Consider the following 55,133-nt stretch of genomic DNA (forward strand, 5'->3'; position numbering starts at 1 on the left):
CCAGATCGCGCATCGCCTGCGCCAGGTGTTCATACAGCGCCCGGCCCGTGTCGGGATCGGCTGCGGCCGAGAAGCCGGGGCGGTTGCCGCTGCGTGTGTCCGCGGCCAGGGTGAACTGGCTGACGACCAGCGCGCCGCCGCCGGTGTCCAGCAGCGACCGGTTCATCCGCCCCTGATCGTCGCGAAAGATGCGCAGGCGCGCGATGCGCCCGGCCATCCGGTCCACCGTGGCGGGGTCGTCGCCCTGCATCGCGCAGGCCAGCACCAGAAGGCCCGGCCCGGTGCGCCCCACGACCTGGTCATCGACCAAGACCGAGGCTTGGGCGACGCGCTGGACCAGAACCCTCATGCGCGGCGGCTCCACAGGCCGAACAGCGCCATGCCGGCCACCATCGCGGCAAAGAACACCCAGACCGACGGCCCGCCGAAGAACAGCGACGCCATCGCCGGCCCCGGACACAGGCCCGACAGTCCCCAGCCCAGGCCGAACAGCGCAGCACCCCCGATCAACCGCCCATCCAGCCGCTGTTCGGGCATCGCGGGCAGGGGCGCGCCGCTGAGCGACCGGTTGCGGGCCGCGGCGATGCGCCATGCCAGGAACATCACCACGACCGCGCCGCCCATCACAAAGGCCAGTGTCGGGTCCCAGGCCCCGAACAGGTCCAGAAACCCCTGCACCTTGGCCGGGTCGGTCATGCCCGACACCACCAGCCCCGCGCCGAACAGCCCGCCCGACAGGCCGGCGATCACCAGCCGCGTCATGCCGCACCCCCCATCAGGCGCGCGATCAGCACCGCAGCCACGCCCGTGCCCAGATAGATCAACGTCGCCACGATCCCCCGCAGCGACAGCCGCGAGATGCCGCAGACCCCGTGCCCCGAGGTGCAGCCGCTGCCAAGCCGCGTGCCAAAGCCCACCAGCAGCCCCGCCAGCGCCAGCACGCCCAGGCCCGCGACCGGGCGCGAGGCCTGGGCCGCGCCGGTGCCGACCATCACTGCGGGGACGGCGACCAGCGCCGCCAGAAAGATCAGCCGTTCTGCCAGATTGGCGCGGCCGGTGCCGTCGATCACGCCGCCTAGCAGGCCGCTGGCCCCCATGATGCGTCCGTTGCCCAGCATATACAGGGCCGCCGCCGCGCCGATCATCAGCCCGCCGATCAGTCCCAGGATCCAGTCGGGGTTCATGATGTGTCCTTTCATCCCGTCGCCTGGACAGGATGTATTCCAATTTGCGAATGTGTCAAGGCTCTGGCGCCCGGCAAGTCCGGTCCCGGAGTTCAGCGACCCAGGATGATGCCGATCACCACCATCATCAGGCCGATGGCCGATGCGGCCAGGGCCGCCACGTTCACCGCCAGGACGCCGCGCATGCGGACGCGCAGGGCCTCGTCGTCCAGGCCCTTGGCGCGGGCGCGGCTGACGGTCCAGATGCACCACACCAGCGCGCCCAGTCCCAGCAGCGTCAGCGCGGCGCCGGTCCAGATGATCCAGTCGAACAGGGTCATGGTCGTCTCCTTTGGCGACAGGCAGGCGGGGTGCCGCGCCCGTCCCCTAGCGGCGATTGCACCGCCCGACAAGACCGCCTAACACGCGGGGCACATGCGCAAGAGGGGACGAATCCGATGCAGGACGATCAGGCTTATGGAGTGGCGGCAGACGAGCTGCGCCAGTTCATCGAACAGTTCGAGCAGCTGGAGGCCGAAAAGAAGGACATCGCCGAACGCCAGAAAGAGGTGATGGCCGAGGCCAAGGCCCGCGGCTATGACACCAAGGTGATGAAGCAGATCATCGCCCTGCGCCGCCGCGACAAGGATGACATCGCCGAGGAAGAGGCGATCCTGGACATGTACAAGGCCGCCCTGGGCATGGTCTGACGACACCCTTGCGCTGCCCCTGCGCGCGGGGGTCGCGCAGGGGCTTAGGGCAGGATGAATTCGACGCCGGGCAGGACCGCGATCTCGGCCGCGTCGGCGTGATAGGTTCGGGTGACCTCGTCGACCATGTCCTGCGTCCATCCGGGCAGGTCGATCGGCTGGTCGACCGTATCGGGCAGCGCGTGATCGGCCAGCATCCGCGCGTAGAGGTCGCGGCGCTGGCGCACGGTCATCTGGTCGCGCCCGGCCATCGCGTCACGCAGCAGCGCGACCCCCGCATCGCCCAGCAGTTCGTGCATGTACAGGATGCCGCCCGACAGCGGCGCCGAAGGCGGCAGGGCCGCGACCAGGCGCACCACCTCGGGCCAGATCAGTGGCACGTCCTCGTGGCACCAGACCACCACGCGCCGTCCCTGCGTCGCGCGCAGCAGGCGCTGGATCGCGGGGCGCCAGCGCAGCTGCAGGGGGTCTGTGCCCTGCATCAGCGCGTCATAGCCGCCGCCGCTGAACTGGCCCAAGACCTCGGTCAGCAGGACGGCGGGGTTGCGGATCGCGACAAAGAACTCGGTCTGCGCCGACGGGAACAGCCGCGACAGCGCCGCGGCGCGCAGCCCGATCTGCGGATAAAGCCCCTCACGCCCGACCGCGCGGCCGGGCGCGCCCATGAAGGTCGGCGTGGACATGATGACCCGCGACGGATCGTCGCTGTCCAGCATCGCGTCCAGCATGATCTGTTCCATCTCGGGGGTGGCGGTGCCGCCGTTCAGCGATTTCAGCGCCTCGTCGAACAGGCCGCGATGGCGGTTCGGGGTCACGACCTCGGTCCCGGCCTTCTGCAGCGCCGCGCGGTTGTTCAGCAGGGTCTTGAGCAGGCGGTCGCCATCGGTGCCATGCACCCCCATGTGGAAAACCATCTGCATCTGAACTGTCCCGTCTTTTCAAGGTGCCGCACGCGGCCGGGCCACGCTGGATCTGGCGCGCAGATTACCGCTGTGGCGTGGACAGTCAAACCGCTTTGCCCTATCGCCCATGCCATGACCCGGACAGCCCCCGCCCAGACCCGCCCGCGCCGTCACGATCATGCCCTGCGCCAAGGGGGCGGCCGGGGATGGTCGCTGGCCGCGGTGCTGGTCGCGGGGCTGGTGCTGATGCCGGTGCTGTCGGTCGTCTGGCTGGCGCTGAACCCCACCGACAACATCTGGCCGCATCTGCTGTCCACGGTCATGCCGCGCTATTTCGGCAACACGGTGGCGTTGGCGATGGGCACCGGCCTTCTGGCGGCGGCGATGGGCACGGGGGCGGCCTGGCTGGTCAGCATGTACGATTTTCCGGGCCGGGGCGCGCTGCAATGGCTGCTGCTGCTGCCGCTGGCGGTGCCGGCCTATATCGGCGCCTATGCGCTGGCCGATTTCCTGGACTATTCCGGCCCGGTGCAGATCGCCCTGCGCGGCTGGTTCGGGTGGGAATCGGCGCGCGACTATTGGTTCCCGCGCATCCGATCGCTGGAGGCGGCGGTCGTGGTGCTGGCCTCGGCGCTCTATCCTTACGTCTATCTGCTGACGCGGGCGGCGCTGCACGAACAGTCGGGCAGCGCCTATGAGGTCGCGCGCGCTCTGGGCACCGGGCCCTGGGGCCTGTTCGCCCGCGTGGGCCTGCCGCTGGCGCGCCCGGCCATCGTCGCGGGGTCCGCGATCGCGATGATGGAGGCGGTCGCCGATTACGGCGTCGTCAGCTATTTCGGCGTCCAGACCCTGAACACCGGCATCTTCACCACCTGGTTGGAGCGTCGGAACGCCGGCGGCGCGGCGCAGATCGCCTGCGCGATGCTGGCCATCATCGTGGTCCTGTCCCTGTGGGAGCGATTCGCCCGCCGCAACGCCCGCTATCATCAAAGTGCGCGCCAACCCCGCCCGGTCACCCGACAGCGCCTGCGCCCGCTGGCGGGGGTTGCGGCGATGCTGGCCTGCCTGCTGCCTTTTGCGATGGGCTTCGTGCTGCCGGTGGGGGTGATCACGACCTATGCGCTGGCCTATCCGCAGGGCTGGCTGTCGCCGGGGCTGGCCCGGGCGGCCTGGCACACGGTGTCCCTGGGGGGGATGGCCGCGGTGCTGACGGTGCTGGGCGCGCTGATCATGGTCTATGGCACGCGCCTGTCGGGGCGGTCGCTGCCGCGCCTGCTGATGCCCGTCACCACCATCGGCTATGCGGCGCCGGGGGCGGTGCTGGCGGTGGGGCTGCTGATTCCGTTGGCGGCGCTGGATCACCGGGTGGCCGATGGCTGGCTGGCGCTGACCGGCACCGATCCGGGGCTGATCCTGACGGGGACGGGCACGGCCATCGTGCTGGCCTATCTGGTGCGGTTCTTTGCCATCGGGCAGGGGGCGATCGACGCGGCCTTCACGCGTGTGCCGCCGTCGCTGCCCATGGCGGCGCGGTCCCTGGGGCGCGACAATGCGGGCGTGCTGCGGACCGTGTATCTGCCGATGATGCGCGGGTCGGTGGGGGCGGCCCTGCTGCTGGTCTTCGTCGATTGCGTTAAGGAGCTGCCCGCGACGCTGCTGCTGCGCCCTTTCAACTTTGAGACGCTGGCCACCCGCACCCATGAACGCGCCAGCCTGGAGGATCTGGGCAATGCCGCCCCCGCGGCGCTGCTGGTGATGGCCGTGGGGCTGGCGGCGGTGGCGCTGCTGGCGCGCACAAATCTGGGGCGCGCGCGGCGCTGACGCGCTTGCGCAGCACGGGTCGGCTTGGTAATCGGGCAGGGATGCCGGCTTAGCTCAGTGGTAGAGCGTCTGATTTGTAATCAGGGGGTCGGGGGTTCAAATCCCTCAGCCGGCACCACTCGTCATCGCATGCTATTGAAAAACCTCAGCTAAGTTCAATCTTGGCCAAGGCGTAGAACATGACGGCATACAAATCTGCACCCCACACATTCACAAAAGACGGGGTCTTCTACTTCGTGCGGCGGGTCCCGGCGGAACTGCAGAAGCACTACACCTCTCAGAAAATCGCCTACTCGTTACGAACTAAATCAGTGGCAGTTGCTGCCGCACGGGCAATTCGTGCAGCCAGCCAACTCGATGAATACTGGTTTCATCTTCGGGCGCAGGATGCCGAGCTACCGGGCAAACATATGCTGCGGTTGAACATCAGCAAACCGGCACCCTCATCACCGCCAGATAAGGCTTCCGTCACCAGCGACGTGCCGAAGCTGTCCGAATGTGTGGCAACATACATTCGCCTTAAGGGATCTGGAAAGCCACAGACCTTTCGGAGCGCCGCTGAGCGATCTTGCGGCTATGTTATCGATGTTTGCGGCGACAAGGCGTTGAGCGAATACATACGAAAAGACGCAAACGCATTTCGGGATGCCTTGGTGGCACGAGGAATGGCCGGAAGCAGTATTACCCGCATCTTCGGTACGGTTAGGGCTGTGACCAACTTTGCAGCCAGCGAGGAAGGCCTGACGCTGACCAATCCGTTCGGTGGTGTCTACTATGATCGGACTGCAGGGGTTGTTGATCGCCTGCCGATTCCTGTGGACAGCATCCGGAGGATCCAGGCCATCTGCTATCAGACCGATGACGAAATGCGCTGGCTGGTGGCCTTGATCGCTGATACAGGCATGCGCTTGGCTGAGGCGGCGGGTCTGCTTCTTGAAGACTTCGGCCACGACGACAATGGCTACTACGTCCACGTAAAGCCGCATCAGTGGCGTAGACTGAAAACCACAAGCAGCGCTCGGACTATCCCTCTTGTCGGTTCCTCTGTCTGGGCGGCACAGCGACTACTGCAAAACGGTCGTACATCAGGTTTTGCCTTTCCCCGCTACAACAAGACAGGTCAGACGAACGCAAATGCAGCTAGTGCGGGGCTCAACAAGTGGTTGAAGCCGCATGTTCACCAGTGCGCCACGATGCATGGCTTCCGACACTCGATGCGGGACCGGTTGCGGGCTGTGGAATGTCCCGCTGACATCGTGGACCAGATTGGAGGCTGGCAAACGGAAGGCGTGGGACATGGATACGGGCGGGGGTACCCGCTCGATGTGCTGCGGCGCTGGCTAGAGACAGCCGTCAAGCCTACATAGCATCTTCAAGCAGGCCGTTGAAAACGTCGGTGCTGAACGCTGGCTACGGCTAGCTGGCAGCATCGGCGAAGTAGTCTTCGTCGACCGTCTGAATAAGGTACGTTTGCCTTGCGCGGACGCCGACGCCGTACTTGATCATCAGGTGAGCGAGCCGTTACCCGGTGATCAGTATCACTCTGTGCTGGACGCGGTTCAGGTATTCTTGTGCCTCTCGCGAGAAGTCGGAGGTGGTCACAAAAACGCCTTTGGTCGCGCCCTCGCCTGTGAGGGACCCTACAAATTGCTGTATATCCGGACGGCCAATCTTGTTGTGCGCAGCGTATCGTTTTGCCTGGATGTACACGGCATCGAGGCCGAGCGAGTCCTCGTGGATTATTCCGTCAATGCCTCCATCCCCTGAAAGCTTAGTAACCATTCCTCGTGCCGCCTCACCACCGCCGTAGCCCATTGCTGACAGCAGATCGACAATCAGCCTTTCGAAGCGCGCTGGTGTCAGCTGGTGAAGAAGCAAAAGCAGTTCGTCGCGGAGTGCTGCGGACAGCAGTGCTGACGCCGCCTCCATAGCGTCCTCTGGTGTCTGGCCGTCATCAGTCGGCAGTGAATGCAGCTGCACGAACGCATCCCCTTGCCCACTAGCCTCGTCGCCACTTCCCGCACGTGACGCTTCGATCCATTCGGTGAAGCTTGGAATTGCCGACAGGACCTGATTGTCGATCCGTGGAGGATTAGTGGCTAAAAACTGGCGGCCTTGTTCGGTGATGACGTGTAGGTTCCTCTTTGGCGACTCCAGTAGACCGGCCTTTGACAGATATGTGCGGGCCCAGTGCGCCCGGCTCTGCAGTACGGTTGTTCTTCCACTGGGCAGCAGTTCAGAAGCTTCCTCATCGCTGATAGCGTATTGTTCTTGGAGACGAGGAACGCAGGCGGCAACATTGGGAGCCCCTTCCGCAAACAGCCGCAGAACAGGAAGCATCAGGGTTTCGTAATCGGGGACCGCCATACCGGAGTTCGCTCTATCGTTTGGGTCGTGGTGCTGAAAGCACTTTCATTGCGGCCCGCCGCTAGGTCAATGTGCAGCGGTGCTATCGGGCAACTACATGTGCTGCCGCACGCGGCCCAGCCGTCATGTTCTACGCCTTGGCCAAGATTGAACTTAGCTGAGGTTTTTCAATAGCATGCGATGACGAGTGGTGCCTGCAACGGGAGCCTAACCACGACCATCAAGCTCAGGACACCCTCAGCCGGCACCAACTTTCCCTTGCATCCCGGACCGTCTTGCCCTATTCAGACATGGCTACGTTAAATTCTCTGCATCCTGTCTGCTTCTGCCTTCAGTCTGCTTTGTTAATCTGACGGCCAAGCCACCGCATACTGCGGGTGGAACACTAAGACAGGAGATCTCACGATGGCCAACGGCACCGTGAAATGGTTCAACAGCACCAAAGGCTTCGGCTTCATTCAACCGGAAGGCGGCCGCCAGGACGTTTTCCTGCACATCTCGGCTCTCGAGCGCGCTGGCCTGCAGGCCCCCGCTGACGGCCAGAAGGTGACCTTCGAGCTGGAGCGTGGCCGTGACGGTCGCGAATCGGCAACGAACGTGCAGTTCGTCTGATCCGACGCCTTACGGCGACGATACGAAAGGGCTGTCCTCCGGGGCAGCCCTTTTTGCTTGCCCGGGCTTGAGGCCGGCGGGGCTTTGACATAGCAGGTCTGCATGAAAATCCTGTTTCTTGGCGATGTGATGGGCCGGTCCGGCCGGCGGGCGATCACCGAACGGCTGGCGGGCCTGCGGGCGCGGCTCAAGGCCGATCTGGTGGTCGTGAACGCGGAAAATGCCAGCGGGGGCCGCGGTGTGACCGCCGGTCACGCGCAGCTGCTGCTGGAGGCGGGGGCGGATGCGCTGACGCTTGGCGACCATGCGTTCGATCAAAAGGACATGCTGGCCTATATCGACCGCGAACCGCGCATCATCCGGCCGCTGAACTTTGCCCGCGACGCGCCGGGGCGAGGGCACACGATCATCAGCGATACGCGCGGACGCAAGCTGCTGCTGGTGCAGGTGTTGGGGCAGGTGTTCATGTCGCGGCCCTATGACGACCCGTTCTCGGCGCTGGACGGCGTGCTGCGCGCCCATCCGCCGGGCGGCATGGTCCAGGCTGCCCTGGTCGACATCCATGCCGAGGCCACCAGCGAAAAGATGGCCGTCGGGCATTTCTGCGACGGGCGCGCCAGCCTGGTCGTGGGCACCCACACCCATGTGCCCACCGCCGACGCGCAGATCCTGTCGCGCGGCACCGCCTATCTGACCGACGCGGGCATGTGCGGCGATTACGACAGCGTCATCGGCATGGACAAGGCCGAGCCGCTGCGCCGCTTCATCACCGGCATGGCCCGCGACCGCTTTGTCCCCGCCGAGGGAGAGGCGACGCTGTCGGGCGTCTTCGTCGAGACCGACGACCGCACCGGACAGGCCCGCAGCATCCAGCCGGTTCGCGATGGCGGCCGCCTGGCGCAGACCCATCCGGCCTGACGCCGCGCATTTTCTGCATCCGCGAAGATCGCTTGCGGCTCTGCGCCGATCTGGCGCAAGATGCGCCAAAGCGGCCCCGCCGTGCCAGGATCGAGACGTGAATGTTCGGATTTGAACTGACCGGGATGACCAGCGCGGTCGTCACCATCTTCATCATCATTGCGATGCTGACCCTTTTCATCCGGGAAACCTACCCCCCCGAGGTCACGGCGATCATCGGGGCGGTGGTGCTGCTGTCCCTGGGCATCCTGGACACCAGTTCGATCGCCGGGGTGCTGTCGAATTCGGCGCCCTGGACGATCGCGTTCATGTTCATCATCGTGGGCGGGCTGGTGCGGACCGGGGCGCTGGACTGGATCGGCCAGCGCGCCGCGCGCCATGCCAGCGCGCATCCGATCCTGACCCTGGGGCTGGTGTCCTGCGTGGTCTGCGTCATGTCGGCATTCGTCAACAACACGCCGCTGGTGGTGGTGATGATGCCGATCTTCATGCAGCTGGCCAAAGAGATGGGAAAATCGCCGTCCAAGCTGTTGATCCCGCTGTCCTATCTGTCGATCCTGGGCGGCACCATGACGCTGATCGGCACATCGACCAACCTGCTGGTGGACGGCGTCGCCCGCGCCCAGGGGATGGAGCATTTCACCATCTTCGAGATCACCTGGGTCGGCCTGCCCATGGCCATCGTGGGCGTCGTCTATCTGCTGATCTTTGCGCCGCGCCTGCTGCCCGACCGCGATTCCATGTCGCAGCTGCTGTCCGGTCGCACCAAGATGAAGTTCTTCACCGAGGTCGCGATCCCCGAAGGGTCGGCCCTTGAGGGCAAGACCCTGGAGGAGGTGGACATCTTTGCCCGCGACAATGCCCGCGTCATCGACGTGCTGCGCGGCGACGCCTCGCTGCGGCGCGATCTGGCCGGGGTGCGGCTGGAGCAGGGCGACCGCGTGGTGCTGCGCACCCCCATGTCCGAGGTTCTGGGCCTGCAGACCCACAAGGACCTGCGCATGGTCGACAAGCTGTCCTCGGTCGAGACGTCGACGGTCGAGGTGCTGATCACGCCGGGCTGCCACCTGATCGGGCGGTCCTTGGGCTCGATGCGCCTGCGGCGGCGCTATGGCGTCTATGTGCTGGCCGCGCACCGCAAGAACCAGAACATCGGCCGCCAGCTGGACGATCTGGTGGTGCGGGTGGGCGACACGCTGCTGCTGGAGGGGGCCACCGCCGACATCCAGCGCCTGGCCGCCGACATGGATATGGTCGAGGTCAACGCCCCCTCGGACCGGGCCTTCCGGCGCAAGCACGCGCCCATCGTGGTCGCCGTCCTGCTGGGCGTGGTGATCCTGTCCGCGCTGGAGATCGCGCCGATCCTGCTGCTGGCCTTCATCGGGGTCGCGGTGGTGCTGGGCACGCGCTGCATCGACGCGGACGAGGCGCTGTCCTTTGTCGACGGCCGCCTGATGGCGCTGATCTTTGCGATGCTGGCCGTCGGCGCGGGTCTGGAAAGCAGCGGCGCGGTGCAGCTGATCGTGAACAAGGTCGCGCCCTGGATGACCACGCTGCCGCCCTGGGCGCTGGTGCTGGCGGTCTATCTGCTGGCGACCACCCTGACCGAAACGGTGACCAACAACGCCGTCGCCGTGATCCTGACGCCGGTGGCGATCAGCCTGGGCGTGACACTTGGGGTCGATCCGCGCCCGCTGGTCGTGGCGGTGATGATGGGCGCCAGCGCCAGCTTTGCCACGCCCATCGGCTATCAGACCAACACGCTGGTCTATGGGCCGGGCGGCTATCGCTTTGCCGATTTCATCAAGATCGGCCTGCCGCTGAACCTGCTGATGGCGGTGGTGGCGTCGCTGCTGATCCCGCTGATCTGGCCGCTGACGCCCTGAGGCGACCCGCCGCAGGCAGGTCAGCGCGGTTGACCTGTCTGCAATGCTGCCATGCAGCATCAGCGGTTGTGATTTGGACCCGAAACCCCGATCTAGGGTGCAGGGGAGGGAACGGCTTTGTCACACGCAAGGAGTTTCCACATGGCGACCATCGCTTCTGTTCACACCAAGACCACCGGCTTTTCGGCCGCGTCGCTGCTGGCTCCGTTCCGCGCCGTCGGCCGATTCATGATCATGCTGGCCGAGGCAAGCCCGCAGATGCGCGCGCTGAACCGCCTGAGCCAGATCTCGGACGAGGAACTGTCCGCCAAGGGTCTGACCCGCGAGGGCGAGGTTCGTCGCATTCTGGGCGGCGCCGCCGCGCTGTAAGGCTGCGGATATCGATGGACGACGCACGCGCGGCCCCCGGGGCCGCGTTTTGCGTTTGGGGCCACGGTGTCGGGTTCGTCTTGCGATGGGGTGGCGGGCTGGACTAAAAGCGCGCCAGACCCGTGTATATTCCGCAAGCCGAAGGACGACCCGACATGGCAGGCCATTCCAAATGGGCCAACATCCAGCACCGCAAGGGGCGGCAGGACAAGCTGCGCTCCAAGCTGTTCTCCAAGCTGGCCAAGGAAATCACCGTCGCCGCGAAGATGGGCGACCCCGATCCCGAAAAGAACCCCCGCCTGCGCATGGCCGTCAAGGAGGCCAAAGTCAAATCCGTCCCCAAGGACGTGATCGACCGCGCCATCAAGAAGTCGCAGGGCGGCGATGCCGAGAGCTATGACGAGATCCGCTATGAGGGTTACGGCCCCAACGGAATCGCGCTGGTGGTCGAGGCGATGACCGACAACCGCAACCGCACCGCGTCCAACGTGCGCAGCTATTTCACCAAGGCGGGCGGCGACATGGGCCAGACCGGCTCGGTCAGCTTCATGTTCGACCGCGTCGGAGAGATCGTCTATCCCGCAAGCGCGGGCGATGCCGACACCGTCATGATGGCCGCGCTTGAGGCGGGTGCCGATGACGTCGAATCCGACGACGAGGGCCACTGGATCTATTGCGCCGACACCGCGCTGAACGAGGTGTCCAGCGCGCTGGAGGCGTCCTTGGGCGAGGCCGACAGCACCAAGCTGATCTGGAAGCCGCAGGCCCCGACCGAGGTCACCGATCTGGAGACCGCGCAAAAGCTGATGCGCCTGATCGACACGCTGGAGGATGACGACGACGTGCAGACCGTCACCGGCAATTTCGACATCTCGGAAGAGGTCGCGGCGCAGCTGTGACCTCTGGGTCCGATGGGTCTTGCGCGCGGCGGCGAAAGGCGGCATTTGCAGATGATGCAAATGGAAGCTGAAACCCGCCGCGACCTGATCGGCATAGGCTGGATGCTAGCGACGGGGCTGTGCTTTGTCGCCGTCAACACCATCGTACGCAGCCTGGAGGGGGCGCTGCCAGCCTCTCAGGCGGCGTTCATCCGGTTCCTGTTCGGGCTGGTCTTTCTGGCGCCGGTCATCGTCGGCGCCCTGCGGGGCGGGTTTCCGGCGCCGATCTGGCGGCTGTTCGCCCTGCGTGCGGCGCTGCATGTCGTGGCGGTGGTGGCGTGGTTCTATGCCATGTCGCGCATCACCGTGGCCGAGGTCACGGCCATCGGCTTTCTGAACCCCATCATCGTGACCATCGGCGCGGCCCTGTTTCTGGGCGAGCGTCTGGCCGCCCGGCGCATCATGGCCGTGGGCGTGGCCCTGCTGGGCGCGCTGATCGTGCTGCGCCCGGGGCTGCGGGAGCTGGACCCGGGGCATCTGTCGCAGGTGCTGGCCTCGGTCGCGTTCGGGGCCTCCTATCTGGTGGCCAAGCAGCTGTCGGGCAAGGTGCCCGCATCGGTGGTCGTGGCGATGATGTCGCTGACCGTGTCGGTGGGGCTGGCGCCAACGGCCTTGGCGCAATGGGTGCCGCCGACCATGGCGCAGCTGGCCTGGCTGGCGCTGGTCGCGGTCTTTGCCACGGCGGGCCATTACACGATGACCCGGGCCTTTGCCGCGGCCCCGCTGACGGTGACGCAGCCGGTGACCTTCCTGCAGCTGGTCTGGGCCAGCCTGGTCGGGGTGTTCGTCTTTCACGAACCGCTGGACGGGTGGGTGATGCTGGGCGGCGGCCTGATGATCGGGGCGATCAGCTATATCACCTGGCGCGAGGCGCGGGTGCGCGCCCGCACCGTGACCCCGCCGGTCAGCGCGACCAAGATCTGAGGCCGGAACCCTGTCCCCGGTCCGGGTGTTCGCCCCGGACACCGGAGGACATGATGGCATCGCAGGAACAGATCTGGGACGACTGGCAGACGCTGGTCAACATGGCCCCGTCCGCGCTGAAGGACTGGCTGGACACCGATGAGAGCAAGTCCGTCGGCGACACGGGCGGGCAGGGCGAAAGCACCGGCCACAAGTCGGGCCGCCACATCCTGCGCATCAAGGATAAGAAAAAGGCCGACCTGACCCAGGATGACTGGGCGCATATGGCCAAGGTCGCAGGTTACATCAAGCGCCACCTGGCGCAGGGCGGCCCGGCCAAGGACAAGGAACACAGCGACTGGCGCTATTCGTTGATGAACTGGGGCCACGATCCGCTGAAGTGATCGCGGCCCCCGCGTTCAGCGGTTCGGCCACAGCGTCGCGTGCCGGTTCACGTCCTTGTACAGCAGATAGCGGAACGGCCCCGGACCGCCGGCATAGCAGGCCTGCGGGCAGAAGGCGCGCAGCCACATGTAATCGCCGGGGCCGACCTCGACCCAATCGCGGTTCAGGCGATAGACGGCCTTGCCCTCCAGCACGAACAGGCCGTGTTCCATCACATGCGTTTCTGCAAAGGGGATCGAGCCGCCGGGTTTGAACGTCACCACGGTGATGTGCATGTCGTGGCGCAGATCGGCCGGGTCCATGAAGCGCGTCGTGCCCCAGGCCCCATCCGTGTCGGGCATCATGGACGGGGCGATGTCCTGCTCCTGCACCACGATGGGCTCGGGTTTGTCGGTGCCGGCAAAGGGCTGCCACCGTTTGCGCCACCAGTGAAAGCCTGCGGGACCGGCGGTGCGGTTTCGGATCTGCCAGGGCGTGCCGGGGGGGATATAGGCGAACCCGCCGGGCGTCAGCAGATGTTCGGTGCCGTCGATCACCACCTGCATGTCGCCGCCGGTGACAAAGATCGCGTGCTGGATTTCCGGGTCGTCATCGGGGGTGTCGCTGCCGCCGCCCTCGGCCAGTTCGACGATATACTGGCTGAAGGTTTCAGCGAACCCGGTCAGCGGTCGGGCCAGCATCCAGAACCGCATCCCCTGCCAGCCGGGCAGATAGCTGGTGACGATGTCGCGCATCACCGTTCGCGGGATCACCGCGTAGGCGTCGGTAAAGACCGCCGTGTCGGTGGTCATGCCCGTCTGCGGCGGCAGGCCCGCCACGGGCCCGGCATAGCGGATGCGCGGCGCGGTCGCGTCGTCTGTGGGCAGCGGGGCGATGTCGCCGGTGGGGGCGCCCGCGGGGCCGGTCTCGGTCATGTCAGGATCTCTTTCAGGCGGAGGGTGGCGATGCGGATGACCTGCGCCTCGGCTGTGGCGCGCTCAAGCGGGGTGGGGTTGTCCAGGCGGGTCTGCATGGCCGATAGGATGCCCGCCTTGTCATGGTCGCGGACCGCGATGATGAAGGGAAAGCCATGCTTGGCGACATAGGCGTCGTTCAGGCGGGTGAATTCGGCGCGTTCCCCGTCGGTCAGCGCATCCAGACCGGCGCTGGCCTGTTCGGCGGTGCTGTCGGCGGTCAGGCGTTTCGCCTGCGCCAGCTTGCCCGCCAGGTCGGGATGGGCCTGCAGAATGCCCAGACGTTCGTCGTCGCCCGATGCGCGAAAGATCTGCGCCATGCGACCGGCCAGACCGCCCGGCGTGTCATGGACCGCGCCCATTTCCGCGTCCCAGACCCGTTCCGCGATGAAGGGCGAATGTTCATAGACGCTACCAAAGCGCGCCACGAACGCCTCACGGTCCATCTGCGAGGGGCGCAGGCGCGCGCGATACGGATGTTCGGTTGCCCAATGGCGCGCGATGTCAAGGCGGCTGGCGAACCAGACGCCCTCATGGCTGCGCGCATGGTCCAGGAAGCGCTGGATCGCCATCGCGCGACCGGGACGCCCGGCCAGGCGGCAATGCAGGCCCACCGACATCATCTTGGGCGCACCCGCCACCCCTTCGGCATAGAGCATGTCAAAGCTGTCGCGCAGATAGTCGAAGAAATCGGTCCCCGTGCCGAACCCCTGACCGCTGGAAAAGCGCATGTCGTTGGCGTCCATCGTATAGGGCACCATCAGCTGCGGGCGGCCCTCATGGACATGCCAATAGGGCAGTTCATCCGCGATGGTGTCGGCCAGGTATTCGAACCCGCCCTCTTCGCAGCCCAGGGCCACCGTGTTCATCGACGTGCGCCCCTGATAGAAGCCGCGCGGCCGCTCTCCGGTGATCGCGGTGTGCAGGGCCACGGCCTGGGCGATGTGATCGGCCTCGACCTCGCGCGGGACGTTGCGATAGTCGATCCATTTCAGGCCGTGGGTCGCGATCTCCCACCGGGCCTCCTGCATGGCGGCGACCTGTTCGGGGCTGCGCTCCAGCGCGGTTGCCACGCCATAGACGGTGATGGGCAGGTCTTTCAGCAGGCGATGCATCCGCCAAAAGCCCGACCGCGCGCCGTAATCATAGATCGATTCCATGTTCCAGTGCCGCTGGCCGGGCCAGGGCTGCGCGCCAATGATCTCGGACAGGAACGCCTCGGAGGAGGGGTCGCCGTGTTCGATGCTGTTCTCGCCGCCCTCCTCATAGTTCAGGACGATCTGGACGGCGATGCGGGCGCCGCCCGGCCAGCGGGGATCGGGGGTGGTCTGGCCATATCCGGTCAGGTCGCGGCTGTATCGCATCGGGGTCCCCTTGTGCCTGTCGTTGCGTCAGCAAAGCCCGCCCGCGGCCCAAGGGCAAGCGGGCAGGGCCCGAATTCTGTATCAAGGATTGCGCGACAATCAGGGTGTCTTTCAATGAGGCATTGAAAGACTTGCGCGCCGGTGGCGATTGCGGCACTGCGCCCCACCGCCCAGTGTCGCGGCCAAGGGGGACTTCATGGAACGTTATTTCGATCTTGCCGCCAAAGGCACCAGCATCCGGACCGAGGTGATCGCGGGCATCACCACCTTCCTGACCATGGCCTATATCATCTTCGTCAACCCGGACATCCTGTCCACCACCGGCATGGACCGCAACGCGGTGTTCGTGGCGACCTGTCTGGCGGCGGCGGTGGGGTCGCTGATCATGGGGTTCTGGGCCAACTGGCCCATCGGCATGGCGCCGGGCATGGGGCTGAACGCGTTCTTTGCCTTCACCGTCGTGGGGATGATGGGGTTCACCTGGCAACAGGCTCTGGGCGCGGTCTTTATCAGCGGCCTGATCTTTCTATTCCTGTCGGTGACGGGCATCCGGCGCTGGCTGATCTCGGGGATCCCGGCTTCGATGCGCAGCGCCATCGCGGCGGGGATCGGGCTGTTCCTCGCGATCATCGCGCTGCAATCATCGGGGATCGTCGTCGGCAACCCGGCCACGCTGGTGGCCCTGGGGGATCTGACGCAGGCGGGTGCGCTGCTGACCATCGGCGGGTTCTTCGTGATCGTGGCGCTGGACGCGCTGCGCGTGACCGGGGCGATCCTGATCGGCATCCTGGCGGTCACGGTCGTCTCGATCGCCCTTGGCGTCAGCCAGTTCGGGGGCGTGGTGTCGATGCCGCCGTCGATCGCGCCGACCTTTCTGCAGATGGACCTGCTGGGCGCGCTGACCTTTGGCATCGTGCAGGTGGTGCTGGTCATGGTGCTGGTCGAGGTCTTTGACGCCACCGGCACGCTGATCGGCGTGGCCAAGCGCGCGGGCCTGCTGACCGAGGGGCCGACGCATACCAACAAGAACCTGGGCCGCGCGCTGATGGCCGATTCGACGGCGATCACCGCGGGCGCGATGCTGGGCACCTCGTCGACGACCGCCTATGTGGAAAGCGCGTCGGGCGTGCAGGCGGGGGGCCGCACGGGCCTGACCGCGGTGGTCGTGGGCGTGCTGTTCCTGGCCGCGATGTTCTTTGCGCCCCTGGCAGGCGCCGTGCCCGCCTATGCGACCGCGCCCGCGCTGCTCTATGTCGCGACGCTGATGGTACGAGAGCTGTCGGAGGTCACCTGGGACGACGTGACCGAGGCCGCGCCTTCGGTCCTGACGGCGATTGCCATGCCGCTGACCTATTCCATCGCGAACGGGCTGGCCTTCGGCTTTATCAGCTATGCGGTGATCAAGCTGCTGACCGGCCGCGCGCGAGAGGTTCACGCCGCGACCTGGATCATCGCCGCGCTGTTCACGGCCAAATTCGCGCTGTTCGGCGCGCATTAGGACGGATCAGGCCGCCCGGCCACCCAGGGCTTCGGAGAGGGCGGCCGCGGCGGCGGCCACCACGGCGCCCAGGGTCTTGACGTGTTCGGCCCCGATCCGGTTCGTCGGCCCGCTGACCGAGATGCCGGCGATGGCCTCTCCGGACAGGTCGAACACGGGGGCCGCGATGCAGCGCATGCCGCGGGTGCGCTCCTCATCGTCGAAGGAGAACCCGCGATGGCGGATGCGGGCCAGGTCCGCCTCCAGCGCGTCGCGGTCGGTCAGCGTGGTGTCGGTGAAGCGCGCAAGCGGACCCAGACCCGCGACGCTGTCGGGTCGGAACGCCAGCAGCGCCTTGCCGATGCCCGAGGCATGCAGGGGCGATCGCGTGCCGGGCGGAAAGAAGGCGCGGATCGTCTCGGTCGTCTCGACCTGGCTCAGAAACAGCACGGAATCGCCCTGCAGGATGCCCAGGTTCGCGGTCTCTCCGGTGTGCTCCATCAGGGCGCGCATGATCGGGCGGGCGCGTTCCACCAGCCCCGACCGGCGCATGAAGGCCGACCCCAACCGGAACGCCTGCGGGCCGATGTTCCAGGCCTGGGTGGACGGATCGCTTTCCACCATGCCGCGCGTGGCCAGCGTGTGCAGCACGCGGTGCACGCTGGAGGGGGGCTGGCCCGCGCGGTCCGCGACCTCGGACAGGGTCAGCCCCGGGTGTGCGGCCAGCAGATCCAGCAGGTCCAGCGCCCGGTCCAGCGCCTGCACCGTGCCGGGGGCGTCGGGCAGGGTCTTGCGGGGGCGTCCGCGCTTGCGGGTCGGGTCGGCCATTTTAGCGCCTCCGTTGATGGCGTCTTGCGCGATGGGCGAAAATCGCGCCCGGGTTGCGGAAATGCCGGCGAAATCGCAGATCGGCCCGCATGCGTCCTTATCGGACGAATTGGAAACGAGTTCCAGAATGTTTGTCGCAACCCCGGGGCTGTGTCAGGCTGCACCCGGGGAGACTGGGCCGCGGCCTGTGCCCGAACCTTGGGCAATCCCGGGGCGGGCCGATGCCGCAGCGCAGAATGAGCTTTGCCGTGGGGGCCCTTGGGGTCACGCTGCGGGGCAAAGGGTCCGGTGGGACCGACAGAACAGGGGGACATCATGACCATCTCACGCATCGGCACGCCCGAGCAATTGCGCGACCCGAACTATCTGCCGCCTTTGTGGTCGGCGGTGCCTCTGGGCATCCAGCATGTGCTGGCCATGTTCGTGGCGAACGTCACGCCCGCGATCATCGTGGCGGGGGCGGCGGGGTTCGGGTTCGGGTCCAACAGCGCCGATTTCCCCGAGATGCTGTATCTGATCCAGATGTCGATGCTGTTCGCGGGGGTGGCCACGCTGTTCCAGACCGTCACCATCGGGCGGGTGGGCGCGGCGCTGCCCATCGTGCAGGGGACGTCCTTCGCCTTCATCCCGATCATGATCCCGTTGGTGGCGGGCAAGGGGGTGGACGGGCTGGCCGCCCTGTTCACGGGCGTGCTGATCGGGGGGCTGTTCCATGCCGCCCTGGGCACGGTGATTGGGCGCATCCGGTTCGCGCTGCCGCCGCTGGTGACGGGGCTGGTGGTGCTGATGATCGGTCTGGCGCTGGTCAAGGTGGGCATCGAATATGCGGCGGGCGGCGTGCCGCTGAAGGCGCAGGGGTCGGATGCCTATGGCAGCTGGGCCAGCTGGTCTGCGGCGCTGGTGGTGATCGTCGTGACCCTGGGGCTGAAGTTCTTTGCGCGCGGGATGCTGTCGATTTCGGCGGTGCTGGTGGGGATTGCGGCGGGCTATGTCTATTGCCTGCTGACCGGCAAGCTGCCGGTCGGGGCGATCACCGGGTCTTGGTCGCAGGCAGCGGCTTTCGCGCTGCCCATGCCGTTCAAGTACGGGTGGGAGATTTCCTTCGCGGCGATCATCGGGTTCTGCCTGATGGCCTTTGTGTCCGCCGTCGAGACGGTGGGCGACGTGTCGGGCATCACCAAGGGCGGCGCGGGCCGCGAGGCCACCGACCGCGAGATCGAGGGCGCGACCTATGCCGACGGCTTCGGCACCGCCGTGGCGGGGGTGTTCGGGGGGCTGCCCAACACGTCCTTCAGCCAGAATGTCGGCCTGATCGCCATGACCGGCGTCATGAGCCGCCATGTGGTGACCATCGGCGCGGTCTTTCTGATCCTGTGCGGGCTGGTCCCCAAGATCGGCGGGCTGATCCGCACCATTCCCATCGAGGTTCTGGGCGGAGGCGTGATCGTGATGTTCGGCATGGTGGTCGCGGCGGGTATCTCCATGCTGTCGGACGTGATCTGGAACCGGCGCAACATGGTGATCTTTGCGGTCGCGCTGTCGGTGGGCCTGGGGCTGCAGCTGGAGGCGATGGGCACCGCGCCCGGCGGCGTCGACGCGCTGCAGCACCTGCCCGAGACGCTGCGGGTGCTGGGGGCGTCGGGCATCCTGCCCGCCGCGCTGATCGCCATCGTGCTGAACCTGGTGCTGCCGCAGGAGCTGGCGGCGGAGGCCACCGAGGAGGTCAGCGGCGGGTTGTCGGGCCATGGCGCGGGCCTGCGCGACCGCTGACCAGGCGCAAGGGCGGCCGGGGCCGCCCTTGCGCCTGGTCTCCCGTCCCGGCGGGGCCGGGACGGGCTGTGGGTGCGGGGGATTATTCACGAAATCTTAAGACTGCCTTGCGAGGCTTGCGGCTCGAAGGGGGTGCGGGATCGGGTATCAGGGTGGAAAGCGACAAGAGGGGGGATGTGATGCCCGGATTTCTGACGACCCATGTTCTGGACACCGCGCGCGGCGCGCCCGCCGCCGGCATGGAGGTGGTGCTGTTCTGTCTGGAGGGCGGCGTGCGAACCGAGCTGGCGCGGATGGTGACCAATGCGGACGGGCGTACCGATGCGCAGATCCTGCCCGAGGCGGAGTTCACGACCGGCACCTATGAGCTGGAGTTCCACGCCGGGGCTTGGATGGACGCGACGGGCATCGCGGCCGAGAGCCCGCGCTTTCTGGACGTGATCCCGATCCGGTTCGGCATGTCCCAGCACGATCATTATCACGTGCCGCTGCTGGTCTCTCCCTTCGGCTATTCGACCTATCGGGGCAGCTGAGATGATCCCGGAAACCGCCATCCTGTGGGAATTCCTGTCCTTTGCCATCCGCTGGCTGCATGTGATCACGGCCATCGCCTGGATCGGGTCGTCCTTCTATTTCATTGCGCTGGATCTGGGTCTGCAGAAGGCGCCCGGCATGCCCAAGGGCGCACATGGTGAGGAATGGCAGGTCCATGGCGGGGGCTTTTACCACATCCAGAAATACCTGGTCGCGCCCGAGCGGATGCCCGAGCATCTGACCTGGTTCAAATGGGAGAGCTATGCCACCTGGCTTTCGGGTGCCGCGCTGCTGATGGTCACCTATTGGGCGGGGGCGAACCTCTATCTGATCGAGCCGTCCAAGGCGGATCTGGCGATCTGGCAGGCGATCGCGATTTCGGGCGGGTCGCTGGCGGTGGGCTGGCTGATCTATGACGGGCTGTGCAAGTCGCCCTTGGGCAACCGACCGACGGTGCTGATGGGGCTGCTGTTCCTGGCGCTGGTGGCGATGGGCTGGGCCTATGACCAGATCTTCACGGGCCGTGCGGCGCTGCTGCATCTGGGGGCGTTCACGGCGACGATCATGACCGCCAACGTGTTCCTGATCATCATGCCGAACCAGCGCATCGTGGTGGGTGACCTCAAGGCCGGGCGCGCGCCCGATCCGAAATACGGCAAGATCGCCAAGCTGCGCTCGACGCACAACAACTATCTGACGCTGCCGGTGATCTTCCTGATGCTGTCGAACCACTATCCGCTGGCCTTTGCCAGCCAGTACAACTGGCTGATCGCGGCGCTGATCTTTCTGATGGGGGTGACGATCCGGCATTTCTTCAACACGATGCATGCCCGCAAGGGGTATCAGTGGTGGACCTGGGCCGTCACCGTGATGCTGTTCATCGGGGTCATGTGGCTGTCGGCCCTGGGCATGAACCAGGACAGCTATGAGGAATCGATGGCCCGCCCCCTGACCCCGGTCGAGGCGCGCTTTGCCCAAGCGCCGGGGTTCGAGGAGGCCAGTCAGGCCGTGATCGGCCGCTGCTCCATGTGCCATGCCCGAGAGCCGGTCTGGGACGGCATCCGCGTGGCCCCCAAGGGCGTCCTGCTGGAGACGCCCGCCGACATCGCCCGCGCCGCGCACCAGGTCTATCTGCAAGCGGGGCTGACCGACGCGATGCCGCCCGCCAACATCACCGGCATGGAGGATGCCGAACGTGACGCCATCCTGCGCTGGTTCCGCCAGGTCGGCCCCTTGGGCGTCGCGGGGCTGTGATTTCGGCTGACAGGCGCTGCTGCGCGCGCTAACAGGCGGGCGATGCTGACCGCTTTGCGCCTGTTCCTGCTGCTGGGGGTGATCCTTGGCGTGGTGTTGCCGAAATCCTCGGCGGCGCTGGCGCAGCTTGGGCTGGTCGATGACCGGGTGGTGGTGATCTGCACCGGCCACGGGATGCAGACGATCACGCTGTCCCCCGATGAGCGGCCCGCGCCGGTGCAGGGGCATGACGCGCCCTGCCTGCTTGTCGCACCCTCCGACGGCACCGCACCCCTGGCGCAGCCCCTGTGGCTGCGGCTGACCGGTCAGCCCCCGCGCCCCGCAGGCCGCGATCTGTGGCGCGCGGCCGAGGCGCCCGGCACGGGCCATGCCCGCGCGCCGCCCCTGGCCTGACAGGCCGTTCCCGAACCGTTTGTCGCAAGCCCGCAGGCCGTTCCGTGACGGCTGCGCCAAGGATATCCCCATGACCATCACCGACACCGCCCCGGCGGAGGCCGCCGATCCCGGCCGCGCCGCCAAGCTCTACCGCGCCGCCTGGCGCTGGCACTTCTATGCCGGATTGTTCGTCATTCCCTTCTTTCTGATCCTGGCGGTGACCGGCATGATGATGCTGTGGATCGCCCATCTGGACGGTCGCGACGGCGAACGCATCCCGGTCGTCCCCCAGGGCGAACCGGCCAGCCTGACCCTGCAGGCCGCCGTGGCCATCGCCGCCGTGCCGGGCGGCGAGCCCGTGCAATACATCGCGCCCCGCGCCCCCGATCTGGCCGCGATCTTCCGCATCGACGGGGCGGAGGGCCCGCGCACCGTCGTCGTCGATCCCTACCGCGCCGAGGTCATCACCGATTTCCCCCGCCGCAGCGGCTGGTATGACTGGGCGGACGACGTTCATGGCAGCCTGCTTCTGGGCGTCGCGGGCGACCGCATGATCGAGACCGCGGCCTCGCTTGGCATCATGCTGCTGGCCACGGGCCTCTACCTGTGGTGGCCGCGCGGGCAGGGCCTGCGTGCGGCGCTGGTCCCGAACCTGACCGCGCGGGGACGGGCGCTGTGGAAGTCGCTGCACGGGGTGACCGGAGTCTGGATCTCGGTCGTGCTGCTGTTCTTCCTGATTTCGGGCCTGTCCTGGGCGGGCGTCTGGGGCGGTCGGATGGTGCAGGCCTGGTCAACCTTTCCGGCCGCGAAATGGGACGCGGTGCCGCTGTCCGACGTGACCCATGCCAGCATGAACACCGGCCCCAAGGAGGTTCCCTGGGCCCTGGAACAGACCCCCATGCCCGCCTCGGGCAGCCGGGCGGGCACGCCCGGCGTGGCTCCCGGCACCCGCGTGACCATCGACACGGTTGATGCGCTGGCCCGCCGGATCGGCTTTGACGGGCGTTATCAGCTCAACCTGCCGCGCGGAGAGACGGGCGTCTGGACCCTCACCCGCGACAGCATGAGCACCGACAGCCTGAACCCCACCGATGACCGCACCGTGCATGTGGACCAGCATACGGGCCGCATTCTGGCCGATGTCGGCTATGCCGATTACAGCATCGCCGGCAAGGCAATGGCCGTTGGCATCGCGCTGCACATGGGCACCCTCGGATTATGGAGCGTGCTGGCCAACACCGCCTTCTGCCTGGCGGTGATCTTCCTCTGCGTCTCTGCCATCGTCCTGTGGTGGAAGCGCCGCCCCTCTGGGCAGTCGCGGCTGGTGGCCCCGCCGATGCCGCGCAACATGCCCCTGTGGAAGGGCGCGATCGTCACCGGCCTGGCGATCGGCATCGCCTTTCCAATGGCGGGCATCACCTTCGCCGCGGTCTTGGCGCTGGACGGGCTGGTCCTGTCGCGCATCCCGGCGCTCAGGCACGCCTTCAGCTGAGGCGCGCCACCCTGCGCCCCCGGCAAGGACCCAAGCCCCGCGGTTCAGAACAGCGGGCGCAATTCCCGCACCGCATGATCGGCGAACATCCGCACCTTGGGGTCCTGCAACCGCCGATGCGGCGTCAGACAGCCGAACTGCGCAGGCAGGGGGCGGTGATCCGGCAGCACCTCGACCAGCCGCCCCGCTGCCAGGTCCTCCGCGACCTCGTACATCGGGCGGTTCGCGATGCCATGCCCCGCCAGCGCCCAATCGCGCAGCACGTCGCCGTCATCCGTGTCGAACCGCCCCTGCACCATCATCTTGCGCGGTCCCTCGGCGGTCTGCAGCACCCAGTAATATTCCGGGCTGCGCGGATAGCGCAGCAGCAGGCAGTTGTGCCCGGCCAGATCGTCCGGCCCCTCGGGGTCACCCTCGCGCGCCAGATAGGCGGGGGCGGTGACCAGCACGCGCGGACAATCCGCGATCTTGCGCCATTTGAGCGCCGAATCCGCAGGCTCGCCCAGAAAGAAGGCCAGGTCGATCGCGTCCTCGACGATGTTGACGTTGCGGTCCGACAGGCGCAGCCGGATCTCGATGCCCGGATTGTCGGCGCAGAACCCAGGGATCAGCGGCGCGATCAGCCGACGTCCCAGCCCCAGGGGCGCGGTCAGCCGGATCACGCCCTGCGGCTTGCCCGAAAAGCTGCTGACCAGCGCCTCGGCCTCGTCCAGCGTGTCGATGACGCGCCGCGCATGGTCATAGAAGGCGCGCCCGATCTCGGTCGGCGTCAGCTTGCGCGTGGTGCGGTTCAGAAGCCGCAGCCCGAACCGATTTTCAAGATCCTTGATGCGATTGGAGGCAACTGCCGGCGAAAGCCGCAGATCCCTGCCTCCGGCGGTGATCGAGCCCAGCTCGACCACCCGCACAAAGACCCGCAGGCTTTCCAGATAGGACATGAGATTGGCCCGCTTTCAACGTTTCGTGTAAAGTCTTCTATGCCACGGGCGATTTCACGTCCACACGTTCGGGCCTAGCATCGGACCATGCAAGGAAAGACCCCCATGACCCAGCTGCGTTTTCTGCTCAACGACACCGAGGTGGCCCTGACCGAGGTCGGCGCCTCTGACACGCTGCTGGATCACCTGCGCCTGACGCGCCGCATGACCGGCACCAAGGAGGGCTGCGCCGAGGGCGATTGCGGCGCCTGCACCGTGCTGGCGGGCCGCCTGACGCCCGATGGCCTGGTCTATGAGCCGATCAACGCCTGCATCCGGCTGATGGCGTCGTGCCACGCGACCCATATCGTCACGGTCGAGCATCTGCGCGGCCCCGATGGTGGGCTGCACCCCGTCCAGGCAGCCATGGTCGCGCATCACGGCAGCCAATGCGGCTTCTGCACGCCGGGGATCGTCATGGCGCTGTATGGGCTGTGGATGACCAACCCCGACGCGGGCGCGGCCGAGATCGAGACCGCGCTGCAGGGCAATATCTGCCGCTGCACCGGCTATGCGCCGATCATCCGGGCCGCCCTGGCGGCGGGGGCGGCCGGAGGGCAGGCCCAGGACGCGCTGGCCCGCGAACGCGAGACGGTGGCCGCGCGCCTGGCCGGGATGCGTGGCGCGCGCGTTTCGCTTGCGCGCGGCGCGGACCGGGCACTGGTCCCCGCCGATACCGACGACCTGGCCGCGGCCCTGCTGGAGGAGCCCGGCGCCACGCTGGTCGCCGGGGCCACCGATGTTGGCCTGTGGGTCACGAAATTCATGCGCGACATCAGCCCCGCCATCTTTATCGGGCACTTGATGAAGGAGATCACGGTCGAGGGTGACCTGATCCACCTTGGCGCGGGCGTCACCTATTCCGAGGCCGCGCGGGTGATCGCGCGCCACATCCCGCAGGCGGCGGAATACTGGTCGCGGATCGGTGGCTGGCAGGTGCGCAATGCGGGCACCATCGGCGCGAACATCGCCAACGGATCGCCCATCGGCGACACGCCGCCGCTGCTGATCGCGCTGGATGCGCGGATCGTGCTGCGCCGGGGCGATCAGCGCCGCGAGATGCCGCTGGAGGCGTTCTTCATCGATTATGGCAAGCAGGACCGCCAGCCCGGCGAGTTCGTCGAGGCGATCCTGATCCCCATCCACCGCCAAGCGCGCGTCGCCGCCTACAAGATCAGCAAGCGGCGCGACAGCGACATCACCTCGGTCGCGGCGGGCATCTGCGTCGATGTCGCGGACGGCGTGATCACCGGCGCGCGGCTGGCCTTTGGCGGCATGGCGGGCACCCCCAAACGCGCCCGCGCGGCCGAAGCGGCGCTGGTGGGTCAGCCCTTTGCCGAGGCTGCTTTTGATGCCGCCGCCCGCGCCATCGCCGACGATTTCCAGCCGATGACCGATATGCGCGCCAGCGCCGAATACCGCGCCACCGTCGCGCGCAACCTGATCCGCCGCTTCTGGCTGGAGCAATCCGAACCCGGCCTGCCCGTGCGGCTGCGCCAGAGCGAAGGAGTCTGAGCCATGAAGGACGACACCGCCCCCATCACCGGCCAGGCGCATCAGGACACGGCGCATGACAGCGCCATCAAGCATGTCACGGGCCGCGCCGAATATACCGACGATCTGGTGGAGCCGACCGGCACGATCCACGCCTATCTGGGCCTGTCCACCTGCGCGCATGGCCGCATCACGGGGATGGATTTCACCGACACGCTGGCCCAGCCCGGCGTGCTGGGCGTGCTGACCGCCGATGACCTGCCGGGCGTCAACGACGTCTCGCCCAATGGCAAGAACGACGACCCGATCTTTGCCGACGGCGTGGTGCATTTCTGGGGCCAGCCGGTCTTTGCCGTGATTGCGGAAACCCGCGACCAGGCCCGGCGCGCGGCGCATAAGGCGCGGATAGACTATGACGCGCTGCCCCATGCGCTGGACCCGATCGCGGCGCGGGATGCGGGCAGGGGCTATGTGACCGACCCGCTGACGCTGACGCGTGGCGATGCGGTGGCGGCCATGGCCGAGGCGCCGCGCCGGATCACCGGGCGCTTTGCCGTGGGCGGGCAGGATCACTTCTATCTGGAGGGGCAGATCGCCCTGGCCATTCCGGGCGAGGATGACGAGGTCGCGATGCATGTCTCGACCCAGCACCCGTCCGAGGTGCAGCACATGGTCGCCCATGTCCTGGGCGTGCCCAGCAATGCGGTCGTGGTGAACGTGCGCCGTATGGGCGGGGGGTTCGGCGGGAAGGAGACGCAGATGAACCTCTTTGCCTGCGTTGCCGCCGTGGCCGCGAAACGCTGGCACCGCGCGGTCAAGATCCGCCCCGACCGCGACGACGACATGACCGCGACCGGCAAGCGGCATGACTTCGTGATCGACTATGCGGTGGGCTTTGACGATGACGGCCGCATCCGGGCGGTGGAGGGCGATCTCTATGCGCGCTGCGGGTTTTCGGCGGATCTCTCCGGCCCGGTCACGGACCGGGCGCTGTTTCACGCCGACAACGCCTATTTCTATCCCGATGTGCGGGTCTCGTCGCATCCGATGCGCACGAACACGGTCAGCAACACGGCATTCCGGGGCTTTGGCGGGCCGCAGGGCGCGATCATGGCCGAACGCATGGTCGAGGAGATCGGCTATGCCCTGGGCCTCGACCCGCTGGAGGTGCGCAAGCGCAATCTGTATCAGAACGGCCAGCTGACCCCCTATCACCAGGAGGTGCAGGACCAGATCCTGCCGCGCCTGATCGAGGAGCTGGAGGCGACCAGCGACTATCAGGCGCGCAGGCAGGCGGTGCTGGACTGGAACGCGCGCGGGGGCGTGATCCGCAAGGGCATTGCGCTGACCCCGGTCAAGTTCGGCATCAGCTTTACCGCGACCTGGTTCAACCAGGCGGGGGCGCTGATCCATGTCTATTCCGACGGCTCGATCCACCTGAACCATGGCGGGACCGAGATGGGGCAGGGCCTGAACACCAAGGTCGCCCAGGTCGTGGCCGAGGCGTTCCAATGCGACATCAGCCGCATCAAGATCACCAGGACGACGACGGAAAAGGTGCCGAACACCTCCGCCACGGCGGCCTCCTCGGGGACCGACCTGAACGGCATGGCGGCGCTGGACGCGGCCAATCAGATCAAGGCGCGGCTGGTGGCCTTCGTGGCGGAAAACTGGAAGGTCGCCGAGGATCAGGTGGTCTTCGTGCCGGGTCATGTGCGGGCGGGCGACCAGATGATCGCCTTCAACCAGGTGATCCGCGCGGCCTATATGGCGCGCATCCAGCTGTCGGCGGCGGGGTTCTACAAGACGCCCAAGATCCATTGGGACCGCAGCACGGGACAGGGGCGGCCTTTCTATTACTTCGCCTATGGGGCGGCGGTGTCCGAGGTGTCGGTGGACACGCTGACCGGAGAGTATGTGATCGACCGGGCCGACATCCTGCATGACGTGGGCCGCAGCCTGAACCCCGCGCTGGACCGGGGCCAGGTCGAGGGGGCCTTTGTGCAGGGCGCGGGCTGGCTGACCACCGAGGAGCTGTGGTGGGACGACAAGGGCCGGCTGCGGACGCATGCGCCCTCCACCTACAAGGTGCCGCTGGCCTCCGACCGTCCGCGCGTCTTCAACGTGGCGCTGGCCGACTGGTCCGAGGCGACCGAGCGCACCATCAAGCGGTCGAAAGCCGTGGGAGAGCCGCCCTTCGTCCTGGGCATCAGCGTGTTCGAGGCGATCAACATGGCCGTGGCCTCGGTCGCGGACTATCGCGAACCGGCGCGACTGGACGCCCCCGCCACGCCCGAACGCGTGCTGATGGCGGTGGAGCGGCTGCGCGGATGATCCGCGTCCGGGTCATATCCGCGCGCGGATCGACCCCGCGCGAGGCGGGGGCCGAGATGATCGTGACCCCGGATGCCACGCAGGGCACCATCGGTGGCGGCCAGCTGGAATACATGGCCATCGACCGCGCCCGCCAGATGCTGGCGCGGGGCGAGGCCGAGGCGCGCATGGACATCCCCCTGGGCCCCGAGATCGGGCAGTGCTGCGGCGGGCGCGTGGTGCTGGCGCTGGACCGGCAGGCGGCGACGCCGCAGGACCGGCCGGACGTGCTGATCTTTGGCGCAGGTCATGTGGGCCGCGCGCTGTCGGCGCTGATGCAGCACCTGCCGGTCAACACCTTGCTGATCGACAGTCGCGCCGATGAGTTGGCCCGCGCCATCGGCCCCACGCTGCTGACGCCGCTGCCCGAGGCGCAGATCCGCGCCGCGCGTCTCGGCACGGCCATCATCATCCTGACCCATGACCACGCGCTGGATTTCCTGCTGGCCGCCGAGGCGCTGGCCCGCACGGACCTGTCCTATGTCGGCATGATCGGCAGCGCGACCAAGCGCGCCCAGTTCAGCCGTTTCGCCCGCGACCGGGGGATCGACCCCGCGCCCCTGACCTGTCCCATCGGGGCGGGCTTAAGCCGCGACAAGCGCCCCGAAATTATCGCCGCCTTTACCGCCGCCGAACTGATGGCGTGCCTGACCGCGACCCAGACAAAGAAGACCGCATGCAACAGCTGATCCGGGGCCGCGTCCTCGATTTCCACGCCGATCCCCAGGATACGGACGATAACCACCGTTATTGGGAGAACGGCGCAATCCTGGTCGAGGATGGCCGCATCCTGGCCGTGGGCGATCATGCCGATCTGGCCCGCGAGGGGCTGGCCGAGATCGACCACCGCCCGCATCTGATCCTGCCGGGCTTCATCGACCCGCATCTCCATTTCCCGCAGTTGCAGGTCATCGCCAGCTGGGGCGCGCAGCTGCTGGACTGGCTGAACACCTATACCTTTCCGGCCGAGGCGCAGTTCGCCGACCCCGACCACGCCGCGCGCATGGCGGGCCTGTTCCTGGACCAGCTGACCGCGCATGGCACGACGACGGCGGTGGCCTTCTGCTCCAGCCACAAGGCCAGCGCGGAGGCGCTGTTCACCGCCGCCCATGCGCGCGACATGGCGATGGTGGCGGGTAAGGTGATGATGGACCGCAACGCCATTCCCGCGGTCCAGGACACGCCGCAATCGTCCTATGACGACAGCGCGGCGCTGATCGCGGCGTGGCACGGCAGGGGCCGCCAGCTTTATGCGATCACGCCGCGTTTCGCGATCACCTCCAGCCCGGAACAGATGGAGATGGCGGGCGCGCTGGTCCGCGAGAACCCCGGCCTGCATCTGCAGACGCACCTGTCCGAGAACCGGGACGAGATCGACTTTACCTTAAGTCTGTATCTCAAGGCCCGGGATTATTTGGATATCTATGATCACTATGGTCTTCTGGGGCCGCGCGCCCTGCTGGGCCATTCGATCCATCTGGAACCGCGCGAGATCGACCGTATTGCCGAAACCGACAGCCGCCCGGTCTTCTGCCCGACCTCGAACCTGTTCCTGGGGTCGGGGCTGTTCGATGCGCAGGGGCTGCGCGGGCGGGGCATCACCAGCGGCATCGCCACCGATGTGGGCGGCGGCACCAGCTGGTCGATGCTGACCACCCTGGCCGAGGGCTACAAGATCCTGCAGCTGCAGGGCCAGAAGATGCACCCGCTGACGGCCTTCCACTGGGCCACGCGCGGCAATGCCCTGACCCTGGGCCTGGAGTCCGAAATCGGCACCCTGGCCCCCGGCAGCGCCGCCGATCTGGTGGTGCTGGACCCTTGCGCGACCCCCGCCATGGCGCTGCGGGCGGAACGCGCCACCACCCTGGCCGAGGAACTGTTCATCCTGCAGATCATGGGCGACGACCGGGCCGTCGCGCAAACATATGTCGCAGGCCGACCCTGCAAGGAAGGTCCGCGCGGGCTTCAATCCGCCGCCGAACGGGGCTAGAACGGTGCCAAGGGGCCGATCCGTGGCCCGCATCCCATCCTGACCCAAAGGCGCATCCCATGGCCGACGATCTGCTGAACAGCTTTACCACCGGTCCCGACGAGCAGGGCCGTTTCGGCATCTATGGCGGGCGGTTCGTCAGCGAGACGCTGATGCCGCTGATCCTGGAGCTGGAGGCCGAATACGAACGTGCCAAGACCGACCCGGCCTTCTGGGACCAGATGAACGATCTGTGGACCCATTACGTGGGCCGCCCCAGCCCGCTCTATTTCGCGGAGCGCATGACCGAGCATCTGGGCGGCGCCAAGGTCTATATGAAGCGCGACGAGCTGAACCATACCGGCGCGCACAAGATCAACAACGTGCTGGGCCAGATCCTGCTGGCGATCCGCATGGGCAAGACCCGTATCATCGCGGAAACCGGCGCGGGTCAGCACGGCGTGGCGACGGCCACCGTCTGCGCGCGCTTCGGGCTGAAATGCGTGGTCTATATGGGCGCGCATGATGTCGAACGCCAGGCACCCAACGTGTTCCGCATGCGCCTGCTGGGCGCCGAGGTGGTGCCCGTGACCAGCGGCCGCGGCACGCTGAAGGACGCGATGAACGACGCGCTGCGCGATTGGGTGACCAATGTGCGCGACACCTTCTATTGCATCGGCACGGTGGCGGGGCCGCATCCCTATCCGGCGATGGTGCGCGATTTCCAGTCGATCATCGGCAAAGAGGTGCGCGAACAGATCATGCCGCGCGAAGGCCGCCTGCCCGACACGATCATCGCGGCCATCGGCGGCGGGTCGAACGCCATGGGGCTGTTCTATCCCTTCCTGGACGACAAGGAGGTCCGCATCATCGGCGTCGAGGCCGGGGGCAAGGGCGTCGACGACCGCATGCAGCATTGCGCCAGCCTGTCGGGCGGGCGCGCAGGCGTGCTGCACGGCAACCGCACCTATCTGCTGCAGGACGATGACGGCCAGATCCTGGAGGGCCATTCGATCAGCGCGGGCCTGGATTATCCGGGCATCGGCCCCGAACATGCCTGGCTGAAGGATATGGGCCGCGCCGAGTATGTCAGCATCACCGACGATGAGGCGCTTGGCGCGTTCCAGCTGTGCTGCGCGCTGGAGGGGATCATCCCCGCGCTGGAGCCCGCCCACGCCCTGGCCCATGTCATCAAGATCGCGCCCGACCTGCCTGCCGACCATATCATCGTGATGAACATGTGCGGACGCGGCGACAAGGACATCTTCACCGTCGCCAAGCATCTGGGGTTCGACATCAAGACCTGATCAGCGGCTCAGCAGCAGGATGTTCAGGTCCGATTCCAGGACCGGGGCGGGCATCAGGATGCGGGCGGCGTTGCGGCCCGTGACCTCGACCAGGCCCGCCTCGGGGACCAGCTGCGGGCTTGCCGTGGGGTCGGTCCGGGGCGGCAGCGCCTCATAGGGCAGGGGCGTGTCGCCTGCGACATGGCCCGTGCCCAGATACGTCAGACGGCCCGCGACCAGCCCGATCCGGCCGGACATGCGCTGTGATCCGGTCAGCTTGACCAGGCCGCCATCGGCGTCGATGCGGCACTGGAACGGCTGATAGACCACCAGCGCCAGCCCCCCCCCCCAGCTTGAGCATCCGACAGGACCAGTCGCCGGGCAGGATCGCCGCCGCCTGATCGTCGGGCAGGGCCGCGCCCGACAGCCCCGCCACCAGCACGGCGCGATCATCCGCGGACCCCTGGGCCAGCGCGTCGCGCAGGGTGCGGCCCGTGATCGGGTCCAGCTGATCCAGCCTTGCCACGTCATCGGCGCGGATCACCGCGTCCAACGACGGCCCCAGGGCCGCAGCCGGTGCCGCGCCCATCAGCAGGGCCGCGATCAGCAGCGCCCTATTGCGCATCGCTTTGCGCATGGCGGCGCAGCAGGTCCAGCGGCACGAGGTCCAGCGCCCGCCGATGGGTCGATTCCAGCACCACGACCGGCGCCGCAAACTCCTGCGCGGCCTGCAGAAAGCGGCTGGCGCACAGGCACCAGCGGTCGCCTGCCTTCAGCCCCGGAAAGCCCCATTCCGGGCGCGGCGTGGTCAGGTCGTTGCCCAGATAACGCGACATGGCCAGGAATTCGTCGGTCAGGATCACGCAGACCGTGTGGCTGCCGCGATCCTCGGGGCCGGTATCGCAGCAGCCGTTGCGATAGAACCCGGTGACCGGGGCGGTCGAGCAGGGCTGCAGCGCGCCACCCAGGACGTTGATCGAAGGCTCCATGCCGGTCTCCTCTTTGGGACAGGTTAGGCGCGGGGGGCCGCCAAGGAAAGGGGGCAGGCGGTCACATCGGGCGTGGCTGCCACAGGATGTGCCTGCCGTGGAAATCCGCGCGCCCAAGCGACCAGTCGCGCCGCGTCCCGTCCCACAGGGTCAGGTCCAGCGCCGCGTCGGGCCCGCCGTCGGCCTCCATCCGCAGATGGGCCAGCGGCGCGTCGGGGGTGGCGATGCCGCCCGCATGCGCCAGCGCCTCGGCGCAGGCGGTCCGGGTGGCGGGCGGGAAATACTGGGCGACGATGGTATGATAGACCAGCGTCAGCCGCCCCGGCGCGGGCGCGGCCAGCCGTTCCGCCAGCCATTGCCCCGCATCGCCCCGGTCGACCCGCACCGGGTGCCTGCGCGCCAGATCCAGCGCGGCGCGCAGCCGCGCCAGGCGGTCGTCCTGATCGGCCCAGCAATAGGCCATCAGCCGCAGCCCGTCGCGATCAGGGTCCAGCGGGTTCAGATCGACGCCCCGCCGGCTGGCCACCACAAAGGCGGATTGCGGCACGGGACCGGACCATTCCGGCGTCAGCACCACGGCGCCCGGCCCCGACCCCAGGTGAAAGCGGTCGAAGTTGAGGTTCAGCCCGGCCGAGGCGCCCAGCTCCAGCAGCCGCAGGGGCAGGGGTGACAGGGCCGCCAGGTGGCGCGCCGCGCCGATCAGGGCGGCCGCGCGGGCGACTTCGTTGGTCTGGGGCGGGCTGTCTAGCCAGTCCAGCACCGTGTCGGCATGCTGCAGCAGGGTCGCGCGCAGCAGCGCGGGCGTGACGCGGCGCGCCCGGTAGGCCGCCGCCAGCGCGGGCGCGGCATCGGTCAGCACCAGCGCATGCAGCGCCCCGCACAGCCGCAAGGGCAGCGAATCCGCCCGGTTCGACGGATCGCCCGGCCAGTCGCGGACGCGGGCGCCCACCGGGCCATCCAATGCCTCGGGCAGCATGCGGCACAGTGCCGCCGTCAGCAGAGAGCCGAGCGCCGCGCAGGCCTGCGCCTGACGGGCGAAGGCCTGGGTCACCGCGCTCACCGAAAGCGGTCGGTCAGGGCGCGCAGCCGGTCGGCCAGCGTGTCGGGGCGGGCGGCGGGTTCGGGCGCCTGCGCGGCAGGTTTCGGGGCGGGCTTGGGCTTCGGCGCCTCGCTGCCGCTGTTGCGCGCGGGTGCGGTGCGGTTGGCGACCGCGTTCTGGAACCGGCCCCCGTCGCCCGCCGCCAGCGCCACCGCCCCGTCCGAGATGCCGCGCAGCAGGTCGTCCAGCCAGTCCTGTTCGGCCTTGGCGAAATCCGACAGCACGTATCCCGCCACGCGATCCTTGTGGCCGGGATGCCCGATGCCCAGCCTGACGCGCCCGTATTCCGCCCCGATATGCTGGTGCATCGAGCGCAACCCGTTATGCCCCGCATGCCCGCCGCCCTGCTTGACGCGGGCCTTGCCGGGGGCCAGGTCCAGCTCGTCATGCAGCACGATCACGTCCTGGGGGGTCAGCTTCAGATAGCGCATCGCCTCGCCCACGGACTGCCCCGACAGGTTCATGAATGTCTGCGGCTTGAGCAGGGTGACGCGCGTGTCCCCCAGCTGCCCCTCTGCCGTCAGCCCCTGAAACCGTGTCCGCCAGGGCCCGAATCCGTGGTCGGCGGCGATCCGGTCCAGCGCCATGAAGCCAATGTTGTGACGATTGCACGCATATTTCGCGCCGGGATTGCCCAAGCCCACGATCAGCTTCATCGCTGCCTCCTGTCCGGTCGCGCGAGGGGGCGCGCGGGTCGATTTTCGTTCCATCCCTTGCGGCTGTCCTTGCCCGTTACTAAGACTCTGTCAACCTTTCGCGGCTAAGACAGGGATTCAGGCCCGGACGAATCGCGGGGACAGGGACGTAACGGCAAGGACAGACGATGAGCGATCCGGCAGAATTCTACATGAACACCCTTGTTCCCATGGTGGTCGAACAGACCTCTCGCGGGGAACGGGCCTATGACATCTTCTCGCGGCTGCTCAAGGAACGGATCATCTTCGTTTCGGGACCGGTCCATGACGGCATGTCCACGCTGATCTGCGCGCAGCTGCTGTTCCTGGAGGCGGAGAACCCGTCCAAGGATATCAGCATGTATATCAACAGCCCCGGCGGTGTCGTGACCTCCGGCCTGTCGATCTATGACACGATGCAGTACATCAAGCCGCGGGTCTCGACGCTGGTGGTGGGGCAGGCGGCCTCGATGGGCTCGCTGTTGCTGGCCGCGGGCGAACCCGGCCTGCGCTATTCGCTGCCCAACAGCCGCGTGATGGTGCACCAGCCCTCGGGCGGGTATCAGGGCCAGGCCACCGACATCCTGATCCATGCGCGCGAGACCGAGAAGCTCAAGCGGCGCCTGAACGAGATTTATGTCCACCACACCGGCAAGTCGCTGTCCGAGGTCGAGGAGGCGCTGGAGCGCGACCGCTTCATGACCGCCGAGGATGCCAAGGACTGGGGCCTGATCGACGAGGTTCTGGCCCCGCGCGGCAAGGCCGTGCCGGAGAAGAAATAGGCCTCCGGGGGATTGTGACGGGCCGGGCTGGCCCGTAACATGGTGCGAATGACCTGCGGCGGCCGATCCGGCGCAGGGGAACCGAAGATGCGGCGCGCGGGACAGTCCCGCCGTCGCCCGCGACGCGGCCTTGCGTGGCGGTAGTTTAGGAAATGGACGATGGCGAACCAGTCCGGCGGCGACAGCAAGAACACGCTCTATTGCAGCTTCTGCGGCAAGAGCCAGCACGAGGTCCGCAAGCTGATCGCGGGACCGACCGTGTTCATCTGCGATGAATGCGTCGAGCTGTGCATGGACATCATCCGCGAGGAGACCAAGACCAGCGGCCTGAAATCGGGCGACGGCGTGCCCACCCCGCGCGAGATCTGCGGCGTGCTGGACGATTACGTGATCGGTCAGGAGCATGCCAAGCGCGTGCTGTCCGTGGCCGTCCACAACCACTACAAGCGTCTGAACCACGGCTCCAAGACCGATATCGAGTTGGCCAAGTCGAACATCCTGCTGATCGGCCCGACCGGCTGCGGCAAGACGCTGCTGGCCCAGACCCTGGCGCGCATCCTGGACGTGCCCTTCACGATGGCGGATGCCACCACGCTGACCGAAGCCGGCTATGTCGGCGAGGATGTCGAGAACATCATCCTCAAGCTGCTGCAGTCGTCGGAGTACAACGTCGAGCGCGCGCAGCGCGGCATCGTCTACATCGACGAGGTCGACAAGATCACGCGCAAGTCGGACAATCCGTCGATCACCCGCGACGTCTCGGGCGAGGGCGTGCAGCAGGCCCTGCTGAAGATCATGGAAGGGACCGTCGCCTCGGTGCCCCCGCAGGGTGGCCGCAAGCATCCCCAGCAGGAGTTCCTGCAGGTCGACACCACGAACATCCTGTTCATCTGCGGCGGCGCATTCGCGGGTCTGGACCGCATCATCGCGCAGCGCAACAAGGGCACCGCGATGGGCTTTGGCGCCTCTGTCAAGGAAGCGGGCGACCAGGGCGTGGGCGAGCTGTTCAAGGAGCTGGAGCCCGAGGATCTGCTTAAATTCGGCCTGATCCCGGAATTCGTCGGCCGTCTGCCCGTCATTGCGACCCTGACCGACCTGGACGAGGAAGCGCTGATCATCATCCTGACCAAGCCGAAGAACGCCTTGGTCAAGCAGTATCAGCGCCTGTTCGACCTCGAGGGGGTTCAGCTGACCTTCACCGAGGACGCGCTGACCGCGATCGCCAAGCGCGCCATCAAGCGCAAGACCGGTGCCCGCGGCCTGCGGTCGATCATGGAGGAGATCCTGCTGGACACCATGTTCGAACTGCCCGGTCTGGACAGCGTCCAGGAGGTGGTCGTCAACGACGAGGCCGTCGAGAACCCCTCGGCCAAGCCGCTGCTGATCCATGTCGATCCCAAGAAGGAAACGGCCTCGGCCGGATAACTCCGCGAGGCCCGCGCGAGGCTGGACCTTGCGCGGGTTCTGGGGCATATCCCATGGAAATCCGATTGCTTGAGGGTGCCAACCATGTCGTTCCTGCTGCGCTTTCTGACCTGGTGGAACAGCCAGACGCTCAACACCCAGTTCTGGACCTGGCGCAATGGCGTGAAGGTCGGCGAGGATGCGGTCGGAAACATCTTCTACAAGACGGCGGACGGCAAGCGGCGTTGGGTGATCTACAACGCTGAATCCGAGGCCAGCCAGATCAGCCCGGAATGGCATGGCTGGTTGCACCACACCTGGAACGAGGCTCCGACCGAACTGGCCGTGCCGCGCCGGGAGTGGGAGCAGCCCCATCAGCCGAACCTGACCGGCACGCCGGGCGCCTATGTGCCTGCGGGCTCGCTCTATCGGGCGCAGCCTGCGGTGCGCAGCGATTATGACGCGTGGCGCCCCGAATAAGATGGCCCAAGGCACAGCCCCGCGCACTGAGGCGACGGCGGAACTGATCGCGGGCGGCGTCGTGTTGCTGGTCGCCGCAGGCTTCCTGGCATGGGCCGCGCAGGATCGGTGGCCGCGGGCGTCGGGCTATCAGGTCACCGCGTCCTTTCCCGATGTCGACGGAGTCGCGGTGGGCACCGAAGTGCGTCTGGCCGGTGTGCGCATCGGTCGGGTCAGCGAGATCCGCCTCAATCCCCAGACCTATCTGGCCGATGCCGTCCTGACCATCCCGCAGGACATTGTCCTGCCGACCGACAGCGCCGCGCTGATCCAGTCGGACGGTCTGCTGGGCGGCGCCTATATCCAGCTGCAGCCGGGCGGCAGCCCCGACAACCTGGCCCCCGGCGATGAGATCGAGGATGTCCAGGGCGCCGTCAGCCTGCTGCAGCTGATGCTGAAATTCGTCGACAGCCAGGCGGCAGGGGACGCGCCGTGATCCGTCTTGCGATGTGCCTGATGCTGTCGGCCACGCCCGCCGTGTCGCAGGAAACCATGCGGGCCTCGGGGGCGATGCTGCGGGGGCTGGACAAGGTGTCCGGTCGGACCACCGACCTGCCGCTGCAAGTCGGAGAGGCCGTCCGCTATGGCAGGTTGGAGATCAGGCTGGGGGAATGCCGCTATCCCTCTGGCGATCCCAGTTCCGATGCCTTCGCCCAGGTGGCCATCACCGACCTGCGGCAGAACGCCTCGGTCTTCAGCGGGTGGATGATTGCCAGCTCGCCGGCGCTGTCGGCGCTGGACGATGCGCGCTATGACGTCTGGGTCATGAGCTGCCAGGACTGAGGCCCGACGTCAGGGCAGCCGCCGAAAGCAGGGGTTGCGCGCGAAAGTCGGCCTCGCGCCGCAGGGCAGAGGCAAGACGGCTGCGATAGGCTGTGCGCGGTATTTCGACCCCACCCATCCGGGCCAGGTGCGGCGTCAGGAATTGCGTGTCAAACAGGGTGAAGCCACAGCGCTGCAGGTGGCTGGACGTCCAGAGCAGCGCCATCCGCGACCCATTCTCTTGCGCGGACATCATCGATTCGCCGAAAAACGCCCCGCCAATGGTGATGCCGAAGATGCAGCCGGCGAACACGCCGTCGCGGCGCACCTCGATCGCGTGGGCGTGCCCGGCATCATGCAGTTGGCGATAAAGTTCCGCTAGGGGTGCGTTGATCCAGGTCGTGTCGCGATCCGCGCAGGCGGCCACGGCGGCGTCGAAATCGCCGTCCAGATGCGCCGACCAGCCGCCCCGGCGCAGGTCTCGACGCAACGAACGCGAGGCGTGCACGCCCCCGACCGGAAGGACCCCCCGCATCGGGGGGTCGAACCAGTAGAGGCGGTCGTCATCCGCGCTTTCGGCCATGGGAAACACGCCGCGCGCATAGCCGGTCAGCAGTTGCGCGGGCGTGATCATCGGGCCTTACGCGTAGTGCTGCGCCAGCCAGCGCTCCAGCCAGTGGATCGAGTAGTTCCCCGACTGGATGTCCGGCTCGGCCAGCAGGTCGCGGAACAGCGGCACGGTCGTGTCCACGCCGTCCACGATCAACTCTCCCAGGGCGCGCGACAGGCGGGCCAGCGCCTCGTCGCGGTCGCGACCATGCACGATCAGCTTGCCGATCAGGCTGTCGTAATAGGGCGGGATCGAATAGCCCTGATAGAGCGCCGAATCCATCCGCACGCCCAGACCGCCCGGTGCGTGATACTGGGTGATCTTGCCGGGGCAGGGCGAAAAGCCCGGCACCTTTTCGGCGTTGATCCGCACCTCGATGGAATGGCCGTTGATCACCAGATCCTCTTGGTGGAACTCCATCGGCAGGCCTGCGGCGACGCGGATCTGCTGGCGGACCAGATCGACGCCAAAGATGGCCTCGGTCACCGGATGTTCCACCTGCAGGCGGGTGTTCATCTCGATGAAATAGAACTCGCCATCCTCGAACAGGAACTCGATCGTGCCGGCGCCGGAATAGCCGATCTTGGCCACCGCGTCGGCGCAGACCTTGCCGATGCGGGCGCGCTGTTCAGGGGTGATGGCGGGGCCGGGGGCCTCCTCCAGCACCTTCTGGTGGCGGCGCTGCAGCGAGCAGTCGCGTTCGCCCAGATGGACGGCGCGGCCCTTGCCGTCGCCAAAGACCTGGATCTCGATATGGCGGGGGCGCTGCAGGTACTTCTCGATATAGACGTCGGGATTGCCGAAGGCGGCCTTGGCCTCGGACCGGGCGGTGCGGAAGGCGACCTCAAGGCCCGCCTCGTTCTCGGCGACCTTCATGCCGCGGCCGCCGCCGCCCGCCGTGGCCTTGATGATGACCGGATAGCCGATCTGGGCCGCGACCTGCTTGGCCTCGTCGACGTCGTTCACGCCGCCCTCGCTGCCGGGCACACAGGGGACGCCCAGGGCCTTCATCGTGTCCTTGGCGGTGATCTTGTCGCCCATGATGCGGATATGTTCCGCGCGCGGGCCGATGAAGGTGATGTCGTGATCTTCCAGCATCTGAACGAAGCCGGCATTCTCGGACAGAAAACCATAGCCCGGATGGATCGCCTGCGCGCCCGTGATCTCGCAGGCCGAGATCAGCGCGGGCATCGACAGGTAGCTGTGCGTCGAGGAGGGCGGCCCGATGCAGACCGATTCGTCGGCCATGCGGACATGCATCGCATCGGCATCGGCGGTCGAATGGACCGCGACCGATGCGATGCCCATCTCGCGGCAGGCGCGGATCACGCGCAGCGCGATCTCGCCCCGGTTGGCGATGAGGATCTTGTCGAACATGGGCGTCACTCGACGATCATCAGTGGCGTGCCGAATTCGACCGGGGTGCCATCGTCGATCAGGATGCGGCGCACGGTGCCCGCGCGGGGGGCGGGGATGTGGTTCATCGTCTTCATCGCCTCGACGATCATCAGCGTGTCGCCCTCGGCCACGGTCTGGCCCACGGTGACGAAGGGTGCGGCACCCGGTTCGGCCGACAGATAGGCCGTGCCGACCATCGGAGAGGTCACGGCACCGGGCAGCGTGGCCGGGTCGGCGCTGGCTGCGGCGGGTGACGCCGCCGGAGCGGGGGTTCCCGCCGGGGCGGGGGCTGCAGCGGCGGGGGCGGCTGCGGCCTGGGCATAGACGACCTGCTTGCCCTGCTTGGTCAGGCTGACCGTCAGGCGGTCATGTTCGCCGTATTCCCGCTTGACCTGAATCTCGTTCAGCTCGCTGGAATTGAGCAGCTCGGCCAGCGAGCGGATGAAGGCCACGTCGCCCTCGTGATGCTTGTCGTGGTGGGAATCGTTGCTCATGCCATCCTCTGCCATGTTCTGTTCGGGCCGCGTCCAGGCGCGGCGATTGCGGGGCTTATAGCCCTTGTGCCTGCCCAAGGGGAAGGGTCAGGGCGCGATGCGTGGCGAATTGCGCCATCCGCCGCCTGAAATCAGCCCTTTGGGCGCGCGGCCTTTTCGGTCAGCCCCGAGACCCCGTCGCGCCGCGCCAGCTCGGCCTCGACATCGGCCAGGGTGATGTCGCGGGCGGCCAGCATGACCAGCAGGTGGAACATCACGTCCGCGGCCTCCGAGGTCAGCCGGTCGCGGTCGCCCTTGACGGCCTCGATGATCGCCTCGATGGCCTCCTCGCCGAATTTCTCGGCGCATTTCTCGGGGCCCTTGGCCAGCAGTTTCGCGGTCCAGCTGCTGTCCGGATCGGCGGTCTTGCGGGACTGGATCGTGGCCGAGAGGCGCTGAAGCGGGGTCATGTCAGCCTCATGGGGATGCCGGCCGCGGCCATATGGGCCTTGGCCTCGGCGATGGTGTGGGTGCCGAAATGGAAGATGCTGGCGGCCAGGACGGCGCTGGCATGGCCCTCGGTCACGCCCTCGACCAGATGGTCCAGCGTGCCGACGCCGCCCGATGCGATGACCGGCACGTTCACCGCATCCGCGATGGCCCGCGTCAGCGGCAGGTTGAAGCCCGACCGCGTGCCGTCCCGGTCCATCGAGGTCAGCAGGATTTCCCCCGCGCCCCTGGCCTCGACCAGGCGGGCGAATTCGACGGCGTCGATGCCGGTGGGCTTGCGGCCGCCATGGGTGAAGATCTCCCACCGGCCGTCGGCCACCGTTTTCGCGTCGATGGCCACGACGATGCACTGGCTGCCGAAGCGGTCGGCGGCGGCGGCGACCACGTCCGGGTCGGCCACCGCGGCGGAATTGAAGCTGACCTTGTCGGCCCCCGCCAGCAGCAGGGCGCGCACGTCCTCATGCGTGCGCACGCCGCCGCCGACCGTCAGCGGCACAAAGCACTGTTCCGCCGTGCGCGTCACCAGGTCGAACATGGTGCCGCGGTTTTCATGCGTGGCGTGGATGTCCAGAAAGCAGATCTCGTCGGCGCCGGCGGCGTCATAGGCGCGGGCGGCCTCGACCGGGTCGCCGGCATCGCGCAGATCGACGAAGTTCACGCCCTTGACGACCCGGCCATCGGCCACGTCCAGGCAGGGGATGATCCGGGTCTTGAGCATCGGGCGGGCCTTTATGTGGTTCGGTGCCGGTTCTAGCGCAGCGCGGGCCTTTGGGCCAGAGGGGGGCGCTGCCCCCCGCCGCGTGCCGCGGCCCCCCCGGGATATTTGCCGTGAAGAAGAAGGGTCAGGCGAGAATTTGGAGCGCCTGCTTCAGGTCGATGGCGCCGTCATAGAGGGCGCGGCCCGAGATGGCGCCGGCGATGACGCCGGTCTGCGCCAGCGCCGTCAGGTCGGCCAGCGAGGAGACGCCGCCCGAGGCGATGACCGGGATGGTGACGGCCCGGGCCAGCGCCTCGGTCGCGGCGATGTTGGGGCCGCCCATCGCGCCGTCGCGGTCGATATCGGTATAGATGATCGCGGCCACGCCGGCGTCCTGAAAGCGGCGCGCCAGGTCGGTGGCGTCGATGTCGGTCTCGGTCGCCCAACCGCGGGTGGCGACGCGGCCCGCCCGCGCGTCGATGCCCACAGCGATCCGCCCCGGAAAGGCGGCGGCGGCCTGGTGGACCAGGTCGGGGTCCTCGACCGCGACGGTGCCCAGGATGACGCGGGTCAGGCCGCGGTTCAGCCAGGCCTCGATGGTGGCCATGTCGCGGATGCCGCCGCCCAGTTGGGTGGGGATCGAGGTCGCGGCCAGGATCGCCTCGACCGCGGCGGCATTCACCGGCTTGCCCTCGAACGCGCCGTTCAGGTCGACTAGGTGAAGCCATTCGGCGCCCGCATCCTGGAAGGCGCGGGCCTGGGCCGCCGGATCGGTGCCGAAGACGGTCGCGGCCTCCATGTCGCCGCGCAGCAGGCGCACGCAATTGCCGTCTTTCAGGTCGATGGCGGGATAGAGGATCATGGCGGCAGGCTCCGGCGGGTTGGGTCGCGCCCCCTTTGCCACGGGGCGGGCCCGATCGGCAAGAGGCGGACCTGACGTCATGCTTGCCCGGACGGGGGCGGCGCGCGCACTCTGAGCCCATCCTGAGGAGGAGGATTTCATGCGTCCATTCATTCTGGCGGCCGGGCTGATGCTGGCGGCGGGGGCGGCGTTTGCCGACCCGATCGAGGGGGTCTGGCAGACCCAGCCCGACGAGGGCGCCTTTGCCCATGTCACCGTCGCCCCCTGCGGCGGCGCGTTCTGCGGCACCATCACCCGCACCTTCCGCGATGGGGCGGAGTATCAGTCCCCCAATCTGGGCCGCCAGATCGTCATCGACATGGCGCCCCAGGGCGGCGGCAACTACGCGGGCCGCGTCTGGCGCCCGTCCACCGACCGCGTCTATGCGGGCAAGGCCGCCGTTTCGGGCGACCGGATGAGCCTGTCGGGCTGCATCGCGGGCGGGTTGCTGTGCAGCAGCCAGACCTGGGCCAAGGTCCGCTAGCGGCTCCGTGACCGGGAGCGAGCGAACCGCACCGCCCCCGGCGCGTTTTCCTGCCAACTGGCTGCAGGAGGACCGCAGATGCCCATGATCACCGCCAGGGATGGCACGCAACTTTACGTCAAGGACTGGGGGCAGGGCCGCCCGGTCGTGCTGATCCACGGCTGGCCGCTGACCGCCGACAGCTGGGAGACGCAGGCCGTGGGTCTGGCCGAGGCCGGATACCGGATCGTCAGCTATGACCGCCGCGGCTTTGGCCGGTCGGATCAGCCATGGGACGGGTATGATTATGACACGCTGTCGGACGATCTGGCCGATGTGATCGTTGCGCTGGAGCTGGACGACGCGGCGCTGGTCGGGTTCTCGATGGGCGGCGGAGAGGTCGCGCGCTATGTCTCGCGCCACGGGGCGCGCGGCGTCTCGCGGCTGGCCTTCGTGTCCTCGGTCGCGCCGGGCCTGCTGACGTCCGATGCCAATCCCGACGGCGCCCCGGCCGATTTGTTCGACGGGATGCGCGACGGCCTGCGCAAGGACCGCCCGGCCTTTCTGCGCGATTTCTTCAAGGACTTCTATGGTCAGGGGCTGACCAGCGGGGTCAGCCAGTCGGCTCTGGACTGGACGCAGGGCATGGCGATGATGGCCAGCCCGCGCGCCACGCTGGAATGCGTGACCGCCTTTGGCATGACCGACTTCACTGCCGATGTGGCGCAGATCCGGCTGCCGACGCTGGTGGTGCATGGCACCGCCGACAAGATCGTGCCGATCGCAGCCACCGCGCAGCGCATGGCGCAGATGGTGCCGCATGCGACGGCCATCGACTATGACGGCGCACCGCACGGATTGGTCGCCACGCATGGCGACCGGCTGCTGGACGATCTGAAGGCGTTTCTGGCCGCATGACGCCGATGCGCCGGGGTCAGGCCTGCTGGGCCTGGCCTTGGCGCATGTTTTCCATGTGGGCGGCGATCGCCTCTTCGATATCGGCGTAGAAGGTCAGGCGCCCCCGCTCCAGCACGGCGCCCATGTGACAGGTCTCGCGCAGCAGGCCCATGCCATGGGCGACGACGATTGCGCCGGCCTTGGCCATGCGCTCGTTGAACACCCGGTTCGATTTGGCGCGAAAGGCCGCGTCGCCCACCGCCGACACCTCATCGACCAGATAGGTGTCGAAGGGCACGGCCATCGACAGGCCGAAGGCCAGCCGCGACCGCATTCCCGAAGAATAGGTGCGGATGGGCAGGCGGAAATGGTCGCCCAGCTCGGCGAAATCTTCGACGAAATGCAGCAGCTCGTCCGTGTCGACGCCATAGATGCGCGCGACAAAGCGGCAGTTCTGCTCTCCGGTCAGGTCGCCGTTGAACGAGCCCGCGAACCCGACCGGCCAGCTGATCGTGCCGGTGGACAGAACCTTGCCCGACGAAGGCAGCATCGCCCCCGAGATCATCCGCAGCAGCGAGGATTTGCCCGCGCCGTTGCGCCCCAGCAGCGCCACCGCCACCCCGGTCGGAAAGGTGGCGGTGATGTTGTCGGCCACCACCTTGTGCTTGCCGTTCAGGGTATAGGTCTTGGACAGGTTCTGCAGATGGATCATCGCCGGTCGCGCAGGCTGTAGAAGATCAGGCTGCCGATCACCCAGATCACCGTCAGGAACCCCGCGATCATCAGCAAAAGGCGTAGCCGCTGCGGGAATTCGGCCTCCTGCGCCAGGGTCGGGCGGATATAGGGCGCCAGATAGCGCGACTGGCGCGCGGCCTCGGCGCGGGCGCTCTCGAAGCTGGCCAGGGCGGCGGTATAGCTGGCCTCGGCGAACTGACGGTCGACGGTCAGGATCTCGAACTGGCCGACGACATCGGACAGCGCCTCCTCTCCGTTGACCGATCCGAACTTCTGGCGCTCGGCGTCGATCTGGTCGCGGATGACCTGGATGCGCAGCTCGGTCTGGCTGATGCGGGGGTCGTTGGCCTGCGCATTCGCCTGCAGCAGGCCAAGCGCGACCAGCTGTTCGGCCAGCTGCTGCTGGAGCGAGGTGACCACCCCGATCTGGCCCTGCACATCGGCCACGGGATCGACCAGCTGATAGCGGTTGCGGAACTCGGTCACGTTCTGGCGCGCGGTGCGCAGCAGGCCTTGGGCGCGCTCCAGCTCGTCGCGGGCATAGCGCAGGGCGTCCTCGCGGGCGATGTCGTTCAGCTGGTTGATCAGGATGCCGCCCTCGTCCACGATCGCCAGGGCGATGTCCTGGGCGTCCTGCGCGTCGAATGCCAGGATGCGCAGGTCGATCATGCCGCTGTCGTAATGGATGCGGACCTTGCGGTCCCATTCCTTGACCAGATCCTCCAGCGAGGCGCCGCCGCGGAACCCGAAGATCGGATCGCCCGGCGCCTTGGACCAGACCTCGCGCAGGTCGATCCGGCTGTTCACCCGCTCGACCAGGTCGCGGCTCTGGATGAACTTGTAGAGGATGTCGGTGTCGCTGGTCGAGCTGGAGGTGACCCCCACCAGCGACCCCAGCCCCCCCAGCACGTCACCCGCGTTGGGCGCCGATTCGCTGCGGACCGAGAACCCGACATAGGAGGCATACTGATCCACCGCCCGCGTGTAGATATAGGCCGCGCTCAGCAGCGCGGGGATCAGCACCATCACCACAAAGCTGATCGCCATGCCGTAATGGCGCCGCTGCATCTGCGCGGGACTGGCCGGGGGCAGGACGGGCTGCTGCAGCGCCGCCTGGATGCGGGCCTGCATCTCGGGGGTGACGGGGGCGGGGCGATTGGCCGGGCCGGACCCGCCGGGGCGCGGACCGCCGCCCGGTCCCTGCGGACGCGGTTGGCCCTGGGGCGCCTGGCCTTGGGCCGGTGCGGGCTTGGGCGGCGCCGGGGGCTGGCCCTGTGCGGGCGCCTGCGCGGCTGGCTGACCGGGCGGGACCGGCGTGCCGGTTTGAGGACGGGGTCCGGATTTCGGGTCCTGGGCGGACATGCGCTTACCCCGCCTGTCATGTTGATCTTGCTCGCGCCGTCATACATAAGCGCGGGGAACAGTTCCAGCACCGATCCGATGCCAGGATCGTGAGAGCCGCAGCCGCCCCTCCGGCGCAATCCGTGATCCGCATGTCCCAGACCACTTCGACCCCACCCCTGCCGCAACGGCGTGCGCCTCAGGGGGCACACACTCTCCGCGAGGTGCGCAAGCACCGTCGTTTCGCCAGCCTGCGCGCCATCGGCGCCCTGGTCCTGCGCGAGATGCAGACCAGCCACGGCCGCGCTGCCGGCGGCTATTTCTGGGCCATCGCCGAGCCTGCGGGCGGGGTGATCCTGCTGACGCTGATCTTTTCGGTGGCATTCTCGTCGCCGCCCATCGGCTCCAGTTTTGCAATGTTCTATGCGACGGGCATGGTCCCGTTCCTGGGATACATGGACATCGCGAACAAGACGGCCAATTCGGTGCGCTATTCGGCGGCGCTGCTGACCTATCCGGCGGTGACCTTCATGGACGCGCTGCTGGCGCGCATCGCCTATAACAGTGTGACGCAGATCATGGTCTTCACCGTGATTTTCACTGCCATCAGCCTGTTCGAGGAGACGCGGACCGACCCGCAGCTGGATCAGATCGCCCTGGCCATCGCCATGATGATCATGATCGGCGTCGCGGTGGGGGTCATGAACTGTTTCCTGTTCGAGGCGATCAGCTGGTGGGGGCCGCTCTGGGGGATCCTGATGAAGCCCTTCTTCATCCTGTCCTGCATCCTCTTCATCTTCGACGACGTGCCGCAGCCCTATCAGGATTGGCTGTGGTGGAACCCGCTGATCCATATCATCGGCCAGATGCGCAGCGCGTTCTATCCGGGCTATCCGGGCAGCTATGTCAGCTATACCTATGTTTTCGGGCTGGGGCTGGGGTTGTTTGCCCTGGGGCTGATGCTGCTGTCGCGCTATCACCGCGACCTGCAGAACAGCTAACCGCGCGGGTCGATCAGCCGGGCCAGGACCGCGCCGCGGGTGACACGCCCGCCGCCCGCGACGGGCAGGGCGTCGCGATCGGCCAGCAGGCCCATGACGGCGCGCACCGGCATGTCGGGCGGCACGGGCGTGCCCTCGGCGGTGCCGGGTTCGGCCACATCGCGGGCGGTCAGCACCCCCAGAGGGTTCATATGCGCGACGAAATCGGCGACGTAATCGCTGACCGGGTTGGCGATGATGTCGCGGGCCGTGCCGATCTGGACGATACGGCCCCCCTCCATCAGCGCGATGCGGTTGCCCAGCTTGAACGCCTCGTCCAGGTCGTGGCTGACAAAGATGATGGTGCGGCCGGTGCGCGCCTGAAGGTCCAGCAGCTCATCCTGCAGCCGGGCGCGGATCAGCGGGTCCAGCGCGCTGAACGGCTCGTCCATCAGCAGGATCGGCGCCTCGGTCGCAAAGGCGCGGGCCAGGCCCACGCGCTGCTGCATGCCGCCCGACAGGTCGCCGACCTTGCGTTCGGCCCACTCTGACAGACCGACGGTCTCCAGGTGATGGTCGATCCTTTTGCGGCGCTCAGTGGTCGACATGCCCGCCAGCTCCAGCCCCAGGCCCACATTCTCACGCACGCTGCGCCAGGGCAGCAGGCCGAACTGCTGGAACACCATCGCCACGTCGCGCAGGCGGATGTCGCGCAGCGCGCGGCTGCCCGCGCCGGTCACGCTGACCATGCGGTCGCCGCGCCGGATGCGGACCTCTCCGCGGCAGACCGGGTTCAGCGCGTTCACGGCCCGCAGCAGGGTCGATTTTCCCGACCCCGACAGGCCCATCAGAACCAGGATCTCGCCCTCGGCGACCGAGAGGGAGCAGTCGTGGACGCCCAGCACCTGGCCGGTCTCGGTCTTGATGGGGCCGCGGTCCAGCCCCTCGTCCATCAGCGGCAAAGCGCGGGCGGGATGATCGCCAAAGACGATGCAGACCCGGTCGAATTCGACGGCGTTCATTTGCGGCCCTCCATGCGCAGCATCCGGTCCAGCAGGATCGCCACGACCACGATCACCATCCCCGATTCGAACCCAAGCGCGGTGTTCACGCTGTTCAGCGCCCGCACGACCGGCACGCCGAGGCCCGATGCGCCGACCAGCGCCGCGATGACCACCATCGACAGCGACAGCATGATGGTCTGGTTCAGGCCCGCCATGATCTGGGGCAGGGCACTGGGCAGTTCCACCTTCCACAGCAGTTGCCGGGGCGTGGCACCAAAGGCGGTCGCGGCCTCGACCAGGGCAGGGGGGGTCGAGGCGATGCCCAGCTGCGTCAGGCGGATCGGCGCGGGCAGAACAAAGATCACGGTGGCCAGCAGGCCCGGCACCATGCCGATGCCAAAGAACACGATGGCCGGGATCAGATAGACAAAGGTCGGCAGCGTCTGCATCAGGTCCAGCACCGGCCGCATCCAGGCGTAAAGACGCGGCCGGTGCGCGCAGGCGATGCCGATGGGCACGCCCACCGCCATGCAGACGATGCAGGCCGACAGCACCAGCGTCAGCGATTGCAGCATTTCCGACCAGTAACCCTGGTTCAGCACGAAGAGCAGCCCGGCCAGCATCAGCAGGCAGGGGGCCAGCCTGCGCTGCAACAGGCCCGTCAGCGCCATGGCCAGCGCGATGAACAGGAACGGATGCGGGGCCTGCAGCGCGGCCAGGATCGCCGCGATCAGCGCCTCCATCGCGGTCGAGATGGCGTCAAACACCCCCGCCGCATTGGCGTTCAGCCAGTCAAAGGCCGATTTGGCGGTCCGTCCCACCGGGATCTTGGTGTCGGTGACCCATGCGGTCATCTGCTCCATGCGCGCTCCTGCAAGGCTGTGGCGCCGGGCGCGGGGCCCGGCGCGAGGGTCAGTTCAGGGCCGCCTGCAGCGCCGAATGGGGATCGTTGCCGTCCACCGTGGTCACGTCCGCAAGCCAGCCGGTCGCGGCATCGGGATTCGCGGCCAGCCAGGCGCGGGCGGCGGCCATGGGGTCCTGACCATCGTTCAGAATGGCGTCCATGACCTCGTTCTCCATCGACAGGGTGAATTCAAGGTTGGTCAGGAACCGGCCCACATTGGCGCATTCCGCGACATAGCCCGCGCGGGTGTTGGTGCGCACCTCGGCCCCGCCCAGATCGGGACCGAAGATGTCGTCGCCCCCGGTCAGATAGGTCATGTCGAACTGCGCGTTCATGGGATGCGGCTCCCAGCCCAGGAAGACGACCGGGCGGTCGCGGTCGGACGCGCGCTGGACCTGCGCCAGCATGCCCTGTTCGCTGGATTCGACGATCTCGAAGGTGCCCAGGTCGAACTGGTCCATCGCCACCATCTCCAGCAGCAGGCGGTTGCCGTCATTGCCCGGCTCGATCGCATAGATCTTGCCGTCCAGGGCGTCCTTGTGTTCGGCGATGGCGGCGAAATCGGTGATGCCCAGATCGGCACCGGCCTGGTTGGTCGCCAGCGTGTATTTCGCGCCCGTCAGGTTGGTGCGGACGGTGTCGACGGTTCCCGTGTCGCGATAGGGGGCGATGTCGGCCTCCATCGTGGGCATCCAGTTGCCCAGGAACACGTCCACATCGCCGGTGGACAGCGCGGTATAGGTCACGGGCACCGACAGGATGCGCGTCTCGGTCCGGTATCCAAGCGCCTCCAGCACGGTCGAGGCCAGCGCCGTGGTCGCCGTGATGTCGGACCATCCCACGTCGGAAAAGACCACCTGGTGGCACTGTTCGGGCTCTGCCGCGTGGGCGGGCAGGGCCAGGGCGGTGCCCATCAGAAGGCTTGCGGCCATCCGGGAAAGGGTCATTTGAGGCTCCCTGTTCTTGATTGGTCAGTCAATTAACGTTACATGGAAACGGCAAAGCAACAGAAATCTTCCGCAGCAGGGGTGATCATGCCGAAACTCGGGGCCGAGCCTATCCGAAAAGCAGCGTTGATCAATGCCGCGATCTTCGAGGTCGGGCGCGCGGGGTCGCTGGACGTCACCGTGGCGCAGATCGCCAAGCGCGCGGGCATGTCGCCGGCGCTGGCGCATCACTATTTCGGCTCCAAGGACCAGATCTTTCTGGCGGCGATGCGCTATATCCTGCGCAGCTATGGCCGGTCGGTCCATGACCGCCTGCCGGGGCGCGGGGCGCGGGGGCGGCTGGACGCGATCGTCCATGCCAGCTTTGCCCGCCAGAATTTCCAGCGCGAGACCGTCAGCGCATGGCTTAATTTTTACGCACTTGCCCTGAACTCTCCCGAGGCTGCGCGGCTGTTGCGTGTCTATCACCGCCGGCTGCACTCGAACCTGATCGTGGCGCTGCGCGGACTGACCGACCATCCCGAACGCACCGCCGACACGCTTGGCGCGCTGATCGACGGCGTCTATCTGCGCGCGGTCCTGACCCCCGGACCGACCGATGCCGATGCGGCGCTGAACACCATCATGACCTATCTGAAGGAGGCCCTCGCATGAGCCTGTCCGCCCAACCCGCCGCCTCCCTGTTCATCGACGGCAAGCCGGTCGAGGGGCAGGGCGACACGCTTGACGTCCGCTATGCCTTTGACGGCAGCACCATCGCCACGCTGCGCGAGGCCACGACCGACCAGGTGGCCCAGGCCTGCGCCGCCGCCCGCGCCGCCCAGCCCGCATGGGCCGCGATGGCACCCGTGGAACGCGGCCGCATCCTGGCCCGCGCCGCCGCCATCATCCTTGAGCGGAACGACGAACTGGCGCGCCTTGAGACGCTGGACACCGGCAAGCCGATCCAGGAGACGCTGGTGGCCGACTGGCCCTCGGGTGCCGCGTCGCTGGAATATTTCGCGGGGCTGGCCGCGACGCTGACGGGGCAGATGATCCCGTTGGGTGCCGATTGGGCCTATACCCGGCGAGAGCCTCTGGGCGTCTGCGCGGGCATCGGGGCGTGGAATTACCCCAGCCAGATCGCCTGCTGGAAGGCCGCGCCCGCGCTGGTCATGGGCAATACCACGGTCTTCAAGCCGTCCGAGGAAACGCCGCTAGGGGCCTTGAAACTGGCGGAAATCTTCATTCAGGCGGGGATGCCGCCGGGCGTCTTCAACGTGGTGCAGGGCCGCGGCGCGGTGGGTGCCGCGCTGGTCACCGACCCCAACGTGGCCAAGGTCTCTCTGACAGGGTCGGTGCCCACGGGGCGCCGTGTCTATGCCGCCGCCGCCGAAGGGATGCGCCATGTCACGATGGAGCTGGGCGGCAAGTCGCCTCTGATCGTCTTTGACGACGCCAACCTGGAGGATGCGGTCAGCGCCGCGATTCTGGCCAATTTCTACAGCGCCGGGCAGATCTGTTCCAACGGCACGCGGGTCTTCCTGCACGAGGGCATCAAGGAGGATTTCCTGGCCCGCCTGGCCGAACGCGTCAAAGCCGTCCGCATGGGCGACCCGCTGGACCCCGACACCAATCACGGCCCGATCATCAATGCGGCCCAGGCCGACAAGATCCGCGCCGCGATCCGGGCGGGCGTGGATGCGGGCGCGCGTCTGGTCTGCGGGGGGATGGGAGAGGGGCCGTTCATCCCGCCCACCGTGTTCGCTGACGCCACCGACGACATGACCATCGCCACCGATGAGATCTTTGGCCCCGTGATGACCGCCCTCAGCTTTGTTGACGAGGCCGAGGTGATCGGTCGCGCCAACGGCACCGGTTTCGGCCTGGCCGCAGGCGTGTTCACGCAAGACCTGACCCGTGCGCACCGCGTCATCGCCGCATTGGAGGCCGGGACCTGCTGGATCAACACCTACAACCTGACGCCCGTGGAGATGCCCTTCGGCGGCGTCAAGCTGTCGGGTCTTGGGCGCGAGAATTCGGCCGCCGCGATCGAGCATTACAGCCAACTAAAATCCGTCTATGTGGGCATGGGAGGCGTCGATGCACCCTACTGATCTGCCGAAGGCCGCGCAGGATGCGGATTACGTCATCATCGGCGCGGGCAGCGCCGGCTGCGCGCTGGCCTATCGGCTGACAGAGGCCGGGCGGACCGTCACGCTGATCGAATTTGGCGGCAGCGATATCGGCCCCTTCATCCAGATGCCGGGCGCGCTGTCCTATCCGATGAACATGAGCCGCTATGACTGGGGTTTCGCCAGCCAGCCCGAGCCGCATCTGGGCGGGCGCAAACTGGCCACGCCGCGCGGCAAGGTGATCGGGGGGTCGTCCTCGATCAACGGGATGGTGTTCGTGCGCGGCAATCCCAAGGACTTCCAGCACTGGGCCGACAGCGGTGCCGAGGGCTGGGACTATGCCGGCGTTCTGCCCTATTTCAAGCGGATGGAGACCTGGCATGGCGGCCAGTCCCCGGTGCGCGGCACCGACGGCCCGCTGCACATCACCCGCGGCAAGCGCAAGAACCCCCTGTTCAACACCTTCATCGAGGCCGGGCAGCAGGCGGGCTGGCCCCGCACCGACGATTACAACGGCGAACAGCAGGAGGGGTTCGGCCCGATGGAGGCCACCATCTGGAAGGGCCGCCGCTGGTCCGCCGCCAACGCCTATCTGCGGCCCGCGAAAAAGACCGGTCTGCTGACGGTCGTACGCGGACTTGCGAACCGCATCCTGTTTCAAGGAAAGCGGGCTTACGGCGTTGAAATCGAACGAAACGGCAAAGTCGAGGCGCTTCATGCGACGCGTGAGGTCATCATCTCGGCCAGCACCATCAACACGCCCAAGCTGCTGATGGTGTCGGGCATCGGGCCTGCGGATCACCTACGCGAACATGGGATCAAGCCGCTGGCGGACCGTCCCGGCGTGGGCGGCAACCTGCAGGATCACCTTGAGATCTACATGCAGTACAAGTCGCTGAAGCCTGTGACGTTGTATACCTACTACAACCTGCTGGGCAAAGGCCGGGTGGGGGTCGAATGGCTGCTGCAAAAGACCGGCCTGGGCGCGTCGAACCAGTTCGAAAGCTGCGGCTTTATCCGGTCGTCGGAGGCCAAGGACTATCCCGATATCCAGTACCACTTCCTGCCGCTGGCGGTGCGCTATGACGGCAAGTCGGCGGCCAAGGGGCACGGGTTTCAGGCCCATGTCGGTCCGATGCGGTCGAAATCGCGCGGCACGATCCGGCTGGCATCGGGCGATCCGTCCGTGGCGCCCGAGATCCGCTTCAACTACATGTCCCAGCCCGAGGACTGGGAGGAATTCCGCGCCTGCGTCCGTCACACGCGCCGCATTTTTGACGCGCCCGCCTTTGCGCAATATCGCGGCGATGAGATCCAGCCCGGCGACGCGGTCCAGACGGACGAACAGATCGACGCCTTCATCCGCGAGCATGCGGAATCGGCCTATCACCCCTGCGGCACGGCGCGGATGGGGGCGGCCAGCGACCCGGACGCCGTCGTGGACCCCGAACTGCGGGTGATCGGGGTCGAGGGGCTGCGCGTCGCGGACAGCTCGATCTTTCCGCGCATCACCAACGGCAACCTGAACGGCCCATCGATCATGACCGGCGAAAAGGCCGCCGATCACATTCTGGGCCGCCAGATGCTGCGTGCGTAAGCAAAAGGCCCGCAGCGATGCGGGCCTTTTGTCATGCCGCGTCGGCCGCTGCCTGACGCTTGGTATAGTTCAGGACCGGGGCCAGCCAGCGTTCGGCCTCGTCCAACGTCCAGCCCTTGCGCAAGGCGTAATCGCGGGCCTGATCCTCCTCGATCTTGGCGACCCCGAAATAATAGCTGTCGGGATGCCCGATATAGAGGCCCGAGACCGACGACCCCGGCCACATCGCCATGCTTTCGGTCAGGGTCACGCCGGTCGCGGCCTCTGCGTCCAGCAGGCTGAACAGCGTCAGCTTTTCGGTATGGTCGGGCTGGGCGGGATAGCCCGGCGCGGGACGGATGCCCTTGTAGGGCTCGGCCGCCAGTTCCTCGGGCGCAAAGGTCTCATCGCGCGCATAACCCCAATAGTCGCGCCGCACGCGCTCGTGCAGCATCTCGGCCATCGCCTCCGCAAAGCGGTCGGCCAGCGCCTTGACCATGATCGCGCCGTAATCGTCGTTGGCCCGTTCATAGCGGGCCGAAATCTCGGCCTCCTCGGGGCCCGCCGTCACCACGAAGCCGCCGACATGATCCGAGATACCCTCAGGAGCCACGAAATCCGACAGCGCCACATTGGGCCGGTCGCCACGCTTGGTGACCTGCTGGCGCAGGGTGTGCAGCATGGCCAGCGTTTCGGCCCGGTCGTCGCCGGTGAACAGACGGATGTCGTCGCCCACCGCGTTGGCGGGCCAGAAGCCCACCACGGCGCGCGGCTTGAACCACTGGCCGTCGATGATGCGGGCCAGCATCTCCTGCGCCTCGGCGAACAGCTGGCGGGCGGCCTCGCCCTGCTTTTCGTCGTCCAGAATGCGGGGATAGACGCCCTTCAGCTCCCAGGTCTGGAAGAACGGCGTCCAGTCGATATAGCGTGCGATTTCCGCCAGATCCCAGTCGTCGATCACCCGCGCGCCGGTAAAGCTGGGCGCGACCGGCGCATAGGCCGACCAATCGATCTTCAGCGCATTGGCCCGCGCCTTGGTCAGCGGCAGGCGAGATTTCGATGCCTCAGAGCGTTCGTGCTTGTCGGCCACCGCGACGTAATCGGCGCGGATCTCGTTGATATAGGCGTCCTGCCTGTCCTTGGAGAGCAGCGCCGAAGCGACACCCACCGCCCGGCTTGCATCGGTCACATACACCGCCTGACCGCGCGTGTACTTGGGCGAGATCTTGACCGCCGTGTGGATCTTGGACGTGGTCGCGCCGCCGATCAGCAGGGGAATGTCCATCCCCTCGCGCTCCATCTCGGAAGCCAAATGCACCATCTCGTCCAGCGACGGGGTGATCAGGCCGGACAGGCCGATGATGTCGACATTCTCGTCGCGGGCTACTGCCAAGATCTTCTGCGCGGGCACCATCACGCCCAGGTCGATCACCTCGAAATTGTTGCAGGCCAGCACGACGCCGACGATGTTCTTGCCGATGTCGTGGACGTCGCCCTTGACGGTCGCCATCAGGATCTTGCCCGCCGTCTCGCGTTCCGTCCCACCGGAGAGGCGCTTTTCCTCCTCCATATAGGGCAGCAGGACGGCCACGGCCTGCTTCATGACGCGGGCGGATTTCACCACTTGCGGCAGGAACATCTTGCCCGCGCCGAACAGGTCGCCCACCACGTTCATCCCGGCCATCAGCGGCCCTTCGATGACATGCAGCGGGCGGTCCGCCTGCTGGCGTGCCTCCTCGGTATCGGCCTCGATATATTCGGTGATGCCGTTGACCAGCGCATGTTCCAGACGCTTGTCCAGCGGCCATTCGCGCCAGGACAGGTCCTTTTCGCGCTTGGCGCCCTGGCCGTCGCCGCGGAACCGCTCGGCGATCTCCAGCAGGCGTTCGGTGCCGTCGGGGCGACGGTTCAGGACGACATCCTCGCAGGCCTCGCGCAGGTCGGGGTCGATCTGGTCATAGACCGCCAGCTGGCCCGCATTGACGATGCCCATGTCCATGCCCGCCTTGATGGCGTGATAGAGGAACACGGCATGCATCGCCTCGCGCACCGGCTCGTTGCCGCGAAAGCTGAAGGACAGGTTCGACACGCCGCCCGACACGTGGGCGTGGGGCAGGTTCTGCCTGATCCAGCGCGTCGCCTCGATGAAATCGACCCCGTAATTGTTATGCTCTTCGATCCCCGTCGCCACGGCGAAGATGTTGGGGTCAAAGA

The 55,133-nt window shown here is 67.2% G+C and carries 58 protein-coding genes and 1 tRNA gene (2 of these 59 running past the window's edge); 33 read left to right on the plus strand and 26 right to left on the minus strand.

From position 1 onward, the window contains the following. From dtd to FA740_RS10965, 4 genes are all read right to left on the minus strand, one after another. Positions 1-349 carry the 5' portion of a D-aminoacyl-tRNA deacylase gene (gene dtd, locus FA740_RS10950; RefSeq protein WP_136856816.1) on the minus strand. 101 nt of this gene lie to the left of the window's left edge, so 349 of the gene's 450 nt are visible here — the first part of the coding sequence; it begins with the start codon at positions 347-349; its stop codon lies beyond the left edge, outside the window. Next, a complete protein-coding gene (locus tag FA740_RS10955; RefSeq protein WP_136856817.1) occupies positions 346-762 on the minus strand; it encodes a DUF6691 family protein in 417 nt (138 codons plus the stop codon). The genes dtd and FA740_RS10955 overlap by 4 nt, the downstream gene beginning before the upstream one ends. Then, entirely contained in the window at positions 759-1,184 is a 426-nt protein-coding gene (locus tag FA740_RS10960) for a YeeE/YedE family protein (RefSeq protein ID WP_136856818.1), read from the minus strand. The genes FA740_RS10955 and FA740_RS10960 overlap by 4 nt, the downstream gene beginning before the upstream one ends. Before the next feature lie 92 nt (positions 1,185-1,276). Next, complete coding sequence (locus tag FA740_RS10965; RefSeq protein WP_136856819.1) at positions 1,277-1,504, minus strand: hypothetical protein; 228 nt, start codon at positions 1,502-1,504, stop codon at positions 1,277-1,279. 117 nt (positions 1,505-1,621) lie between these two features. Here FA740_RS10965 and FA740_RS10970 point away from each other — a divergent pair, with 117 nt between their 5' ends. Then, the gene (locus FA740_RS10970; RefSeq protein ID WP_042248738.1) at positions 1,622-1,873 is read left to right on the plus strand and encodes a DUF2312 domain-containing protein; all 252 of its coding nucleotides are present in this window, start codon (positions 1,622-1,624) and stop codon (positions 1,871-1,873) included. A 44-nt stretch (positions 1,874-1,917) separates the two neighbouring features. Here the strand turns inward: FA740_RS10970 and FA740_RS10975 are convergent, their stop codons facing one another. Further along, positions 1,918-2,793, minus strand: a complete 876-nt coding sequence (locus tag FA740_RS10975; protein ID WP_136856820.1) for a hypothetical protein — start codon at positions 2,791-2,793, stop codon at positions 1,918-1,920. Positions 2,794-2,907: 114 nt separating this feature from the next. On the opposite strand from FA740_RS10975, the gene FA740_RS10980 reads away from it, so the two are divergent. The 3 genes from FA740_RS10980 to FA740_RS10990 all read left to right on the plus strand — a co-directional run bounded on the left by FA740_RS10980 (position 2,908) and on the right by FA740_RS10990 (position 5,963). Next, positions 2,908-4,596, plus strand: coding sequence for an ABC transporter permease (locus FA740_RS10980; protein WP_136856821.1), 1,689 nt, complete (start codon positions 2,908-2,910; stop codon positions 4,594-4,596). Between the two features lie 43 nt (positions 4,597-4,639). Further along, positions 4,640-4,714: transfer RNA gene (locus tag FA740_RS10985), tRNA-Thr, on the plus strand. A 61-nt stretch (positions 4,715-4,775) separates the two neighbouring features. Beyond that, positions 4,776-5,963, plus strand: a complete 1,188-nt coding sequence (locus FA740_RS10990) for a DUF6538 domain-containing protein (protein ID WP_136856822.1) — start codon at positions 4,776-4,778, stop codon at positions 5,961-5,963. 154 nt (positions 5,964-6,117) lie between these two features. Here the strand turns inward: FA740_RS10990 and FA740_RS10995 are convergent, their stop codons facing one another. After that, entirely contained in the window at positions 6,118-6,936 is an 819-nt protein-coding gene (locus FA740_RS10995) for a restriction endonuclease (protein WP_211243692.1), read from the minus strand. A 432-nt stretch (positions 6,937-7,368) separates the two neighbouring features. Here FA740_RS10995 and FA740_RS11000 point away from each other — a divergent pair, with 432 nt between their 5' ends. From FA740_RS11000 to FA740_RS11030, 7 genes are all read left to right on the plus strand, one after another. Then, positions 7,369-7,575, plus strand: a complete 207-nt coding sequence (locus FA740_RS11000; RefSeq protein WP_136856823.1) for a cold-shock protein — start codon at positions 7,369-7,371, stop codon at positions 7,573-7,575. Between the two features lie 102 nt (positions 7,576-7,677). Further along, positions 7,678-8,493, plus strand: coding sequence for a TIGR00282 family metallophosphoesterase (locus FA740_RS11005; protein WP_136856824.1), 816 nt, complete (start codon positions 7,678-7,680; stop codon positions 8,491-8,493). Between the two features lie 101 nt (positions 8,494-8,594). Then, entirely contained in the window at positions 8,595-10,379 is a 1,785-nt protein-coding gene (locus FA740_RS11010) for an SLC13 family permease (RefSeq protein WP_136856825.1), read from the plus strand. 141 nt (positions 10,380-10,520) lie between these two features. Then, positions 10,521-10,748, plus strand: coding sequence for a hypothetical protein (locus FA740_RS11015; RefSeq protein ID WP_136856826.1), 228 nt, complete (start codon positions 10,521-10,523; stop codon positions 10,746-10,748). Between the two features lie 155 nt (positions 10,749-10,903). Beyond that, positions 10,904-11,647 (plus strand): YebC/PmpR family DNA-binding transcriptional regulator, encoded by a 744-nt coding sequence (locus FA740_RS11020; RefSeq protein WP_136856827.1) that lies wholly within the window; start codon positions 10,904-10,906, stop codon positions 11,645-11,647. 60 nt (positions 11,648-11,707) lie between these two features. Then, positions 11,708-12,610 (plus strand): DMT family transporter, encoded by a 903-nt coding sequence (locus FA740_RS11025; protein ID WP_246053588.1) that lies wholly within the window; start codon positions 11,708-11,710, stop codon positions 12,608-12,610. Between the two features lie 50 nt (positions 12,611-12,660). Then, a complete protein-coding gene (locus FA740_RS11030; protein ID WP_136856828.1) occupies positions 12,661-12,993 on the plus strand; it encodes a DUF3140 domain-containing protein in 333 nt (110 codons plus the stop codon). Positions 12,994-13,008: 15 nt separating this feature from the next. On the opposite strand, the gene FA740_RS11035 is transcribed toward FA740_RS11030, so the two are convergent. Both FA740_RS11035 and puuE read right to left on the minus strand, forming a co-directional pair. Next, positions 13,009-13,785: a bifunctional allantoicase/(S)-ureidoglycine aminohydrolase gene (locus FA740_RS11035; protein ID WP_246053597.1), complete on the minus strand. Its 777-nt coding sequence runs from the start codon at positions 13,783-13,785 to the stop codon at positions 13,009-13,011. 119 nt (positions 13,786-13,904) lie between these two features. After that, positions 13,905-15,311: an allantoinase PuuE gene (gene puuE / locus FA740_RS11040; RefSeq protein ID WP_136856830.1), complete on the minus strand. Its 1,407-nt coding sequence runs from the start codon at positions 15,309-15,311 to the stop codon at positions 13,905-13,907. A 196-nt stretch (positions 15,312-15,507) separates the two neighbouring features. Here puuE and FA740_RS11045 point away from each other — a divergent pair, with 196 nt between their 5' ends. Further along, positions 15,508-16,809, plus strand: a complete 1,302-nt coding sequence (locus FA740_RS11045; protein ID WP_136856831.1) for an NCS2 family permease — start codon at positions 15,508-15,510, stop codon at positions 16,807-16,809. Between the two features lie 6 nt (positions 16,810-16,815). Here the strand turns inward: FA740_RS11045 and bhcR are convergent, their stop codons facing one another. Further along, positions 16,816-17,616, minus strand: a complete 801-nt coding sequence (gene bhcR / locus FA740_RS11050) for an HTH-type transcriptional regulator BhcR (protein WP_136856832.1) — start codon at positions 17,614-17,616, stop codon at positions 16,816-16,818. A gap of 315 nt (positions 17,617-17,931) precedes the next feature. Here bhcR and FA740_RS11055 point away from each other — a divergent pair, with 315 nt between their 5' ends. The 5 genes from FA740_RS11055 (at position 17,932) to FA740_RS11075 (ending at position 23,041) form a co-directional block, all read left to right on the plus strand. Beyond that, the gene (locus FA740_RS11055) at positions 17,932-19,386 is read left to right on the plus strand and encodes a uracil-xanthine permease family protein (protein ID WP_136856833.1); all 1,455 of its coding nucleotides are present in this window, start codon (positions 17,932-17,934) and stop codon (positions 19,384-19,386) included. A gap of 179 nt (positions 19,387-19,565) precedes the next feature. Further along, positions 19,566-19,919, plus strand: coding sequence for a hydroxyisourate hydrolase (uraH, locus tag FA740_RS11060; RefSeq protein WP_136856834.1), 354 nt, complete (start codon positions 19,566-19,568; stop codon positions 19,917-19,919). Between the two features lies 1 nt (position 19,920). Beyond that, complete coding sequence (locus FA740_RS11065) at positions 19,921-21,174, plus strand: urate hydroxylase PuuD (RefSeq protein WP_420873144.1); 1,254 nt, start codon at positions 19,921-19,923, stop codon at positions 21,172-21,174. A 42-nt stretch (positions 21,175-21,216) separates the two neighbouring features. Next, positions 21,217-21,567: a hypothetical protein gene (locus FA740_RS11070; RefSeq protein WP_136856835.1), complete on the plus strand. Its 351-nt coding sequence runs from the start codon at positions 21,217-21,219 to the stop codon at positions 21,565-21,567. A 70-nt stretch (positions 21,568-21,637) separates the two neighbouring features. Further along, on the plus strand, positions 21,638-23,041 hold the full coding sequence (locus tag FA740_RS11075; protein ID WP_136856836.1) for a PepSY-associated TM helix domain-containing protein: 1,404 nt from the start codon (positions 21,638-21,640) through the stop codon (positions 23,039-23,041). A gap of 44 nt (positions 23,042-23,085) precedes the next feature. On the opposite strand, the gene FA740_RS11080 is transcribed toward FA740_RS11075, so the two are convergent. After that, complete coding sequence (locus FA740_RS11080) at positions 23,086-23,979, minus strand: LysR family transcriptional regulator (protein WP_136856837.1); 894 nt, start codon at positions 23,977-23,979, stop codon at positions 23,086-23,088. Between the two features lie 105 nt (positions 23,980-24,084). Here FA740_RS11080 and xdhA point away from each other — a divergent pair, with 105 nt between their 5' ends. The 5 genes from xdhA to trpB are packed head-to-tail and all read left to right on the plus strand — an operon-like array spanning position 24,085 to position 31,161. Then, positions 24,085-25,533 (plus strand): xanthine dehydrogenase small subunit, encoded by a 1,449-nt coding sequence (gene xdhA, locus FA740_RS11085; RefSeq protein WP_136856838.1) that lies wholly within the window; start codon positions 24,085-24,087, stop codon positions 25,531-25,533. A 3-nt stretch (positions 25,534-25,536) separates the two neighbouring features. Next, the gene (xdhB, locus tag FA740_RS11090) at positions 25,537-27,846 is read left to right on the plus strand and encodes a xanthine dehydrogenase molybdopterin binding subunit (protein WP_136856839.1); all 2,310 of its coding nucleotides are present in this window, start codon (positions 25,537-25,539) and stop codon (positions 27,844-27,846) included. Further along, positions 27,843-28,574, plus strand: coding sequence for a xanthine dehydrogenase accessory protein XdhC (xdhC, locus tag FA740_RS11095; RefSeq protein ID WP_136856840.1), 732 nt, complete (start codon positions 27,843-27,845; stop codon positions 28,572-28,574). Before xdhB ends, xdhC begins: the two co-directional genes overlap by 4 nt. Beyond that, the gene (guaD, locus tag FA740_RS11100; protein WP_136856841.1) at positions 28,562-29,875 is read left to right on the plus strand and encodes a guanine deaminase; all 1,314 of its coding nucleotides are present in this window, start codon (positions 28,562-28,564) and stop codon (positions 29,873-29,875) included. Before xdhC ends, guaD begins: the two co-directional genes overlap by 13 nt. Before the next feature lie 59 nt (positions 29,876-29,934). Then, positions 29,935-31,161 (plus strand): tryptophan synthase subunit beta, encoded by a 1,227-nt coding sequence (gene trpB / locus FA740_RS11105; protein ID WP_136856842.1) that lies wholly within the window; start codon positions 29,935-29,937, stop codon positions 31,159-31,161. Here the strand turns inward: trpB and FA740_RS19710 are convergent, their stop codons facing one another. The 4 genes from FA740_RS19710 to pth all read right to left on the minus strand — a co-directional run bounded on the left by FA740_RS19710 (position 31,162) and on the right by pth (position 33,884). Beyond that, the gene (locus FA740_RS19710; protein WP_169306281.1) at positions 31,162-31,470 is read right to left on the minus strand and encodes a DUF4893 domain-containing protein; all 309 of its coding nucleotides are present in this window, start codon (positions 31,468-31,470) and stop codon (positions 31,162-31,164) included. Positions 31,471-31,754: 284 nt separating this feature from the next. Then, positions 31,755-32,129, minus strand: a complete 375-nt coding sequence (locus FA740_RS11115) for a DUF2237 family protein (RefSeq protein ID WP_136856844.1) — start codon at positions 32,127-32,129, stop codon at positions 31,755-31,757. A gap of 61 nt (positions 32,130-32,190) precedes the next feature. Continuing rightward, positions 32,191-33,189: a DUF2332 domain-containing protein gene (locus FA740_RS11120; protein ID WP_136856845.1), complete on the minus strand. Its 999-nt coding sequence runs from the start codon at positions 33,187-33,189 to the stop codon at positions 32,191-32,193. Next, on the minus strand, positions 33,186-33,884 hold the full coding sequence (gene pth / locus FA740_RS11125; protein WP_136856846.1) for an aminoacyl-tRNA hydrolase: 699 nt from the start codon (positions 33,882-33,884) through the stop codon (positions 33,186-33,188). The genes FA740_RS11120 and pth overlap by 4 nt, the downstream gene beginning before the upstream one ends. A gap of 167 nt (positions 33,885-34,051) precedes the next feature. On the opposite strand from pth, the gene FA740_RS11130 reads away from it, so the two are divergent. From FA740_RS11130 to FA740_RS11150, 5 genes are all read left to right on the plus strand, one after another. Then, a complete protein-coding gene (locus FA740_RS11130; RefSeq protein ID WP_136856847.1) occupies positions 34,052-34,684 on the plus strand; it encodes an ATP-dependent Clp protease proteolytic subunit in 633 nt (210 codons plus the stop codon). Between the two features lie 159 nt (positions 34,685-34,843). Next, a complete protein-coding gene (gene clpX / locus FA740_RS11135; protein ID WP_136856848.1) occupies positions 34,844-36,109 on the plus strand; it encodes an ATP-dependent Clp protease ATP-binding subunit ClpX in 1,266 nt (421 codons plus the stop codon). Between the two features lie 84 nt (positions 36,110-36,193). Continuing rightward, the gene (locus tag FA740_RS11140; RefSeq protein WP_136856849.1) at positions 36,194-36,568 is read left to right on the plus strand and encodes an NADH:ubiquinone oxidoreductase subunit NDUFA12; all 375 of its coding nucleotides are present in this window, start codon (positions 36,194-36,196) and stop codon (positions 36,566-36,568) included. Between the two features lies 1 nt (position 36,569). Further along, entirely contained in the window at positions 36,570-37,043 is a 474-nt protein-coding gene (gene mlaD / locus FA740_RS11145; protein WP_136856850.1) for an outer membrane lipid asymmetry maintenance protein MlaD, read from the plus strand. Beyond that, entirely contained in the window at positions 37,040-37,390 is a 351-nt protein-coding gene (locus FA740_RS11150; protein ID WP_246053589.1) for a DUF2155 domain-containing protein, read from the plus strand. The genes mlaD and FA740_RS11150 overlap by 4 nt, the downstream gene beginning before the upstream one ends. Here the strand turns inward: FA740_RS11150 and aat are convergent. The 6 genes from aat to hisA form a co-directional block, all read right to left on the minus strand. Beyond that, positions 37,371-38,003, minus strand: coding sequence for a leucyl/phenylalanyl-tRNA--protein transferase (gene aat, locus FA740_RS11155; protein WP_136856851.1), 633 nt, complete (start codon positions 38,001-38,003; stop codon positions 37,371-37,373). The two genes, FA740_RS11150 and aat, sit on opposite strands and share 20 nt — an antisense overlap. 6 nt (positions 38,004-38,009) lie before the next feature. Beyond that, positions 38,010-39,356, minus strand: coding sequence for an acetyl-CoA carboxylase biotin carboxylase subunit (accC, locus tag FA740_RS11160; protein WP_136856852.1), 1,347 nt, complete (start codon positions 39,354-39,356; stop codon positions 38,010-38,012). 5 nt (positions 39,357-39,361) lie between these two features. Further along, the gene (gene accB / locus FA740_RS11165) at positions 39,362-39,871 is read right to left on the minus strand and encodes an acetyl-CoA carboxylase biotin carboxyl carrier protein (RefSeq protein ID WP_136856853.1); all 510 of its coding nucleotides are present in this window, start codon (positions 39,869-39,871) and stop codon (positions 39,362-39,364) included. Between the two features lie 131 nt (positions 39,872-40,002). Then, positions 40,003-40,320, minus strand: a complete 318-nt coding sequence (locus tag FA740_RS11170; RefSeq protein WP_136856854.1) for a phosphoribosyl-ATP diphosphatase — start codon at positions 40,318-40,320, stop codon at positions 40,003-40,005. Beyond that, a complete protein-coding gene (gene hisF, locus FA740_RS11175; RefSeq protein ID WP_136856855.1) occupies positions 40,317-41,078 on the minus strand; it encodes an imidazole glycerol phosphate synthase subunit HisF in 762 nt (253 codons plus the stop codon). Before hisF ends, FA740_RS11170 begins: the two co-directional genes overlap by 4 nt. A gap of 124 nt (positions 41,079-41,202) precedes the next feature. Further along, positions 41,203-41,919: a 1-(5-phosphoribosyl)-5-[(5-phosphoribosylamino)methylideneamino]imidazole-4-carboxamide isomerase gene (gene hisA / locus FA740_RS11180; RefSeq protein ID WP_136856856.1), complete on the minus strand. Its 717-nt coding sequence runs from the start codon at positions 41,917-41,919 to the stop codon at positions 41,203-41,205. Positions 41,920-42,058: 139 nt separating this feature from the next. Here hisA and FA740_RS11185 point away from each other — a divergent pair, with 139 nt between their 5' ends. Both FA740_RS11185 and FA740_RS11190 read left to right on the plus strand, forming a co-directional pair. Next, positions 42,059-42,442, plus strand: coding sequence for a DUF2147 domain-containing protein (locus FA740_RS11185; protein ID WP_136856857.1), 384 nt, complete (start codon positions 42,059-42,061; stop codon positions 42,440-42,442). 78 nt (positions 42,443-42,520) lie between these two features. Next, positions 42,521-43,339 carry an alpha/beta fold hydrolase gene (locus FA740_RS11190; RefSeq protein ID WP_136856858.1) on the plus strand — a complete coding sequence of 273 codons (819 nt, stop codon included), beginning with the start codon at positions 42,521-42,523 and terminating at the stop codon, positions 43,337-43,339. Positions 43,340-43,355: 16 nt separating this feature from the next. Here the strand turns inward: FA740_RS11190 and FA740_RS11195 are convergent, their stop codons facing one another. Together FA740_RS11195 and FA740_RS11200 are read right to left on the minus strand one after the other, a co-directional pair. Beyond that, positions 43,356-44,030: an ABC transporter ATP-binding protein gene (locus tag FA740_RS11195; RefSeq protein ID WP_136856859.1), complete on the minus strand. Its 675-nt coding sequence runs from the start codon at positions 44,028-44,030 to the stop codon at positions 43,356-43,358. Continuing rightward, complete coding sequence (locus tag FA740_RS11200) at positions 44,027-45,415, minus strand: KpsE/RkpR family capsule polysaccharide export protein (protein WP_246053590.1); 1,389 nt, start codon at positions 45,413-45,415, stop codon at positions 44,027-44,029. The genes FA740_RS11195 and FA740_RS11200 overlap by 4 nt, the downstream gene beginning before the upstream one ends. Positions 45,416-45,618: 203 nt before the next feature. Here FA740_RS11200 and FA740_RS11205 point away from each other — a divergent pair, with 203 nt between their 5' ends. After that, positions 45,619-46,395 carry an ABC transporter permease gene (locus FA740_RS11205; protein ID WP_246053591.1) on the plus strand — a complete coding sequence of 259 codons (777 nt, stop codon included), beginning with the start codon at positions 45,619-45,621 and terminating at the stop codon, positions 46,393-46,395. On the opposite strand, the gene choV is transcribed toward FA740_RS11205, so the two are convergent. Genes choV through choX form a run of 3 tightly spaced genes read right to left on the minus strand, consistent with a single transcriptional unit; the run spans position 46,392 to position 49,229 of the window. After that, positions 46,392-47,396 (minus strand): choline ABC transporter ATP-binding protein, encoded by a 1,005-nt coding sequence (gene choV / locus FA740_RS11210; protein ID WP_136856860.1) that lies wholly within the window; start codon positions 47,394-47,396, stop codon positions 46,392-46,394. The two genes, FA740_RS11205 and choV, sit on opposite strands and share 4 nt — an antisense overlap. Beyond that, positions 47,393-48,241, minus strand: coding sequence for a choline ABC transporter permease subunit (gene choW, locus FA740_RS11215; protein WP_136856861.1), 849 nt, complete (start codon positions 48,239-48,241; stop codon positions 47,393-47,395). Before choW ends, choV begins: the two co-directional genes overlap by 4 nt. 49 nt (positions 48,242-48,290) lie before the next feature. Beyond that, a complete protein-coding gene (choX, locus tag FA740_RS11220) occupies positions 48,291-49,229 on the minus strand; it encodes a choline ABC transporter substrate-binding protein (RefSeq protein WP_136856862.1) in 939 nt (312 codons plus the stop codon). Positions 49,230-49,316: 87 nt separating this feature from the next. Here choX and betI point away from each other — a divergent pair, with 87 nt between their 5' ends. The 3 genes from betI to betA are packed head-to-tail and all read left to right on the plus strand — an operon-like array spanning position 49,317 to position 52,940. Further along, entirely contained in the window at positions 49,317-49,883 is a 567-nt protein-coding gene (gene betI / locus FA740_RS11225; RefSeq protein ID WP_136856863.1) for a transcriptional regulator BetI, read from the plus strand. Positions 49,884-49,885: 2 nt separating this feature from the next. Beyond that, a complete protein-coding gene (gene betB / locus FA740_RS11230; RefSeq protein WP_211243694.1) occupies positions 49,886-51,325 on the plus strand; it encodes a betaine-aldehyde dehydrogenase in 1,440 nt (479 codons plus the stop codon). Then, on the plus strand, positions 51,312-52,940 hold the full coding sequence (gene betA / locus FA740_RS11235; RefSeq protein WP_136856865.1) for a choline dehydrogenase: 1,629 nt from the start codon (positions 51,312-51,314) through the stop codon (positions 52,938-52,940). Before betB ends, betA begins: the two co-directional genes overlap by 14 nt. A 31-nt stretch (positions 52,941-52,971) precedes the next feature. Here the strand turns inward: betA and metH are convergent, their stop codons facing one another. After that, on the minus strand, positions 52,972-55,133 hold the 3' portion of the coding sequence (gene metH, locus FA740_RS11240; RefSeq protein ID WP_136856866.1) for a methionine synthase. Its footprint extends 556 nt past the window's final position; only the last 2,162 of its 2,718 coding nucleotides appear in the window; the start codon falls outside the window, past its right edge — the gene reads right to left on this strand; its stop codon occupies positions 52,972-52,974.

Source organism: Paracoccus hibiscisoli (genome assembly GCF_005048265.1).
Taxonomy (GTDB): Bacteria; Pseudomonadota; Alphaproteobacteria; order Rhodobacterales; family Rhodobacteraceae; genus Paracoccus; species Paracoccus hibiscisoli.

Coding starts and splice junctions, on each gene's coding strand:
- FA740_RS10965 (WP_136856819.1), bottom strand. CDS start 1,504: ATGACCCTGTTCGACTGGATCATCTGGACCGGCGCCGCGCTGACGCTG.
- guaD (WP_136856841.1), top strand. CDS start 28,562: ATGCAACAGCTGATCCGGGGCCGCGTCCTCGATTTCCACGCCGATCCC.
- FA740_RS11130 (WP_136856847.1), top strand. CDS start 34,052: ATGAGCGATCCGGCAGAATTCTACATGAACACCCTTGTTCCCATGGTG.
- pth (WP_136856846.1), bottom strand. CDS start 33,884: ATGAAGCTGATCGTGGGCTTGGGCAATCCCGGCGCGAAATATGCGTGC.
- FA740_RS11000 (WP_136856823.1), top strand. CDS start 7,369: ATGGCCAACGGCACCGTGAAATGGTTCAACAGCACCAAAGGCTTCGGC.
- FA740_RS10995 (WP_211243692.1), bottom strand. CDS start 6,936: ATGCTTCCTGTTCTGCGGCTGTTTGCGGAAGGGGCTCCCAATGTTGCC.
- FA740_RS11080 (WP_136856837.1), bottom strand. CDS start 23,979: ATGTCCTATCTGGAAAGCCTGCGGGTCTTTGTGCGGGTGGTCGAGCTG.
- clpX (WP_136856848.1), top strand. CDS start 34,844: ATGGCGAACCAGTCCGGCGGCGACAGCAAGAACACGCTCTATTGCAGC.
- FA740_RS10960 (WP_136856818.1), bottom strand. CDS start 1,184: ATGAACCCCGACTGGATCCTGGGACTGATCGGCGGGCTGATGATCGGC.
- choX (WP_136856862.1), bottom strand. CDS start 49,229: ATGACCCTTTCCCGGATGGCCGCAAGCCTTCTGATGGGCACCGCCCTG.
- FA740_RS11115 (WP_136856844.1), bottom strand. CDS start 32,129: ATGGAGCCTTCGATCAACGTCCTGGGTGGCGCGCTGCAGCCCTGCTCG.
- FA740_RS11065 (WP_420873144.1), top strand. CDS start 19,921: ATGATCCCGGAAACCGCCATCCTGTGGGAATTCCTGTCCTTTGCCATC.
- choV (WP_136856860.1), bottom strand. CDS start 47,396: ATGAACGCCGTCGAATTCGACCGGGTCTGCATCGTCTTTGGCGATCAT.
- accC (WP_136856852.1), bottom strand. CDS start 39,356: ATGTTCGACAAGATCCTCATCGCCAACCGGGGCGAGATCGCGCTGCGC.
- hisA (WP_136856856.1), bottom strand. CDS start 41,919: ATGATCCTCTATCCCGCCATCGACCTGAAAGACGGCAATTGCGTGCGC.
- FA740_RS11170 (WP_136856854.1), bottom strand. CDS start 40,320: ATGACCCCGCTTCAGCGCCTCTCGGCCACGATCCAGTCCCGCAAGACC.
- FA740_RS10990 (WP_136856822.1), top strand. CDS start 4,776: ATGACGGCATACAAATCTGCACCCCACACATTCACAAAAGACGGGGTC.
- FA740_RS11020 (WP_136856827.1), top strand. CDS start 10,904: ATGGCAGGCCATTCCAAATGGGCCAACATCCAGCACCGCAAGGGGCGG.
- FA740_RS11070 (WP_136856835.1), top strand. CDS start 21,217: ATGCTGACCGCTTTGCGCCTGTTCCTGCTGCTGGGGGTGATCCTTGGC.
- trpB (WP_136856842.1), top strand. CDS start 29,935: ATGGCCGACGATCTGCTGAACAGCTTTACCACCGGTCCCGACGAGCAG.
- FA740_RS11195 (WP_136856859.1), bottom strand. CDS start 44,030: ATGATCCATCTGCAGAACCTGTCCAAGACCTATACCCTGAACGGCAAG.
- xdhB (WP_136856839.1), top strand. CDS start 25,537: ATGAAGGACGACACCGCCCCCATCACCGGCCAGGCGCATCAGGACACG.
- accB (WP_136856853.1), bottom strand. CDS start 39,871: ATGAGCAACGATTCCCACCACGACAAGCATCACGAGGGCGACGTGGCC.
- uraH (WP_136856834.1), top strand. CDS start 19,566: ATGCCCGGATTTCTGACGACCCATGTTCTGGACACCGCGCGCGGCGCG.
- FA740_RS11075 (WP_136856836.1), top strand. CDS start 21,638: ATGACCATCACCGACACCGCCCCGGCGGAGGCCGCCGATCCCGGCCGC.
- FA740_RS10970 (WP_042248738.1), top strand. CDS start 1,622: ATGCAGGACGATCAGGCTTATGGAGTGGCGGCAGACGAGCTGCGCCAG.
- betA (WP_136856865.1), top strand. CDS start 51,312: ATGCACCCTACTGATCTGCCGAAGGCCGCGCAGGATGCGGATTACGTC.
- FA740_RS11200 (WP_246053590.1), bottom strand. CDS start 45,415: ATGTCCGCCCAGGACCCGAAATCCGGACCCCGTCCTCAAACCGGCACG.
- hisF (WP_136856855.1), bottom strand. CDS start 41,078: ATGCTCAAGACCCGGATCATCCCCTGCCTGGACGTGGCCGATGGCCGG.
- FA740_RS11025 (WP_246053588.1), top strand. CDS start 11,708: ATGGAAGCTGAAACCCGCCGCGACCTGATCGGCATAGGCTGGATGCTA.
- FA740_RS11005 (WP_136856824.1), top strand. CDS start 7,678: ATGAAAATCCTGTTTCTTGGCGATGTGATGGGCCGGTCCGGCCGGCGG.
- FA740_RS10975 (WP_136856820.1), bottom strand. CDS start 2,793: ATGCAGATGGTTTTCCACATGGGGGTGCATGGCACCGATGGCGACCGC.
- xdhC (WP_136856840.1), top strand. CDS start 27,843: ATGATCCGCGTCCGGGTCATATCCGCGCGCGGATCGACCCCGCGCGAG.
- FA740_RS11190 (WP_136856858.1), top strand. CDS start 42,521: ATGCCCATGATCACCGCCAGGGATGGCACGCAACTTTACGTCAAGGAC.
- mlaD (WP_136856850.1), top strand. CDS start 36,570: ATGGCCCAAGGCACAGCCCCGCGCACTGAGGCGACGGCGGAACTGATC.
- FA740_RS11055 (WP_136856833.1), top strand. CDS start 17,932: ATGACCATCTCACGCATCGGCACGCCCGAGCAATTGCGCGACCCGAAC.
- aat (WP_136856851.1), bottom strand. CDS start 38,003: ATGATCACGCCCGCGCAACTGCTGACCGGCTATGCGCGCGGCGTGTTT.
- FA740_RS11015 (WP_136856826.1), top strand. CDS start 10,521: ATGGCGACCATCGCTTCTGTTCACACCAAGACCACCGGCTTTTCGGCC.
- choW (WP_136856861.1), bottom strand. CDS start 48,241: ATGGAGCAGATGACCGCATGGGTCACCGACACCAAGATCCCGGTGGGA.
- FA740_RS10955 (WP_136856817.1), bottom strand. CDS start 762: ATGACGCGGCTGGTGATCGCCGGCCTGTCGGGCGGGCTGTTCGGCGCG.
- FA740_RS10980 (WP_136856821.1), top strand. CDS start 2,908: ATGACCCGGACAGCCCCCGCCCAGACCCGCCCGCGCCGTCACGATCAT.
- puuE (WP_136856830.1), bottom strand. CDS start 15,311: ATGCGATACAGCCGCGACCTGACCGGATATGGCCAGACCACCCCCGAT.
- FA740_RS11030 (WP_136856828.1), top strand. CDS start 12,661: ATGATGGCATCGCAGGAACAGATCTGGGACGACTGGCAGACGCTGGTC.
- FA740_RS11045 (WP_136856831.1), top strand. CDS start 15,508: ATGGAACGTTATTTCGATCTTGCCGCCAAAGGCACCAGCATCCGGACC.
- FA740_RS11035 (WP_246053597.1), bottom strand. CDS start 13,785: ATGACCACCGACACGGCGGTCTTTACCGACGCCTACGCGGTGATCCCG.
- FA740_RS11010 (WP_136856825.1), top strand. CDS start 8,595: ATGTTCGGATTTGAACTGACCGGGATGACCAGCGCGGTCGTCACCATC.
- FA740_RS11185 (WP_136856857.1), top strand. CDS start 42,059: ATGCGTCCATTCATTCTGGCGGCCGGGCTGATGCTGGCGGCGGGGGCG.
- xdhA (WP_136856838.1), top strand. CDS start 24,085: ATGACCCAGCTGCGTTTTCTGCTCAACGACACCGAGGTGGCCCTGACC.
- betI (WP_136856863.1), top strand. CDS start 49,317: ATGCCGAAACTCGGGGCCGAGCCTATCCGAAAAGCAGCGTTGATCAAT.
- FA740_RS11140 (WP_136856849.1), top strand. CDS start 36,194: ATGTCGTTCCTGCTGCGCTTTCTGACCTGGTGGAACAGCCAGACGCTC.
- bhcR (WP_136856832.1), bottom strand. CDS start 17,616: ATGGCCGACCCGACCCGCAAGCGCGGACGCCCCCGCAAGACCCTGCCC.